The sequence below is a fragment of the Mycoplana sp. ABR4_002 genome, from assembly GCF_056159645.1.
In genome coordinates this window covers 2,680,119-2,735,945 of the sequence record NZ_JBSWVO010000001.1, presented here as the reverse complement: position 1 = coordinate 2,735,945, position 55,827 = coordinate 2,680,119, and the positions used below count along the sequence as shown (strand labels likewise).

At 63.8% G+C, this 55,827-nt stretch carries 56 protein-coding genes (2 of these 56 running past the window's edge); 17 read left to right on the top strand and 39 right to left on the bottom strand.

Translation table 11 applies throughout. The features are described 5' to 3' along the window. Positions 1-1,105 carry the 5' portion of an arylsulfatase gene (locus tag ACXAGF_RS13100; RefSeq protein WP_475019286.1) on the bottom strand. 464 nt of this gene lie to the left of the window's left edge, so only the first 1,105 of its 1,569 coding nucleotides appear in the window; the start codon lies at positions 1,103-1,105; its stop codon lies beyond the left edge, outside the window. A 416-nt stretch (positions 1,106-1,521) separates the two neighbouring features. On the opposite strand from ACXAGF_RS13100, the gene ACXAGF_RS13095 reads away from it, so the two are divergent. The 9 genes from ACXAGF_RS13095 (at position 1,522) to ACXAGF_RS13055 (ending at position 10,755) form a co-directional block, all read left to right on the top strand. Next, positions 1,522-3,348, top strand: a complete 1,827-nt coding sequence (locus tag ACXAGF_RS13095; protein ID WP_475019285.1) for a sensor histidine kinase — start codon at positions 1,522-1,524, stop codon at positions 3,346-3,348. Then, entirely contained in the window at positions 3,349-3,972 is a 624-nt protein-coding gene (locus ACXAGF_RS13090; protein ID WP_475017674.1) for a response regulator transcription factor, read from the top strand. A 129-nt stretch (positions 3,973-4,101) separates the two neighbouring features. Next, positions 4,102-4,473 (top strand): response regulator, encoded by a 372-nt coding sequence (locus tag ACXAGF_RS13085; protein WP_475017673.1) that lies wholly within the window; start codon positions 4,102-4,104, stop codon positions 4,471-4,473. A 64-nt stretch (positions 4,474-4,537) separates the two neighbouring features. Then, a complete protein-coding gene (locus ACXAGF_RS13080) occupies positions 4,538-5,530 on the top strand; it encodes an AAA family ATPase (RefSeq protein WP_475017670.1) in 993 nt (330 codons plus the stop codon). A gap of 9 nt (positions 5,531-5,539) precedes the next feature. Continuing rightward, a complete protein-coding gene (locus ACXAGF_RS13075; RefSeq protein WP_475017669.1) occupies positions 5,540-6,526 on the top strand; it encodes a DUF58 domain-containing protein in 987 nt (328 codons plus the stop codon). Then, positions 6,523-6,996 (top strand): DUF4381 domain-containing protein, encoded by a 474-nt coding sequence (locus ACXAGF_RS13070; protein ID WP_475017667.1) that lies wholly within the window; start codon positions 6,523-6,525, stop codon positions 6,994-6,996. The genes ACXAGF_RS13075 and ACXAGF_RS13070 overlap by 4 nt, the downstream gene beginning before the upstream one ends. 41 nt (positions 6,997-7,037) lie before the next feature. Further along, on the top strand, positions 7,038-7,982 hold the full coding sequence (locus ACXAGF_RS13065) for a VWA domain-containing protein (RefSeq protein WP_475017666.1): 945 nt from the start codon (positions 7,038-7,040) through the stop codon (positions 7,980-7,982). Further along, a complete protein-coding gene (locus ACXAGF_RS13060; RefSeq protein WP_475017664.1) occupies positions 7,979-9,496 on the top strand; it encodes a VWA domain-containing protein in 1,518 nt (505 codons plus the stop codon). Before ACXAGF_RS13065 ends, ACXAGF_RS13060 begins: the two co-directional genes overlap by 4 nt. After that, positions 9,493-10,755, top strand: a complete 1,263-nt coding sequence (locus ACXAGF_RS13055; RefSeq protein ID WP_475017662.1) for a hypothetical protein — start codon at positions 9,493-9,495, stop codon at positions 10,753-10,755. The genes ACXAGF_RS13060 and ACXAGF_RS13055 overlap by 4 nt, the downstream gene beginning before the upstream one ends. 29 nt (positions 10,756-10,784) lie before the next feature. Here ACXAGF_RS13055 and ACXAGF_RS13050 read toward each other — a convergent pair whose 3' ends face one another. Beyond that, a complete protein-coding gene (locus tag ACXAGF_RS13050; protein ID WP_475017661.1) occupies positions 10,785-11,045 on the bottom strand; it encodes a hypothetical protein in 261 nt (86 codons plus the stop codon). A 311-nt stretch (positions 11,046-11,356) separates the two neighbouring features. Further along, entirely contained in the window at positions 11,357-12,280 is a 924-nt protein-coding gene (locus tag ACXAGF_RS13045) for a LysR family transcriptional regulator (RefSeq protein WP_475017659.1), read from the bottom strand. A 136-nt stretch (positions 12,281-12,416) separates the two neighbouring features. Here ACXAGF_RS13045 and ACXAGF_RS13040 point away from each other — a divergent pair, with 136 nt between their 5' ends. Together ACXAGF_RS13040 and ACXAGF_RS13035 are read left to right on the top strand one after the other, a co-directional pair. Further along, complete coding sequence (locus ACXAGF_RS13040) at positions 12,417-13,388, top strand: MBL fold metallo-hydrolase (protein WP_475019284.1); 972 nt, start codon at positions 12,417-12,419, stop codon at positions 13,386-13,388. 35 nt (positions 13,389-13,423) lie between these two features. Further along, positions 13,424-13,999, top strand: coding sequence for a pyridoxamine 5'-phosphate oxidase family protein (locus ACXAGF_RS13035; RefSeq protein WP_475017658.1), 576 nt, complete (start codon positions 13,424-13,426; stop codon positions 13,997-13,999). Positions 14,000-14,477: 478 nt separating this feature from the next. Here the strand turns inward: ACXAGF_RS13035 and ACXAGF_RS13030 are convergent, their stop codons facing one another. Continuing rightward, the gene (locus ACXAGF_RS13030; protein ID WP_475017657.1) at positions 14,478-15,410 is read right to left on the bottom strand and encodes an FkbM family methyltransferase; all 933 of its coding nucleotides are present in this window, start codon (positions 15,408-15,410) and stop codon (positions 14,478-14,480) included. Positions 15,411-15,478: 68 nt separating this feature from the next. Then, positions 15,479-19,111: a capsular polysaccharide export protein, LipB/KpsS family gene (locus ACXAGF_RS13025; RefSeq protein ID WP_475017656.1), complete on the bottom strand. Its 3,633-nt coding sequence runs from the start codon at positions 19,109-19,111 to the stop codon at positions 15,479-15,481. A gap of 379 nt (positions 19,112-19,490) precedes the next feature. On the opposite strand from ACXAGF_RS13025, the gene ACXAGF_RS13020 reads away from it, so the two are divergent. Beyond that, positions 19,491-20,528 (top strand): hypothetical protein, encoded by a 1,038-nt coding sequence (locus ACXAGF_RS13020; protein WP_475017654.1) that lies wholly within the window; start codon positions 19,491-19,493, stop codon positions 20,526-20,528. A 125-nt stretch (positions 20,529-20,653) separates the two neighbouring features. On the opposite strand, the gene ACXAGF_RS13015 is transcribed toward ACXAGF_RS13020, so the two are convergent. From ACXAGF_RS13015 to ACXAGF_RS12935, 17 genes are all read right to left on the bottom strand, one after another. Continuing rightward, a complete protein-coding gene (locus ACXAGF_RS13015; RefSeq protein ID WP_475017653.1) occupies positions 20,654-20,851 on the bottom strand; it encodes a hypothetical protein in 198 nt (65 codons plus the stop codon). A gap of 279 nt (positions 20,852-21,130) precedes the next feature. Continuing rightward, entirely contained in the window at positions 21,131-21,838 is a 708-nt protein-coding gene (arsH, locus tag ACXAGF_RS13010; protein ID WP_475017651.1) for an arsenical resistance protein ArsH, read from the bottom strand. Beyond that, positions 21,831-22,256 carry an arsenate reductase (glutaredoxin) gene (arsC, locus tag ACXAGF_RS13005; RefSeq protein WP_475019283.1) on the bottom strand — a complete coding sequence of 142 codons (426 nt, stop codon included), beginning with the start codon at positions 22,254-22,256 and terminating at the stop codon, positions 21,831-21,833. Before arsC ends, arsH begins: the two co-directional genes overlap by 8 nt. 2 nt (positions 22,257-22,258) lie before the next feature. Then, a complete protein-coding gene (locus ACXAGF_RS13000) occupies positions 22,259-22,957 on the bottom strand; it encodes an aquaporin (RefSeq protein ID WP_475017649.1) in 699 nt (232 codons plus the stop codon). A gap of 2 nt (positions 22,958-22,959) precedes the next feature. Further along, entirely contained in the window at positions 22,960-23,469 is a 510-nt protein-coding gene (locus ACXAGF_RS12995; RefSeq protein WP_475017647.1) for an arsenate reductase ArsC, read from the bottom strand. A 28-nt stretch (positions 23,470-23,497) separates the two neighbouring features. Next, positions 23,498-23,848: an ArsR/SmtB family transcription factor gene (locus ACXAGF_RS12990; RefSeq protein WP_475017646.1), complete on the bottom strand. Its 351-nt coding sequence runs from the start codon at positions 23,846-23,848 to the stop codon at positions 23,498-23,500. A 218-nt stretch (positions 23,849-24,066) separates the two neighbouring features. After that, complete coding sequence (locus ACXAGF_RS12985; RefSeq protein ID WP_475017644.1) at positions 24,067-25,701, bottom strand: amidohydrolase; 1,635 nt, start codon at positions 25,699-25,701, stop codon at positions 24,067-24,069. A gap of 8 nt (positions 25,702-25,709) precedes the next feature. After that, a complete protein-coding gene (locus tag ACXAGF_RS12980; RefSeq protein WP_475017643.1) occupies positions 25,710-26,567 on the bottom strand; it encodes an ABC transporter permease in 858 nt (285 codons plus the stop codon). After that, the gene (locus tag ACXAGF_RS12975; RefSeq protein WP_475017641.1) at positions 26,564-27,493 is read right to left on the bottom strand and encodes an ABC transporter permease; all 930 of its coding nucleotides are present in this window, start codon (positions 27,491-27,493) and stop codon (positions 26,564-26,566) included. Before ACXAGF_RS12975 ends, ACXAGF_RS12980 begins: the two co-directional genes overlap by 4 nt. Before the next feature lie 5 nt (positions 27,494-27,498). Beyond that, positions 27,499-28,617 (bottom strand): ABC transporter substrate-binding protein, encoded by a 1,119-nt coding sequence (locus ACXAGF_RS12970; protein WP_475017639.1) that lies wholly within the window; start codon positions 28,615-28,617, stop codon positions 27,499-27,501. A gap of 223 nt (positions 28,618-28,840) precedes the next feature. Further along, positions 28,841-29,221, bottom strand: coding sequence for a DUF983 domain-containing protein (locus ACXAGF_RS12965; protein WP_475017636.1), 381 nt, complete (start codon positions 29,219-29,221; stop codon positions 28,841-28,843). Positions 29,222-29,310: 89 nt separating this feature from the next. Continuing rightward, complete coding sequence (locus tag ACXAGF_RS12960) at positions 29,311-30,714, bottom strand: aminotransferase-like domain-containing protein (protein WP_475017635.1); 1,404 nt, start codon at positions 30,712-30,714, stop codon at positions 29,311-29,313. 166 nt (positions 30,715-30,880) lie between these two features. Beyond that, on the bottom strand, positions 30,881-31,603 hold the full coding sequence (locus ACXAGF_RS12955) for an MBL fold metallo-hydrolase (protein ID WP_475017633.1): 723 nt from the start codon (positions 31,601-31,603) through the stop codon (positions 30,881-30,883). A gap of 9 nt (positions 31,604-31,612) precedes the next feature. Then, positions 31,613-32,695 (bottom strand): ABC transporter ATP-binding protein, encoded by a 1,083-nt coding sequence (locus ACXAGF_RS12950; protein ID WP_475017632.1) that lies wholly within the window; start codon positions 32,693-32,695, stop codon positions 31,613-31,615. Further along, a complete protein-coding gene (locus tag ACXAGF_RS12945; RefSeq protein WP_475017630.1) occupies positions 32,692-33,534 on the bottom strand; it encodes an ABC transporter permease in 843 nt (280 codons plus the stop codon). Before ACXAGF_RS12945 ends, ACXAGF_RS12950 begins: the two co-directional genes overlap by 4 nt. Positions 33,535-33,537: 3 nt before the next feature. After that, the gene (locus ACXAGF_RS12940) at positions 33,538-34,401 is read right to left on the bottom strand and encodes an ABC transporter permease (RefSeq protein WP_475017628.1); all 864 of its coding nucleotides are present in this window, start codon (positions 34,399-34,401) and stop codon (positions 33,538-33,540) included. Between the two features lie 143 nt (positions 34,402-34,544). Continuing rightward, on the bottom strand, positions 34,545-35,627 hold the full coding sequence (locus ACXAGF_RS12935; protein WP_475017627.1) for a polyamine ABC transporter substrate-binding protein: 1,083 nt from the start codon (positions 35,625-35,627) through the stop codon (positions 34,545-34,547). A 113-nt stretch (positions 35,628-35,740) separates the two neighbouring features. Between ACXAGF_RS12935 and ACXAGF_RS12930 the strand changes: the two genes are divergently transcribed. The 3 genes from ACXAGF_RS12930 to ACXAGF_RS12920 all read left to right on the top strand — a co-directional run bounded on the left by ACXAGF_RS12930 (position 35,741) and on the right by ACXAGF_RS12920 (position 39,961). Continuing rightward, positions 35,741-36,364: a TetR/AcrR family transcriptional regulator gene (locus ACXAGF_RS12930; protein ID WP_475017626.1), complete on the top strand. Its 624-nt coding sequence runs from the start codon at positions 35,741-35,743 to the stop codon at positions 36,362-36,364. A 367-nt stretch (positions 36,365-36,731) separates the two neighbouring features. Next, positions 36,732-37,613: a helix-turn-helix domain-containing protein gene (locus ACXAGF_RS12925; protein WP_475017625.1), complete on the top strand. Its 882-nt coding sequence runs from the start codon at positions 36,732-36,734 to the stop codon at positions 37,611-37,613. A gap of 146 nt (positions 37,614-37,759) precedes the next feature. Next, the gene (locus ACXAGF_RS12920; protein ID WP_475017624.1) at positions 37,760-39,961 is read left to right on the top strand and encodes a TonB-dependent siderophore receptor; all 2,202 of its coding nucleotides are present in this window, start codon (positions 37,760-37,762) and stop codon (positions 39,959-39,961) included. Positions 39,962-40,051: 90 nt separating this feature from the next. Here ACXAGF_RS12920 and dhaK read toward each other — a convergent pair whose 3' ends face one another. The 14 genes from dhaK to ACXAGF_RS12850 form a co-directional block, all read right to left on the bottom strand. Then, on the bottom strand, positions 40,052-41,050 hold the full coding sequence (gene dhaK, locus ACXAGF_RS12915; RefSeq protein WP_475017622.1) for a dihydroxyacetone kinase subunit DhaK: 999 nt from the start codon (positions 41,048-41,050) through the stop codon (positions 40,052-40,054). A 62-nt stretch (positions 41,051-41,112) separates the two neighbouring features. Then, positions 41,113-41,511, bottom strand: coding sequence for a hypothetical protein (locus ACXAGF_RS12910; protein WP_475017620.1), 399 nt, complete (start codon positions 41,509-41,511; stop codon positions 41,113-41,115). 1 nt (position 41,512) lies between these two features. Continuing rightward, positions 41,513-43,111 carry a putative PEP-binding protein gene (locus ACXAGF_RS12905; RefSeq protein ID WP_475017619.1) on the bottom strand — a complete coding sequence of 533 codons (1,599 nt, stop codon included), beginning with the start codon at positions 43,109-43,111 and terminating at the stop codon, positions 41,513-41,515. Continuing rightward, on the bottom strand, positions 43,095-43,439 hold the full coding sequence (locus ACXAGF_RS12900; protein WP_475017618.1) for an HPr family phosphocarrier protein: 345 nt from the start codon (positions 43,437-43,439) through the stop codon (positions 43,095-43,097). The genes ACXAGF_RS12905 and ACXAGF_RS12900 overlap by 17 nt, the downstream gene beginning before the upstream one ends. Beyond that, positions 43,436-43,834: a dihydroxyacetone kinase phosphoryl donor subunit DhaM gene (gene dhaM / locus ACXAGF_RS12895; RefSeq protein WP_475017616.1), complete on the bottom strand. Its 399-nt coding sequence runs from the start codon at positions 43,832-43,834 to the stop codon at positions 43,436-43,438. Before dhaM ends, ACXAGF_RS12900 begins: the two co-directional genes overlap by 4 nt. Then, the gene (dhaL, locus tag ACXAGF_RS12890) at positions 43,831-44,445 is read right to left on the bottom strand and encodes a dihydroxyacetone kinase subunit DhaL (protein ID WP_475017615.1); all 615 of its coding nucleotides are present in this window, start codon (positions 44,443-44,445) and stop codon (positions 43,831-43,833) included. The genes dhaM and dhaL overlap by 4 nt, the downstream gene beginning before the upstream one ends. Positions 44,446-44,464: 19 nt before the next feature. After that, on the bottom strand, positions 44,465-46,114 hold the full coding sequence (locus tag ACXAGF_RS12885; protein ID WP_475019282.1) for a dihydroxyacetone kinase subunit DhaK: 1,650 nt from the start codon (positions 46,112-46,114) through the stop codon (positions 44,465-44,467). 37 nt (positions 46,115-46,151) lie between these two features. Further along, complete coding sequence (locus tag ACXAGF_RS12880) at positions 46,152-47,159, bottom strand: ABC transporter ATP-binding protein (protein ID WP_475017613.1); 1,008 nt, start codon at positions 47,157-47,159, stop codon at positions 46,152-46,154. Beyond that, positions 47,152-48,249, bottom strand: coding sequence for an ABC transporter ATP-binding protein (locus tag ACXAGF_RS12875; protein ID WP_475017611.1), 1,098 nt, complete (start codon positions 48,247-48,249; stop codon positions 47,152-47,154). Before ACXAGF_RS12875 ends, ACXAGF_RS12880 begins: the two co-directional genes overlap by 8 nt. A gap of 3 nt (positions 48,250-48,252) precedes the next feature. Then, positions 48,253-48,459 carry a hypothetical protein gene (locus ACXAGF_RS12870; RefSeq protein ID WP_475017609.1) on the bottom strand — a complete coding sequence of 69 codons (207 nt, stop codon included), beginning with the start codon at positions 48,457-48,459 and terminating at the stop codon, positions 48,253-48,255. After that, entirely contained in the window at positions 48,456-49,403 is a 948-nt protein-coding gene (locus ACXAGF_RS12865; RefSeq protein WP_475017608.1) for a carbohydrate ABC transporter permease, read from the bottom strand. Before ACXAGF_RS12865 ends, ACXAGF_RS12870 begins: the two co-directional genes overlap by 4 nt. Further along, positions 49,400-50,368 carry a carbohydrate ABC transporter permease gene (locus ACXAGF_RS12860; RefSeq protein ID WP_475017606.1) on the bottom strand — a complete coding sequence of 323 codons (969 nt, stop codon included), beginning with the start codon at positions 50,366-50,368 and terminating at the stop codon, positions 49,400-49,402. Before ACXAGF_RS12860 ends, ACXAGF_RS12865 begins: the two co-directional genes overlap by 4 nt. An 85-nt stretch (positions 50,369-50,453) precedes the next feature. Further along, positions 50,454-51,779 carry an ABC transporter substrate-binding protein gene (locus tag ACXAGF_RS12855; protein ID WP_475017604.1) on the bottom strand — a complete coding sequence of 442 codons (1,326 nt, stop codon included), beginning with the start codon at positions 51,777-51,779 and terminating at the stop codon, positions 50,454-50,456. A gap of 118 nt (positions 51,780-51,897) precedes the next feature. Next, positions 51,898-52,452: a DUF1643 domain-containing protein gene (locus ACXAGF_RS12850; RefSeq protein WP_475017602.1), complete on the bottom strand. Its 555-nt coding sequence runs from the start codon at positions 52,450-52,452 to the stop codon at positions 51,898-51,900. A 91-nt stretch (positions 52,453-52,543) separates the two neighbouring features. Between ACXAGF_RS12850 and ACXAGF_RS12845 the strand changes: the two genes are divergently transcribed. Further along, the gene (locus tag ACXAGF_RS12845) at positions 52,544-53,161 is read left to right on the top strand and encodes a hypothetical protein (RefSeq protein WP_475017601.1); all 618 of its coding nucleotides are present in this window, start codon (positions 52,544-52,546) and stop codon (positions 53,159-53,161) included. An 18-nt stretch (positions 53,162-53,179) separates the two neighbouring features. Here the strand turns inward: ACXAGF_RS12845 and ACXAGF_RS12840 are convergent, their stop codons facing one another. Then, entirely contained in the window at positions 53,180-53,821 is a 642-nt protein-coding gene (locus ACXAGF_RS12840) for an alpha/beta hydrolase family protein (protein ID WP_475017598.1), read from the bottom strand. 270 nt (positions 53,822-54,091) lie between these two features. Between ACXAGF_RS12840 and ACXAGF_RS12835 the strand changes: the two genes are divergently transcribed. Further along, positions 54,092-54,592, top strand: a complete 501-nt coding sequence (locus ACXAGF_RS12835) for a heme-degrading domain-containing protein (protein WP_475017596.1) — start codon at positions 54,092-54,094, stop codon at positions 54,590-54,592. A gap of 72 nt (positions 54,593-54,664) precedes the next feature. Here ACXAGF_RS12835 and ACXAGF_RS12830 read toward each other — a convergent pair whose 3' ends face one another. Continuing rightward, positions 54,665-55,435: an ABC transporter ATP-binding protein gene (locus ACXAGF_RS12830; protein WP_475017593.1), complete on the bottom strand. Its 771-nt coding sequence runs from the start codon at positions 55,433-55,435 to the stop codon at positions 54,665-54,667. Then, on the bottom strand, positions 55,432-55,827 hold the end of the coding sequence (locus ACXAGF_RS12825) for an ABC transporter ATP-binding protein (protein WP_475017591.1). The gene runs 438 nt beyond the window's last position; the window shows 396 of its 834 coding nt (coding positions 439-834); its start codon lies off the right edge, out of view; its stop codon occupies positions 55,432-55,434. Before ACXAGF_RS12825 ends, ACXAGF_RS12830 begins: the two co-directional genes overlap by 4 nt.

Here is a 55,827-nt window from a genome sequence, read left to right as displayed (position 1 = left end):
GGAGAAGGCGAGCCTTGATGTCGGCATCGCCTGCGGCTGCCAGCAAGGTCGGGAACCAGTCAAGACCCGAGAACATGCCGGTCTTGACGGTCCCGGGCTGGATGCGACCGGGCCAGCGGATCATGGCAGGGACGCGGTATGCGCCTTCCCAGTTGGTGTTTTTCTCAGACCGGAACGGAGTCGTGCCGGCGTCCGGCCAGGAGTTCTGGTGAGGTCCGTTGTCGGTCGAGTAGATGACGATGGTGTTGTCCGCGACCCCTGCCTGATCGAGCGCATCGAGGATCTGACCGACTATCGCATCATGCTCGACCATGCCGTCGGCATATTCGGTAAGGGCAGTCAGGCCAGGTTCGCTGCGGTTCTCCGGCTTCACATGAGTGCGGAAGTGCATCCGGGTGGTGTTCATCCAGATGAAGAACGGCTTGTCCTGCTCCACCTGGCGTTTCATGAAGTCGATGGCGGCAGCAGAGGTCTCCTCGTCCACCGTTTCCATCCGCTTCTTCGTCAGCGGTCCGGTGTCTTCGACATTGCCGTCGGCAGACGAGCGGATCACGCCGCGCGGGCCGTACTGCTCTCGAAAGGCCGGGTCCCTCGGGTAGTTGAAGTTTTCGGGCTCTTCTTCTGCGTTGAGATGATACAGATTGCCGAAAAACTCGTCGAAGCCGTGAGCCGTCGGCAGAAACTCGTCCTTGTCGCCAAGGTGGTTCTTGCCGAACTGTCCGGTGGCATAGCCAAGGTCTCTCAGGGCTGAGGCGATGGTGACATCATCGTCGCGTAGTCCCAGATCCGCGCCCGGGAGGCCGACCTTGGAAAGTCCGGTCCGCAGTGTCGATTGACCTGTGATGAAAGTCGACCGCCCTGCCGTGCAGCTCTGCTCGGCATAGTAGTCGGTGAACTTGGCGCCATCGGCGGCGATCCGGTCGATGTTCGGCGTGTTGTAGCCCATCAGCCCGAAGCTGTAGGTGGATAGGTTGGTCTGGCCGATGTCGTCTCCCCAGATCACGAGGATGTTGGGCTTCTGTTGATCCTGGGCCTGAGCACCGCCGGCCGCCGCCAGCGCCGTGCCACAGACTAGCGCAAGCTGCGCCAATTTCGTCTTCCACATTTCCTGTCCTCCTTCAGACAAGTACCTGGGGGTCACGGGGGTACAACCTTCGAGCAAACCAGCTCCAACCGGATTGACGATGAGGCCGCTTCAAGGGCCGGATCGCCCGCTTTGGCGAATGATCCGGCCGCATCGGGTTCACGTACCGGTCTTGAATCACAAGTCTAAGTGGCGCAACGTGACGCGCTCTATGGGTGCTCGGATCCATGACTACTGTGAAATCACTCTTCTCCCTGTTCAAGATCCGGGGCATTGGACGTCCACCGGTGCGTTGCCACCGATCTGGTTGCGGGGGCGATCCGGATCCGCTCTTCTTCGAACGTGTTACAGCTAGAAGTATCTGCAATGTTGCAATGCCAAGTAAGTTGGACCTAGGGGCAACAAGGCGCTTTCTGGCGGTGATGCCGTTGCTGATCATGATCGCGTTGGGAACGGTTTCTGTTCCGGAACTCGTTTCTGCAGCATCGGCAGGCGGCACTGATGTCCGGCGGGTGCTGATACTTTATGAAAACGAAAGCACCCTGTTCGCTGTTCGGGAGATCGCGCAGGGGCTGCAGGGGCGTCTCCGCCAGGACAATCCGACGGCAATCGAACTCTATAGCGAGTATCTGGACATCATCCGGTTCCCGGATACTGCCCACGAGGACAGGGTCGCGGCGTTTCTGTCGGCGAAGTACGAGAATCAGAAGATTGATGCGATCATTGCGATCGGGCCAGGTGCGCTGCTGTTCGCCGTCGACAGGCTTGATTGGATACCTGACGACGTTCCGATTGTCGCCGGCGCGGTTTCACAATCGACCTTCGATCGGATCAAGAACACCTCGCGAGTTTATGGAGTTCTGAACAATTTCGATGTCGAGAAGACCGTTGATCTGGCGACACGGCTGCACCCGGCAGCGAAACGTCTGGTCGTCCTCACAGGTTCTTCGGAATTCGATCATAGCTGGCGTGATACGGCCGAGGCGAAACTGGGAACGAACTACGCCGGACTGGATGTGGTTCACCTGTCTGACCTTTCCCTGGCAGGCTTTCAGGCGGCCGTCTCCGAGCTTGCGGACGACAGCCTTTTGCTCGTGCTGACTGTCTTTACCGATTCGGACGGTCGCAAGTTCGTTCCGCGAGACGCTGCCGCGGAAATCATCTCCCAAGCTTCCGTTCCCGCCTATGGGGTTTACAGCTCGTTCATCGGGACGGGTATGGTCGGAGGCCACCTGGAGTCTTTTATCGGTATAGGCCACGATGTCGGACGACTGGTCGAAGGGCTGCTCCGGGGGGAACGCCCTTCCGACCACCTGGCGCCGTCAACTGCCGAACCCGTGTTCGACTGGCGGCAGGTCAAACGCTGGAACATCGACCCAGTACGTCTCCCCGACGACGCGATCCTTGAGAACTATGATCCGTCGATCTGGGAAAGGTACCGATGGCAAATAGCGATCGGCTTCGCGATCATCTCGCTACAATCGAGCACCATTTTGGGGCTCGTTCTCTTGGAGAGGCGGCGCAAACGCATTTCGAAGGAGCTTGCCCTCGAGCGTCTGCAGCTTGCTCACATGTCCAGGGTTTCGCAGCTTGGACAATTGTCGGGCTCGATTGCGCACGAACTCAATCAACCTTTGACATCAATCCTCACGAACGCCGAAACGGGTTTGCGCATGCTTGACCACGGAGTGGAGAAGCCGGAGGACTTCAGGGGCATTCTCGAGGACATCGCCAGCGCGGACAAGCATGCGTCTGAAACCCTGACCGGGCTTCGCCAGCTCTTCATGAACAAGGACGTTTCACGTTTGCCGGTAAATCTGAACGCGGCTGTGACAGAGACACTTAAACTTGCAAGGAGTGAGCTTGCCGCCCGGAAAACGAGCGCTAATTTCTCAAGCACCGCGAATGCGATAACCGTGCGCGCGAACTTTTCGCAGTTGCAACAGATTACGCTGAATCTGGTTTTGAATGCATCCGAGGCCATGTCACACTTGCCGCCGTCCCAGCGGCGCATCGACATCAGGACCGGTATCAAGCCCGACGGGCAAGCTTTCCTGGCGGTTTCGGATAGCGGGGCAGGCATGACAAAGGAAATGCAGGAGGCAGCCTTCAGGCCTTTCGTCAGTCAGCGCAGCGATGGCATGGGCCTTGGCCTGCCCATATGCCGGTCGATAGCCCTGGCTCACGGCGGCATGCTCGAGTTTGATCAGACCAGAGAAACCGGGGCTCAGATCGTTCTGACCCTCCCAGCAATGCAAAGGTGAATGGTGGATCAGGAACTTGCACCGACAACGGTTTACGTCGTCGACGATGATACTCTCATCCGCAAGGCGCTCACCCGGTTGCTGGAAGCCGAACACTACCGTGTCGAATGCTACGCTGATGCCGAGAGCTTCCTCAGGTTCCACAGGGCGGCAGCACCGGGGTGCGTGATCCTCGATGTCGAAATGCCAGGAATCAATGGCTGCGACGTTCATCAGGTTCTCCTTGAGGGGAACATGAAGCGGCAGGTGATCTTCCTCACAGGACACGGGACGATCCCGTTGTGCGTAAGCGCGATCAAGTCCGGTGCGGTTGATTTCCTGATCAAACCTGTCGCTGCCGATCAACTCCTGGATGCAGTCCGAGTCGCTCTGGAACGGGACCGTTTGTCGAGGACAGACACCGAATTCAGGTCTTCCTTTCAGATGCGCCTGGAAAAGCTGACGATCCGGGAATGCCAGGTGCTTTTGCACGTGATCGAAGGCAAGATGAACAAGCAGATTGCCGCAGACCTCGGCGTGACGCTGAAGACGATCAAGGTTCACCGCGGAAGGGCCATGAACAAGATGCAGGCGAACAGCGTTGCTGACCTTGTGCGGGACTGGACGCTGTTCAGCGCCGGCTAGAGGTGCTTGCCTCGAGGCATGCAGATGTTGACCGGCAAGGGGTCGACCGATGGCTGTCGATCAAGAGCAGACGCGAGGTTGGACCCTGGTCCAATACATCTCAGCTGCAATCCAATATAGAAATTTGCAATGGATGACGCGGTTCCCACTGTGGCAATCATTGAGGACGACGATGCCGTTCGCCGGGCGATCGGACGGCTCATCAAGTCGTTCGGTTACCGCACGCTCGAGTTTGAATCAGGTGAGAAGTTTCTGGCGGTACAGGGCTCGATATCCACTGATTGCGTGCTTGCCGACTACCACATGTGCGGCATGAGCGGGCTGGATGTGCTCCTGGAGGTCAAACCACGACATGAGGCTCCACCTGTCATCATCATGACGGGGTTTGACGAGCCCGGAAAACGCGACCGGTGCATGAGTGCCGGTGCAGCAGCCTATCTTGTCAAACCGTTCGTGCCGGACGTCATAGCGGCGACCTTGCGCGATGTTCTTGATCAGTGAATGTCCGGGGCGCACACAGCTCCCGGCAGAAACAGACAGCCATTCGGCAAAGGATGGAAACGAGATGAGCGCCAGAGACCGGATCATCGAACTGCGCGAGCGCATGGGGCAGGCCATTGTCGGTCAGCGCGATGTGATCGACCGTCTCCTGATCGGTCTCTTGGCAAACGGAAACCTACTTGTGGAAGGTCTGCCCGGTCTTGCCAAGACGCGGGCTATCAAGGCGCTCGCGAAGAACCTCGAAGCGGATTTCAGCCGCATCCAGTTCACACCGGACCTGCTGCCGGCCGATGTGACCGGCACGGAAGTCCTCTATCAGGCAAACGGGAAGTCGGAGTTCAGGTTCGAGCAGGGGCCGATCTTCGCGAATATCGTCCTCGCCGACGAAATCAACCGCGCTCCCGCCAAGGTACAGGCTGCGCTGCTGGAAGCGATGGAGGAACGACAGGTGACGGTGGCGGGAACGACCCACAAGATGGATCCGCTCTTCATGGTCATGGCGACACAGAACCCGATTGAACAGGAAGGGACCTATCCATTGCCGGAAGCTCAAATGGACCGGTTTCTGATGCACGTCCTGATCACCTACCCGCCGGTCGAAGATGAGGTGGCGGTGATTGCGCTTGTCCGCAATGAAGAGATCGCTGCCCTGAACGAGGGCGACGCCGGCACCGGGACTGACCGGGAGCCTCAGCCGGTCCCGCGGGATGCCGTATTCGCGGCGCGCCGGGAAATCGGCGGCATTCATGTATCGGATGCCATACAGCGCTACATGGCGGATCTTGTGAACGCCACCAGGTTTCCGGATAACTACGGGCAGGATCTGAAACGTTGGATCGAGGTTGGTGCGTCACCCCGTGCGTCCATCGCGCTGGACAAATGCGGCCGCGCCCATGCCTGGCTGAACGGACGAGACTATGTCGACCCGGAAGACATTCGCGCAATCGTTGCCGGCGTGCTGCGGCACCGTCTGGGTCTGACCTTCGAGGCGCAGGGGGAAGGAGTTTCCCCCGATGACGTGATTTCGGAACTGACCGGTCAGGTGGCGTTGCCCTAGGAGACTGTTATGCGCGACAGGTCGGCACGGATGAGGGCAGGACTGAAGGAGCACTCCCCGCCGGCCGAGGTTGCCGACCGGCGCATAAGCGTCGATCTTGCCCACCTGCGGATGCTCCAGGCCAAGGCGCGCCGTATCACCTTCCTGCCGCGCCAGCCGGCTCGGAGCATCCTGAACGGCAGGCACGCTTCGCGCCTGCGCGGACGGGGCCTGAATTTCGAGGAACTGCGTGAATACCTGCCATCGGACGATGTCAGGGCGATCGACTGGAAGGTAACGGCCCGGACCGGAACGCCGCATGTCAGGATCTTTACCGAAGAACGGGACCGTCCGACGCTGATCGTGGTGGACCAGCGCATGTCGATGTTTTTCGGGTCGGAGCATAACATGAAGTCCGTGACCGCTGCAGAATGCGCAGCATTGTCGGCGTTTCGCATCCATGACCAGGGCGACAGAGTCGGTGGCATCGTATTCGGCGATGAGGCGATCGCCGAGATCCGCCCCGGACGAAGCCGGCGATCCCTCGACGCTTTTCTGACGGCGCTGGCCGACGCAAACAGCCTATTGTCGGCTGAAGCGCCCGTACGCACACCGATGCCGCTCAATCAGGTTCTGAAGTCCGTCGCGCATATCGCCAAACGGGATCATCTGGTGCTGGTCTTCTCCGATTTCGATGAAATCGATGCGGTCACGCATAAACTTGTCGCCGGCATATCCCGGCACAATGACCTGGTGCTGGGCCTTGTGTCCGATCCCTACGCCGATGCGCTTCCCAAAGGCCAGCGCATCGTCGTTTCCGACAGTGTTCTGCAGGCTGAAATCGATACGGGAGATCGCACGGTCCATCGCCGGTTGACGGAAATGGCAAAGGGGCGTCTGAGCGATGTTCTGGACTGGCAGCGGCTCTATGGCATTCCTGTCCTGCCCTTGACGACGGCCCAGGACAGTTCGGACCAGATGGCCCATTACATGGGCCTTGCCGGGAGGTGGCCGTGAGCGACACTGCCCCTCAACAAGCCAGCCTGCTGGGCTTGCTCGACAAGCTGGTTGAACCCGGTGACCCGCCGCCGGTTTCCATGATGCCGCAGACCTGGGGATGGGTTCTCCTCGCAATCGCCGTGGGCATCCTTGCGTCGCTGGCAATCCTTCACCTCTACCGTAGCTGGCGCGCCAACGCATACCGCAGATCCGCCCTGAAGGAACTGGAGCGCGCGCACGGCGCACCGGAAGAGATCGCCGCAGTTCTGCGCAGGACGGCGCTGGCCGCCTTCCCGAGGAGGGACGTTGCCGGTCTGACAGGCGCAGACTGGCTGCAATTCTTGAGAGCCACCTGCAAGAGAAGGCTGTTCGAGGGCCCGGTAGGGGATACGCTTACTACGGCGCCCTATCGCGAGATGCCGCCGTGCTCCGAACTGGAGGATGCGGCGGCACAGTGGATAAAATCGCATAGGGGGGGCGGCCGCTGATGATTACCCTTGCGTTTCCCTGGGCTCTCCTGGCGCTCCCCTTGCCATTGCTGGTGTTCTGGTTGCTGCCGCCCCACCGGGAGCGGGTGCCGGCCTTGCGGTTTCCCTTTTTCAGGCGGATCGCCGAGACCGCCGGCGCCAAGACCGGACCGGGTTCGGTGATTCTGCGGCGCACAGGGTTCCAGACGATATGTGCGGGCATTGTGTGGATCCTGCTCGTCATCGCGATCGCCCGTCCGGAACGGATCGGGGATGCGATCGAGGTGGAACGATCCGCCCGTGACGTCGTGCTTGCCATCGATATATCCGGATCGATGGACGCAAAAGATTTCAAGATGCCCGAGGGGGAGAGCAAGCAGCGACTTGACGCGGTGCGGGGCGTCGTCGAGGGGTTCGTGGCCGAGCGCGAAGGCGATCGCATGGCGCTGATCGTCTTCGGCTCCAGGGCCTATGTCCAGGCGCCGCTGACGGAAGACCTCGCCACGATCACCACGCTGCTCGGCCAGACGGAAGTCGGCATGGCGGGGCCCCATACGGCCCTTGGTGATGCCATTGGTCTTTCAATTCGCACCTTCGAGGCAAGCGACATCGATCAGCGCCTCCTGATCCTGCTGTCTGATGGCTCTGACACGGCAAGCCGGATGAGCCCGGTGAATGCGGCCGAAATCGCTTCCGGCAAGGATATCGAAATCTTCACGATCGGGGTTGGTGACCCCAACGCGGCGGGAGAGGACCGTGTCGATCTCGAAACGCTCAAGACAATCGCAAACCGGACCGGAGGGTCATTCTTTTTCGCCGAGGACGAAAGCGGCCTCCGCGCGGTCTATGACAGGATCGATGAACTGGCTCCGCGGTTGACGAACACGCTTTCCTACCGCCCGAAGGCGAGCGTAGCCTATGTACCGCTCCTCATTGCTGCCCTGACGGGATTGGTCGCGCTTCTTGTCTTGAGCAGAGGCTTCAGGCCGAGGAGAGAAGCGGCATGACCGACATTGCGTTTCTCTTGTCCGAATTCCACTTCATTCGCCCGGTCTGGCTGGTGCTTTTGCCGGTCATTGCTGGGGTCTGGGTCATGGTCCGGCACCGCGCTGGCAAGGCAGGCATGCCCGATGCGGGGCTGGCGCCCCATTTGAGAGACGCCCTGACCCTCGGGGCGAATGGCAGGAAGCGCCTGCTACCGATCGACTGGGCCGCAGCCATCATATCGCTTGCCCTTGTCGGCGCCGCCGGGCCGGCCTGGACACGGATTCCCGATCCGTTTGTCGCCCAGACCGCGCCAATGGTCGTCATCTTGAAGGTAACGCCCTCCATGACCGCCAACGATGTAGTACCGACGCGGCTGGAACGGGCGAAGCAGAAGATTCAGGATCTGCTCAAGTTGCGTGCAGGCGCAAGAACTGCCCTGGTTGCCTATGCGGGAACGGCGCATCTGGTGGTCCCGATGACCAACGATCCGGCGGTGATCAAGCCCTATCTGGCGGGACTGGACCCCGAGATAATGCCGAGGAAAGGCGCGGATGCGGCTACGGCGTTCGAAACGGCGGCCGCAATCTTGAAAAACGAGGGCGCCAGCGGAGCGGTGTTGTTCGTCCTTGACGAAGTCGGATCGCAGGACGTGGATGCTCTCAACGCGAAAGACGATCCGGGTGTCGCAATCGGTGTACTGGAAATGTTGCCGGATCACGCGACGGCCAACGAGCTTTCCGACCTCGATTTTATTCATGCCCGTGTGTCGCCCGACGATACTGATTTGCGTGCCCTGGACAGAAGCCTCAACGCCGATTACCGGCGTGCACTGAACCAAAGTGGAGCCCAACCATGGGATGACAGGGGCTGGGTTTTCGCCTGGCCCGCAGCCTTGCTGGCACTGTTCTGGTTCCGGCGGGGATGGACCATGCGCTGGCAAGCCGCATTTTTGGCGGCATTGAGCTTTTCCTCTCCCGAGAGCGCGAAAGCCGAGGTCGCAGACTGGTTTTTCACAGCGGACCAGCGGGGACGGCTTGCCTATCAGGACAAGAACTTCAAGGCGGCCGCCGAGCACTTCTCCGATCCCATGTGGAAGGCAAGAGCGCTCTATCGCGACGGGCAATACGAAGCTGCCGCAGAAGCCTACGAAAGGCTCGACACGCCGGAAGCCGCCTTTGCGAAGGGACTGGCCCATATCCGCAACAGGGCCTACCGGGACGGAGTCAGGGCTTTCGAGGAGGCGCTTGAACTTGATCCGGACTATCCGGGAGCTGCCGAGAACCTGAAAACGGCGAAGGAAATCGTCGACTATGTCGAAACGACCCGTGAGCAATCGGATACGGGGGAGGAGAGCGGCATCGGCGCGGACGAGGTCGTGTTCGACAACGAAGAAAACCGGGGCGCGGAAACGACGATCGGCGAGGAAGGCGATTCATCCGGCATGCTGACGACCGAGCAATGGATGAACCTCGTCGACACGCGGACAAGCGACTTCCTCCGCCAGAGGTTCGCAATAGAGGCGGCTGAAAAATGAGGGCGCATCACCTTCCAGTCCTGTTTCTCGCGCTTGTTCTGCCGCACCAGTCGAGCGCACAGGAAAGGAATGCCCCAGTCCTTGAGGTGGAATTCAAGGAAGACGAGGCAATCCCCGGCCAGTACCTGACCCTGCGGGTGACGGTTCTGGTGCCGACCTGGATGCCTGAGCCCGTCGCCTTTCCTCCACTCGATGTGCCCAATCTGCGCATCCGCCTGCCGGAGCGGGCCACGTCGCCAACGAGCAAGACGATCGGCGGGGAAAGTTGGTCGGGTGTCTCCCGGCGGTATCTCGTTTCGCCGATGGTGCCGGGAACCTTCACGATCCCCGAGCAGAGATTGCAGGTGATCTATGCCGATCCGCAGACATCCGATCCGGTCAAGGCGGAGTTGATTGTTGATCAGGTTGCGCTACGGGGTGTCGTCCCCGAGGGGGCCGAAGGGTTGAACCCCTTCATTGCCGCAAGGGAATTGAGCCTGTCTCAAGAGATCTCAGAGACCGTCCAGGATCTGAAACCCGGTGACAGCGTCACCCGGACGATTACCGCCAAAACAACCGGCGCATCTCCGATCATTCTGCCGAAGCTGATCGAGGTGCCGACCATTGACGGGTTTGCTGCATACGCAGACGACCCGGTCGTGGAAGAGCATGAAGACAGGGGCATCGTGTCGGGGACAAGGTCCGAAACACTGACGCTCATGGTCCAGGGCAACGGCTCGGGAACACTCCCGGCCGTGCGTATCGACTGGTACGACATCGACAGCAAGACGGTGCAGACAGCGTCACTGGATGGCGTCGAGATATCGGCGATCGGTGCGTCCCCGACGGCGGGTTCTGACCGGTTGAGGGATTGGGACCTGAAGACCGTTGCCGGACTTGCGGGGATAGCGGTCGTCCTGGTGCTGGCAATCTTGCTTGGCAAGCCGTACGTGCAAAAGTGGCACCACGAACGTTGGGCTCGACGAGTGGCAAGCAAGGACTTTGCCGCACGAGCCTTGTCGACGTCCGTTGCCCATCACGATCTGGCGGCAACAATGTCTGCCCTCGACGCTTGGGCGGGGCGCGACCCGATAACTCCCAGGGCCGAACTGCAGGAAATCGAGGCCGCGCTCCTGCCGATAACGGCTGCGCGGTACGGTTCCGGAAAACCGACCGAGCGTGAAGAAGATTGGATAGCTCTCGCGCACGTCGTGGAAGACATCCATCGTCGACGAGCCCGATCTGTGTCGGCAACGCCGTTGCCCGTGTTGAACCCTTAATCCGTGCGGCCGCATTTGGCCGCGCTTCGTCAGCAACGACGCTTGAAGGACGGCAGCAGCAAACCTTTCACAACCAAAGGGTCGTGCTGTCCTTCAGAGTAGAGACGGATGATGGCGCGGCCCAGCGCCTCTGCGGTCACGCTGTCGCGGGAAAAGTTGCACTCCTGAAGGCAGTCGTCAAACAGTGCCTGAAGTTCGTTCAGGTCGTCGGGGCTATACGGCTTGTCGCGCTTGCTGGACCCTGGGAACGTCGGATAGCCGGCGGCATCGCAATAGAAGGACTTGGACACATCACTCCCTCCCTGTTGGGGCGAGAGTTGCTATCTCCCTGTCGTTCCTGCCGTGCATTTGGAAGCGATGGCGGAGTGTGCGCCTTCCTTGGCACCGCGGCTATTAAATACGACATGTCGGGTCGAAATCCCGGAACTATGTAGCATGCCGCCAGTGTCCGCCTCGGCCGGATTTTTTGGCGCAAGCTGTCAAATGCCCTCGTTCCGGTTCCGGAGAAAGCCTTGGCTCTGTCTGGAAGGCAGGTATGTCGGGAGCTTACAGAAGGCGAACTGCACCCCTGCAGCACCCCGACCGGTGTGCCTGACCGCCATCAACGGAGGTGCGCCGAGCAGGACCGCTCGTTGCCCATCCGCCTGCGTAGGCGGGGCGTGATCCAGTCTAGGAAGCATCGCACCTTCATCGGCAGGGGATCAACTGGTGTATAGACGACGTTCACAGGCAGCGGTTCCGGTGCGAATTCCGTCAGCACTTCCTGCAGGGCGCCGGAGCGCAATTGATCGGAGATCTGGTACGACAGCGCGCGGATGATGCCGATACCTGCCACGGCCGCCTGTATGGCGGCCTCCGTTGTGTTGACCGCAAGTTTGGGGCGCGGCTCGATGGCGAAGGTCGGTCCGTCGCGGCGGTAGCGCACTTCCGGCGCGGTCGCGAAGCCCTGAAAGCTTATGCCGTCATGCTGGGCGAGGTCTTCCGGCTGATGCGGCACACCTCGGCGAGCGAGATAGTCGGGGCTTGCGCAGACTACCCGGCGGACGGCGCCGACGCGCGTTGCGATGAGCGCGCTGTCCGCCAGATGTCCAATGCGCAGGGCCACATCGACGTGCTCGTCGGCGAGACTGAGTTGTCGATCGGCGAGCGTCAGGCGCAGGTTGATATCTCGTTGCTCCTTCAGGAATTCCAGCACGATCGGCAGCACATGGCGCTCGCCGAAGGCGATCGGTGCCGTGACGTGTAGCCCGCCGCGCAACGCGCCATAATCGCCGCTGGCCTGGCGCTCTGCGGCGTCCAGCTCCTCCAGAATGCGGCGTGACGCGGCGACGTAGCTGCGGCCTTCATCCGTCAAGGTAAGGCCGCGGCGGGTGCGCAGCACCAGGTGCACGCCAAGGTGCTTTTCAAGATCTGCGACCTTGCGGCTGACCGTGGCGAGCGGCGCATGCAATCGCCGCGCTCCAGCCGAGAGGCTGCCGGCATCGACCACCGCCAGCAAAACCGACATCGCTTCAAACCGATCCATCCAGACCTTCCGAAAATTGAGAGGAAAGCTCCTGAATCGGCAGAATACCCCATTGGTTTGGGATGTCCTAACTTTCCTGTCGCCGGGGGGACGCCGCCCGGCTCCCCGCATTGCCACAGATCAGGAGAAAGACGCCATGCCCCAACTTTCACGTCGTGCCTTTGCCAGCGCTCTTCCTCTCGGTCTGCTGGGGGGAGGACTGATCGGCAACATACCGGCCGTCGCCGCAGCACCGGACACCGCCAAGACGCCTGCAAGCGTTACGCCGCTGGCGCAGATCCGCATCGGCCGCTTTACGGTGACGGCGCTGACCGACGGTTATGCCGATATGCCCTACGACTTTTTCCCGGGACGCAGCCCGGCGGAGGTCGAACAGGCGGCCGTCGCCCAGTTCACCGCCCGGCAGAGTGGGGTACGCTTCCTCTTCAATCAGTATCTCATCGATGATGGCGACCGCCGCATCCTGATCGATGCCGGTGCGGCGGGATCGATCGGGCAGACCGGCAAACTGCCGCAGGCCCTTGCCGTACTTGGCCTGCAGCTAGACCAGATCGACGCGGTGGTCGTGACGCATATGCATCAGGACCACATGGGCGGTCTGATCGCCGGCGGCAAGAACAATTACCCCAAGGCAGAGCTCTACGTCGATCGCCGCGACGTCAAGCATTGGACTGACCCGGCCAAGCGCAGCGGCGCGCCCGATTATCTGCAGACCAGCTTCCAAATGGCGGAGGAGGTCGTGCGCCTCTATCCGAGACTTCAGGCGATCGACGGAGAGCGTGAAATCGTGCGCGGCGTCTCGATCGTCGACCTGACCGGTCACACGCCCGGCCATATCGGCGTGCGGATCGAAGATGAAGGAAAGAGCCTCATCATGGTGTCGGACATGGTCTTTCCGGTCGTGCATCCGGGAGCGACCGATGTGTTCTTCCTGTTCGAGCAGGACCGCGCGGCAGCCAAAGCGATGCGCGACCGCTTTTATCCTCGCGCAGCCGCGGAAGGCGCGCTGATTGCCGCCACGCACATGCCCTTCCCGGGGCTCGGCCGTGTCGTTGCCGACCGGGGGCAAATGCGCTGGGAAGCTGCAGACTGGGCCTTGCAGGATTGAGGTCGGCTCCGGCCGCCTGGAAAGGATGGATGGCAATGAGCCGATATCTCGATATCGCCACGACGCCCGCCGTGGCGGCCGCGCGGGAGCATTACGGCAGCGCGGAGCAATGGGCGCGGATCGGCGCGCGTGGTGGCGCAGATGAGGCTGCGCAGAGCCAGCGCCTCGGTCCGGCCGAAACCGCCTTTATCCAGGCGCGCGACGGTTTTTACCTCGCCAGTGTTTCGGAAACCGGCTGGCCTTACGTGCAGTACCGTGGCGGGCCCGCGGGCTTTCTCGCCGTCGTCAGTTCAACGATGCTGGGCTTTGCGGATTTTCGCGGTAACCGGCAATACATCACGACAGGCAATGTGCGCGCGAACGATCGCGTCTCACTGCTGCTTATGGACTATGTGCACCGGCGACGACTGAAGATCTACGGTCACATGCAGGTCCAGGATGCAGACGACGACCCGGCGCTGGCGAAGAGGCTGACGATGCCTGACTATACCGCTCGGGTGGAGCGCCTCGTTCTCATCGCGGTGGCGGCGTTCGACTGGAACTGCCCACAGCACATCACGCCGCGCTTCACGCTGGCAGAACTGGAGCGTTTCCGCACCCAGCCCATATAGCCATATGACTATTGGAGACGGGGGCCGAAATCATCAAGAGCTGCAGGGGGAAAGAAAAGCAGCGGGCGACGTTCCAAGGGGAGCGGGGGGCGGACCGCCCTCGCGTTCCACCGTGGATGATCGCCGGGCGGCGTTTCGGAAAATCATATGCCGTTCATCATCGGTAAAGGCCTCCGGTTCATCGCTCTCGACCGGAGGAGGCACGACCGCCACCGCTATGGTGGTCTGGCGGCGGCTTTAGAAAGTTGCGGTACCGGAAGCCGCTGGTCCGCTTGCGGCCCTCGGCTGCCGATAGGGGCAACACGCCGGTTCTTGTAGCGGCCGGACATCAAGGCTCGAACTTCCAGATCATTGCCCCGAGCACAACCCTGACGAACGCCAACGTCACAGACGGCAACGTTGGCGTCTCGATCCATGAGGGCTTTATTCAATACAGAAACCGCTTTGGCAGCACTGTGAATGTTAGCGTGACTGAAAACTAGGCATTCTTGTTCCGGTATATGGACGTGTCATAGCAGTGCGAAACGCAGACGTACCCTATGCCGGACATGAACTTGCGGATGTCGCTCTCTCGTCCGTCCTTGAAAAGGAAGTCCTCGACGCAGATGAAGTCCGGCCGATACTTGGACCAATCATTGGTCTTGAGAGCCTGAATGTCGAACCCCTCGATATCAATGTTCATGATGTCGATGTGTTGCCCGGGCGGGACGTGCTCGTCGAGGATTTCCCGAAGCGGTATCGGCGACATTTCCTGCTTCGAGATCACCTCGAATTTCTTTTCCAGCCGCTCGGTTTTGGCTTGATGGGCAGTACTGCGGGTCTCGCCCTTGAAGATGGTGAACGTAAGCGGTTCTGCAGTACGCTCGCCCACGAGGGCGTGGACGTTCTTGTCTTTTGGCCGGAGCTTGTTGAATAGCGCGATGGTGTCCTGGTTGGCGTCAATGTTCACGCCCCGCCATCCAATCTTGTGGAACTGGTACGTGTTGGAAATCCGCCGCGGGTGGTGCGCTCCGACATCGACATAGAACCCGTCTCGTTTACCCGCAACAAAACGACGCAGAACGGCGTCTTCTGCACTCTGGCCCCAGTGCTTGATTGCGAATCTGTCGTAGGGCGCCTGTTTCCTGGCCTTCGACTGTGGCGTGGCCTGCGGCTTTGGCTCGTCCTGCGGCCCTAGAAACATCGTCAATACCTTACGCCGCAAGCCCATCGCTTCCTCCAATGAATGAGCGGCGAACATATCGGCGAGCCCTCGATCCTTCAACAAGGAAAAATGACTATGAACCGAGACACGTTCTTTGCGAGCGTTCGCAGCCGCGTCTTCAATGGACGGCTCAAACAGAGCCAGGTAGACGGCCTCAACGCCATCCTCGACGAGGGCATCCGCCGCCGGGGAACGCCGCGCAACCATCTGGCCTATATCCTTGCTACGTCGCACTACTTTGACGTCGGTGGGCGTTCCTCCGCGCCCTTTCGCTCTCACCGAAACAAGATCGGCCGACCAAGGTATATGTTCTTCAGAATGACCCTTGCTCGCTTGCGCTTCGGCCACTCGGCCTTGATGATTCCGTACCTCATGATATTACGAGGCTCCAAGGCAAACGAGTTCCCCCAAAGCAGCGGGCGCTCGAACATTATCGGCTTGCGAAGGCGAACGTTCTTGAGCGCCACATGGACTCGTTTGACGAGTGGCCAGGTAGACTTGATTACCGTTACGTCTTCGTCGAAGAGTGACGCCTCTTGCGGGGGCAGCACCTTACCATTCTCGCTGGGAATCTTATAGTTGTCGAGGAACACTGCGACTTGCTCAACCGGGATATGGATTGCCTGCAGGTCGCGCTCTTTGGGCAGAACGTCCGACATGAAGAAGCGGCCGTCCTCCCGCTTCAGGTAGGTGCGGGCCAGATACTCGGTGTCAATTGCGTAACGCCGAAGAAGTGACTCGCGCTGGGCAGTCGTCATCATGTTTGGACGACCTTCCGGTCCGCCAAGCATCTCTAGACCCTTTTGCACCCGATCAACGAATTGCAGGTAATCCGTCGAGTCCTTGAAAGGCATGGCATTGAATTGGCGCATGAGGAGCAACTGCGCCTCATTGAGGCCGAACTCGTTGCGCATGCGGTCACTCGGGCGGGGCGCTTCCAGGCATTTCTCCATGCCAAGAGTGGTGAAGAAATCGTCGACGATGTCGCCGCCGACCAGCTGATCGCGCTCATAAGGACGCACGATGACTTGCTTCTCACCCAGTCGCTGCGCCCATTCATCCAGATAGCCGCGATAGTCCAGCCGTTGGCGCGTGAGATCGCTCTCCAACCACTCATCGATCGAAACGGATATCTTCCCCAGCGCTCCTCCACCAACGAACTCACAATACTGGGAGTTTGCCCATTCATCGTGGCGCCTGAAGTAACCGATCACGGTTACCTCATAGTCTTCGAAATACTTCGGTATCTCAAACGTATTCCAATTGAGAAAGAAGGCTTCGCTGGACAGGATAACGGTATGGATCTTCCCATTGGCAAGGCTGAGCGTCGCGTCGACGTGATCCCTCAGCCGCCTGTCATCCGACTTTGCAGCACTGATGAATCCGGAGTGACCGGCTTGCTTGTGGGGACGGCCCTTCTGCCAGAACAGTCCCACTTCCGGAAACCAGACGCCCATGCGTAGCAAAGCGGCACGGTTCCACTCGCAATAGTGCTGCAGAAACGTGCTGCCCGTCTTGGTCGTTCCAAAGTGCAGGATCAGGCGCGGCTTCGTCGCAGCATTGCTGGTCGGTGTAAACGGCTCAACCTTATCGTTACGCGCATACAGGCTGAGTGCGCGCTGCAGCGCGTGGCGTCTCGCCTTTTGCGGCTCATGCAGAAACTCTTCGATGAGTTGATGCTGGCTGACCTTCTCAAGACCTGTCGCAACTGGAACCCAGTTGTACTGCCTGCATCGAATGGCTTCAAACAGAAGCTCATAGGCGTTTGCCTCGACATGGTCCGCCGATAGCTGGATCGGATCCTGTGACAGATCAATGGAGGTGAAGCCGCTTCGATTGATTGCATCCGATATGCGATTGAAGAAGGCCAAGCGCTCAGTCGTGCTAGCAATGTTTTTGGTCGTCTTGTAGGCGAAGCCGAAGAACAGATAGTGCAGAAACTGCGAGAGCTGGAAGCCCGCGACATCTCGCAGGTTGCTGCCCTGCGCAAAGGCGCCGAACTCTTCCAGTATGTCGACAATCGACTCGAAGTTGGCGACCTGATCGAACACGTCGTCCATAGTTTGAGGGCGCCGCACAGCGGAGTTCGTACGAATCCGATAGACAATGCCGTCGCTATCAATCCCGGAGAGGCGCTGAGCTGTCAACAATGCCTTCAACACAAAGGCGCGCTCTTCCCGGAAGCTGGTCAAGAAGCGAATGTTGTTCTCGTTCAGGAAGTCCCGACGGTACATCCAGTTCCAGAAGTGCCGCGAATGCAGGATTCGTGGCTCGCCTGTCAGCGTGACGGCGTGAAACGGTTCATCAAAAAACTGTTCGCTTTTGTCGCGCCGCAGTTCTTTTACGACCCCATTTTCGTCTTCTACCTGTTCGAATTTCTTGCGGCCACGGACCATGTCAGCCCTGTCGGCCTCGGCGCAAGCAACCATTCGCTCGATATGATCTGTCGCTGGAATGAAATCATCGGGGTCGAGGAACAGAACATATTCGCCTCGCGCAGCATCCAGCCCGACATTGCGAGCAAAGCCCGGCCCCACATTTTCTGGCAGCATGATTGAACGAATACGCCGGTCCGTTTTGGCAAGCCGGTCGATTATCGCCTGACTGCCGTCCGGGCACCGATCGTTGATGGTGAGAATTTCGACGTCACGGAAGGACTGGCGCTGGATTGACCTGAGAGCTTCCTCGACGAATTTCTCGACCGCATAGATGGGCAGGATTACGGAGACTTTCGGATTGTTGACCTCGGCAACGTGTATCGGCGGCGATACCGGACGGTTGCGTTCGATGTAGGAGAGCGCGTCTTCGATCTCGCTGGGTACGCCTGCGCCCGGCACATGATAAATCGTGTACCAGATGTAAAAGTAGTGGAAGAGTTCTTGCAGCGTGCGCCGGCGATCACGGTGAGGAATGGTCTGTCGATCATCGGTCAACCCCCAGCCAGCGTAAAAGGGTGCGCCAAATACCACTACCTCCTTGCCTGCCAGTAGCGCTTCCAGCCCCATGCCGCTGGTGCCGACGTAGACCTTGTCGACGATGTCGAAAAGGCAGAACGGGTTGATGCCTTCGCGAATGACCCTGACGCGGCCGCTGTCTTGAAGATGATCGAAAAAGCCACGGCGCTCAGCAGACTTCGTCCAGGCAATGTCCGGATGCGTTTTTACCAGGATCTCAGCGTCGGGATTCTCGTCAATCGCCGCTTGCAGCATGCGTCTGAATGTCTCTTCATTCGCACGACCGAAGATGGTTGATGCATCCGAATAATTTTGGTCGCAGACGAGAACGCGCCGCCCATATGCTGGATTAACTTCAAGCTCTCTGATCGGCTGGGAGTTGTACTTCGAAACTCGTTGCGTGACGATCCTGTCGATACAAGCTTGTGCGCGAGTCAACTGCTCGACCGTAAGCTGATTGCTGCTGTTAAGTTGCCGATTCAGGCGGCCCGGATAATCCGCCATATAGTACTGTGAAATATCGTCATACACATAGCCCAGGCATGCCATTGTTGAGGATTTGCTCTGAAGCGCCTCCGACCAACTGTGAGTTGATGCCAAAAAACCCATTTCGAAGAACACCACTCGATCCTGCGCCTGAATCAACTTCAGTGCATTGGACGTGCTCGTGTGTGAGAGCGCCGGGTCCTCGACAATGGCTCCGTAGAGCAGAAAGTCTCGAGCCTTGCCGAACTCGGGTGCGTCGATCGCGACAATATTCGTGAACAGCGACGGCAGGTTCTGCGAGAATGCGTTTCGCAGATTGGTTCGTTTGAACCCGACATTCCAGGGTTCGTGGCGCTGCCGGATCAAGAGTTGGCGTACATCGATCGCTGGCGCGGTCGCCACTACCTCTTGGCATTGCTTCAAAAATTGTCTGAAAGCAAAATAGGACGCAGCATGATCGGTCGGCAATTCATTCTCCATAGTCAGCAACAGGCGCGTGAAGATAGCTCAGCCAGATGCCAGGCTTTGGTATTATGTTTGCATCGGGTAGGGCAAGGCTCCATTCGGAGCAAATCCCGAAACTCGAAACCCCTACCAGTTTGTGGGCGGTTAGCTTATTGCAATTCGATCGTGTCGAAATTTCGATGCTTGGTCAGGTGATCTGGGAGCGCAAATCGATAGGGCACGCCTTACGGTCGGCAGACGAAGTGTGCGAACGAATTTACGCGCCGAATGACGCCACTTGGAGTCCTTCGCACATGGCTGACGCGTTGGTTGCCTTGGCCGCCGAGTTTGGTCTATGGCTGCGTCAGGGGTTCAGTTGCCCGTCGATTCATGTGGAGTAAATATGGCGGCCAGAATTGCCATTCTAGGGGGGGCAAACTCACTACTCAAGGGCGGATGGGTGGATCGCTTCAAGGAGCGATACTCCGAAAGCGTTGACCTTCAAAATCTATCGATCGGAGCCTCGACCAGCGCAATGGGGCTTTTCCGGTATTTGAGCGACCTAAAATGGAACGATGGGCGCACGCTTGTATGGGAATACTCTTTAAACGAGGAGAATTACTTTAGAAATGGGCAGCATGTCCAGTCTATTATTCTCCATGTTGAGTGGATTTTGCAGATTTGCGCACGTGAGAAGCGAAAATTTCTGGCGGTACTCCTTTATAATCGCAAGGAGGAAGAAAGGTCGCTCCAGTCGGAGTATCGAAAAAGGCTTAGTATACTGTTTGAGCGATATCAGGTTGAGACGATCGACGCCGGAGAGCTCTTGCGCCACGTCGCGGGTACCGAGAGTCCTGATCTGGATCACTGGTACAAGGAAAACGCTCATTATTCAGTAGAAACACCCTTCTTGACGGCGCTAGCTGACGCGATCTTTCAAAAGCTCAGTGCGGCGCGCTGTCCGTCGCCCGGCCCGATCGCACGCAGGCGGTTTCACGGACGGAAGCTCACTTTATGTTACCCGAGTGGTAGCAACGGCTTGCCGTTCAAGAATAGGATTTTATCTTGCACCAAGTATCCTATCGTCGATGGCGTGGTAGTTCCCGCGGTCGGAAAACCAATCGCTTGCATCCTTGTAACTTCCAACAATGCCGAGACGGCGCTGGTTATTGCGGGTGGAAAGCAGAAGGGACCATACTCAACGCAGATATCTGGCGCTCCTTCCACTCCGAAGTTCTTGCTGAAGCACATCATCCTGTGGAACACGGTCGATGATATGCTCAAGTCGGATCATGAGGTAAAGATTGTCGACGGCCGCCGCGAAATCGGTGCGGAAAGTTTAGGAAGGCCTATCCGACAGAACACGTTCTGCTGGGACGGTTGGAAGGATACTGAGCGTGAGGATGGCGTGGTTGCGTTGATAGTTGAGACAACGGACTGATTATTGCCGGAACGGGCAGCGATACAGTTCCTTCGGCGCCTCCGCTTGAAGATGCAAATTGCCCTTGATTGCCTGTGTTGCGGGCCTGGCTACACTTGAACGCGCAAAGGGGCTGGCCTGCAGGGTCAGGGCTGGGCTGCAAGGAAGCCGTCGCGGTCGCGCACGCCCATTTCGAACAGGCGGATGACGTGCCGTGCCAGTGCATCCGCGGCCTCGGAGGGGCGGGCCACTTGCTCGCGTGCGCATAGTTCGTCGAACACTTCCTGCAGCATGGTGAGGTCGTCGGGGCCGGCGAAGTCGCCGTTGTTCTTCATAAATGTCATTCGGTCACTCCTGCTGGCCGGAACCCTAGCACTCGAATGTGACGGTCCGGTGCAGCCGGCGGCAAGGCCTTGCCGGGGCGCTGGAGATCCCATGGGGCGCCCGTGCCCAAGTTCGGATGGTCCGACGCCTGCGGCGCGCGCCGAGGTTGCCATCCACGCTCGCGGTCGACCGCTTTCCGGCGTTTCGGTCCGCATGGCGCACCGCGTCCGCTGGACGCCCCGCGGCTGCACCGCGGGTTTCCGGCTTGGCGGATCGGCAGGCCGTGCCGGCCCGCCGGGTCAGATCGACTGCAGCCGCACGCGCTTTTCCAGTTCGTCGGCGTGCTCCTTGCGCTCGCTGTAGCGATCGGTCAGGTGGGCCGAAGCATCCCGCGTCATCAGCGTGAACTTCATCAGTTCCTCGCACACGTCGACGACACGGTCGTAATAGGGGGACGGCTTCATCCGGCCGTCGGCGTCGAACTCCTGGAAGGCCTTGGCGACCGACGACTGGTTGGGGATCGTGATCATGCGCATCCAGCGTCCGAGCAGGCGGAGCGTGTTGACCGCGTTGAAGGATTGCGAACCGCCCGAGACCTGCATGACGGCGAGGGACTTGCCCTGGGTCGGCCGGATCGAGCCGATCGACAGCGGAATCCAGTCGATCTGCGCCTTCATGATCCCGGTGACCGTGCCGTGGCGCTCGGGGCTTACCCAGACCTGTGCCTCCGACCATTCGGAGAGGTCGCGCAGCTCCTTTACCTTCGGGTGGCTGGCGGGCGCATCGTCCGGCAGCGGTAGGCCGGAAGGATCGAACACGCGCACCTCGGCGCCGAGGTGCTCCAGCAGGCGCCGGGCCTCGTGCGCGAGCAGCCGGGAGTAGGAGACCTTCCGCAGCGAGCCGTAGAGAATCAGGACGCGCGGCGGATGGGTCGAGAACGGCGGCCGCAGCGCCTCGAGGTCGGGCTTGCGGAGAAGGCGCAGTTCGGCAGCGGGAAGATCAGCCAATGCGCTTGCCCTCCGCGTCGAGCACCGCCTCGCCGTCCTCCTTGACGAAGGCGCCCCTAAACGCCCCGGCGGGGAGGATGTCGAGCACGGCCTCCGACGGCCGCGCCAGCCGGGTGCCCATCGGGGTAACGACGAGCGGCCGGTTGATGAGGATCGGGTGTTCGAGCATCGCCGTCAGCAACTGCTCGTCGGAAAGCGTGGGATCGTCAAGGCCGAGTTCGGCATAGGGCGTTCCCTTTTCCCGGATCGCCTGTCGAACCGACAGTCCGGCGTCGCGGATCATCCGGGCCAGCTGCTCGCGCTGCGGCGGCGTCTTCAGGTACTCGATCACCGTCGGCTCGAGCCCGGCGTGGCGGATCAGGGCCAGGGTGTTGCGCGAGGTTCCGCATTCGGGGTTGTGGTAGATGGTGACGTCCATGGTCATTCGCTTCCCTTGAGGGGTCTGGTGGGGGCTGCGACGCGCCGGCCGGCGAGCAGCCAGGCGGCAAATGCCGCGGCGGTGAGGGCGCCGAGGATCTCGGCGATGACGAAGCCGGGCACGTCCATCGGGCGGATGCCGGAGAACGTGTCGGAGAAGGCGCGGGCAATGGCGACGGCGGGGTTGGCGAACGAGGTCGATGCCGTGAACCAATAGGCCGCGGTGATGTAGAGGCCGATCAGACCCGGAATGGCGTCGGCGCGAAAGCGCAGGCCGGCGAGGATCGTGAAGACCAGGCCGAAGGTGGCCACCGCTTCGGCGAACCACTGGCTCGCGCCGGCGCGGACCGTCTGCGAGGCCTGCAGCAGCGGCAGGTCGAACATCGCATGGGCGACAAGGGTCCCGGCAATGCCGCCGGCGACCTGCGTCAGAACGTAGAGCAGGGCCGTCGACGAGGCGATTTCCCTCCGCGCGGCAAAGACCGCCGTCACCGCCGGATTGAAGTGCGCGCCCGAGATCGGGCCGAGCGTGCAGATCAGCACGGCAAGGATCGCCCCCGTCGGGATGGTGTTGCCGAGCAGAGAGACGGCGACGTCGTCGGACAGGCGATCGGCCATGATGCCGGAGCCGACAACGGTCGCGACCAGGATGGCCGTGCCGAGGGCTTCGGCGACCAGACGGCGCTTCAGATCGAAGGTCATGCTCAGCCCGCTTTCGGAACGTCGCGGCCGATCTCGTCGAGCCTTCGTTGCAGCGACAGCTTGTCGAGGCTCGCCATCGGCAGGCTGACGAAGATGGAGATGCGGTTGTTCAGCATGCGATAGGTCTCGGCGAAGGCGAAATGGCGCTCGGCCTCGCTGCCAGCGGCCGTCGCCGGATCGGGCAGGCTCCAGTGCGCCGTCATCGGCTGGCCGGGCCATACGGGGCAGACCTCGGCGGCCGCGTCGTCGCAGACGGTGAAGACGAAATCCATTTCCGGCGCCCCCGGCGCGGCAAATTCGTCCCACGTCTTCGAACGGGCGAAGGAGAGGTCGAAGTTCAGTCCCTTGAGCAACTGCAGGGCGAACGGGTGCACCTCCCCCTTCGGCTGCGAACCGGCCGAGTAGGCCTTGAATCGGCCCATGCCGAGCCGGTTGAGGATGGCCTCGGCAATGATCGAGCGGGCGGAATTGCCCGTGCAAAGGAACAGGACGTTGTAGTTTCTGTCGCTCATGGGGCTCTCCCAACTTCGGCCATGGTGGTCACGCCTGCTGCCCGGGAGGGCAACAGGGGGCCAGATCGGATATCAAGGGCGCACAGAGGCTGGCGTTGCCGCCGCAGCAGTCCTGCAGCAGATGGAGAACGACGGCGCGGAGGCGGTCGAGATCGGCGCGGTAGAGGATCGATCGGCTCTGCCGCTCGCTTCGCACGAGGCCGGCCTGTGACAGCGTCGAAAGGTGCGCCGACATGGTGTTCTGCGGCACGTCGGCCAGTCTTGCCAGTTCGCCTGCCGGCACCCCGTCGGGCTCGCGCTCGACCAGGAGGCGGAAGGTCTTCAGCCGGGTGGCCTGGGCAAGGGCCGCCAGGGCGGCGATGGTTTCTATATCGTCCATATATCCAGAATAATGGATATATATTGCAAGTCAATGACGATCATGGCCCGGACGGGCCGTGTTCACGGACCTCTTCATCGGGGGGCGGGGGCAGACGCGCAGTCCGGCCGATCCCCGGTTGCGGGGCGGCAAGATTGCGGGCCTGCGCGGGAACCGATCGGTCGCGGTTTCGGAAAGCCCGCGGGCATCGTTCGGGCAGCGTCGAACCCGATGGCGGCCTAACCGACAAACGCCTCGCCGCGGTGGACTTCCTTCCCGCCGAGCAAGGTCAGCAGCACCTGCGTGTCGCCGATGTCGTAGACGTCGCAGGTCAGGATGTCCCGGTCGAGGATGATGATGTCGGCGTACTTGCCGACCGAGAGCGAGCCCGTATCCGCCGCGCGCCAGGCGGAGCGGGCGGCATTGACGGTGTAGCCCTTGATGCATTCCTCCCGCGTCAGCCGCTGCTCCGGCAGAAACACCGGATGCTCGCCCTGTTTCCGCGGCGGCTGGCGGGTGAGTGCGGTTTCCATGATCTGGAACGGGTTGAGGGTGGAAACGCCCCAGTCGGAGGAGAGCGTCCAGTCTGCGCCGGCGTCGATCAGCGACCGGAACGCGTACATCCATTTGCCCCGCTCCGGGCCGACCATCGGCAGCGCCACGTCCGTCACGGACGGCTCGTGGCGTGCCCAAAGCGCCTGCACGTTGGCCACTGCCCCGAGTTCGCGAAACCTTGGAATATCGGCCGGGTCGATGAACTGGATATGGGCCAGCTGATGCAGGCTCGGCCAGGTGCCGTTCTTGTCCCTTGCCGCCTCCAGCCCGTCGAGGGCCGCGCGCACCGCGCCGTCGCCGATCACGTGCACATGGATCTGGTAGCGCGCCGCGTCGAAGGCGGTGAACAACTCCTTGACCTGTTCGTGTCCGAACATCAGCGGCGCGTTGCCGCCGATGGCGTCGGAGAAATCCTCGAGCATCACCGCCGTGCGGTTCTCGATCACGCCGTCAAGGAAGAACTTGGCCGAGTGAATGCGGAACATCTCGTGCGCGCTGGCGGCGCGAAGGGCATTGATCCGCTCCAGTGCCGCTGCGGTCGCTTCTTCGGGAAAAACCTTGGCGGTGGCGCAGACGCGAACCGTCAGTTCGCCGCGCTCGGCCATGCCGCGGTAGACGCGGGCGTGCCGCTCCCGCACCGAGGCGTCGAGAACGCCGGTAATGCCGTTGCGGTTGCACAGCGCCTGGCTGTAGCGCACGCCGGCAGCGAAGTCGGCGTCGCCGACTTCGGGCATGCGGTCCTCGACCCATTTGATGGCGTCCTCGTGCAGCATGCCGGTGGGCACGCCGTCGGCGTCGAGGACGAAATGACCGTTGTGCGGGTCGGCCGTGCCCTTGACGAGGCCGACGGCCTCGCAGCCCTTGGTGTTGAGGCAGGCATTGTGCCCGTCGGATGCAAGGATGAAGCAGGGCCGGTCGGGCACCGCCGCGTCCAGCACGTGCCGGTCGAGATTGTGCTCGGTGAAGATGCCGGTATACCAGCCAACGCCCTGGACCCACTCGCCGTCATTGTCGGCGGCGAAGCCGCGCAGGACCGCCTGGAGCTCGCCGGGGGTGCGGGCCTCGTCCAGGGCCGCCGTCAGGCCGTAGTCGTAACCGCTGTCCTGCAGGTGGATGTGGGTGTCCTGGAACCCGGGCAGGACCATCCGCCCGCCGGCGTCGACGACGTTCGTCGACGCGTCGGCGAGGGCGCGGATCTCGGCACTGGTCCCAAAGGCCGCGACGCGGCCGTCAACGACGGCGAGCGCCTCTGTCCGCGGTGTCAGCGGATCCATGGTGACGATGCTGGCGTTGACGAGAATGAGTTCGGGTCGGAGCATGGCTGCCTCTAGGTTGCGTTTGCCGGGGCCAGGTCGGGTGCCGTAGCTTCGGCCTTCACGTCGGCCTTGGCTTCGGACATCGCATCGACCTTGTCCCGGCGCCGGATCAGTTCGGAGACAATGACGAGGATGGTGGAGGCGAACAGGATCAGCGAGCCGAGCGCCAGCACCGAAGGCAGCTTGCTCGGGAAGCGCAACTGGCCATACAGGAACACCGGCAGGGTCGGCTGCGTACCGCTGAGGAAAAACGCCAGCACGAATTCGTCGAACGAGGTGACGAAGCACATCAGCAGGCTCGAGACGACGGCCGGCATGATCAGCGGCAAGGTGATGCGACGGAACGTCCCGAGCGCCGTCTCGCCAAGGTCGCGCGAGGCCTCCTCCAGGCTGGGGTCGAGCCCGTCGAGCCGCGACATCAGCACCATCACCGAGAACGGCAGGCAGAGGAAGACGTGCGCCAGCGTGATCGTCAGCAGCGACAGCTCGATGCCCAGGATCCGCACGAGCAGGATCAGGAAGGCGACGGCAAACACGATCGACGGCACGACCAGCGGCAGCATCACCGTGGACAACAGCAGCCCGGTCGCCGGCAGCAGGCGGCGCGTCAGCGCGATCGCGAACGGGATGCTGATGGCGGTGGCGAGCACGGAAGCGATCACGCCGACGATCAGGCTGTTCACCAACGCGTCGAGCATGGCGACGTTGCCGGCCATGGCCTCGTAGTGGCGCAGTGTCAGGCCCTTCAGCGGGAAGACGGCGAAGTTGTTGTCGTTGAAGGAAAACAGCGGCAACAGCACCGTCGGCGCATAGAGAAAGGCCAGAAAGAGCCCGGCATAGAGGGTGAGAAAGCGAAAGCGCCGCGTCATGCCGTGCTCCGTTTGCGCATCCTGGTGTAGCCGACCGCCCAGAGGAACAGGCCGCTGAGGGCCGCGATCACCAGCATCATGACAATCGAGATCGCCGCGCCCAGAGGCGCATTGTCCTGCTTGAAGAACAGCGTCTGGATGGCGTTGCCGATCATCGTGCCGCCCGGCCCGCCGACCAGCGTCGGCGTGACATAATCGCCCACCGTCGGGATGAAGACGAGCAGCGCCGCCGAAATCACGCCGGGCAGCGAGAGCGGGAAGGTAATGCGGCGAAAGCGGGTCCAGCGGTCGTCGCCAAGGTCGGTCGCCGCCTCCAGCAGCGTGCGGTCGACCTTCTCCAGCGAGACGTAGATCGGCAGGATGGCGAAGGTCACCCAGGCATGGACAAGGGTGATGACCACGGCGACCGGGTTGTAGAGCAGGAATTCGAGCGGCTTGTCGATCAGGCCGAGGCTGATCAGCCCCGAATTGATCGCGCCGTTGAAGCCGAGCACGATCTTCCAGGCGAAGACGCGCAGCAGATAGCTCGTCCAGAACGGAATGGTGATCAGGATCAGCCACAGCACCTTGTAACGCTTCACCCGGAAGGCGAGGAAATAGGCCATCGGATAGGCGACGAGTAGCACCGCCATCGTGGCGGCGAGCGACATCACCAGCGACTTCAGCAACAGGATGGCAGGCACAGGGTTCTGCAGGTAGAACGGGATGCCGAAATAGACCGTCGCCTTCTCCGACGGCGCGATCAGGCTCCAGTAGTTCGCCAGCGTCGGCGTCGGGTCGATGGTGAAGCCCTGCTGGGTGAAGAAGCTCAGCACGATAAGGGCAAGGAGCGGGGCGAGGAGCACCAGCAGCAGCGCTCCGACGAGGCCGTAGCCGATGCTCCGCTTCCGGATCGCCTGTGATCTCCGGTCCGGTTTGGCTTCCATGGCGGTTAGAGTTTCAGCGCCTTGAGCTCTTCCCAGACCTTCTGTTGCTCGTTCACCACCGGGCTCGGCTGCGGCTCGAACAGGATCGCGCTCTTCATGTGCTCGAGCGGATCGGTGATGCCCATTGCCTTGACCGCTTCCGGATCGGCGATCTCGAAGGCTTTGGTGTTGGCGTGGCCATAGCCGGAATCCTCGATCAGGAACTTGCCGGTGTCCGGCGACAGCCAGGCATCGATGAAGTCATAGGCGAGGGCGGGGTCCGCCTTGCCGGAATTGAGCAGCGTCATGCCGCAGAACCAGGTGAAGTAGCCTTCCTTCGGCCGGGCGTACTTCACCTCGACGCCCTCGGCGAGAAGGTTCTTCACCGCGTCGTTCCAGGCATAGGCGGCGACGATCTCGCCGGAAGCGAGACCCTGTTGCAGCTCGGTCGCGTCGGTCCACAGGAAGCGGGAGTTCTTCAGCGCCTTGGCGCCGAACTCCTTGGCGGCCTGCAGCTTCTCGCCGGTGAGCAGATTGGCCTCGTGATAGCTCATGCCCTTGACCATCTGGCCGATGGCGATGACGAGTGGGTCGTCGAGCATCGACACCTTGCCCTCGAAGGCGTCGTCGTAGAAGATCGCCCAGGTCTCGCCGTCCTTGAAGGCGTCGCCGATCAGGTCGGGCCGGTAGATGATGCTGGAATTGCCCCAGTCGGCCGGTGCCATGACGACGTTGCCGTCGACGACGACGCCCTCGGCGGTCTGCAGCGCGGGGAAGACGTCCTTCCAGTGCGACAGCTTGCTGGTGTCGATCGGTACCGTCAGCCCGGCCTCGACGAAGCGTCCGACCGAGTAATTGCAGGGGTGCATGACGTCCGCCGCGAAGCCGGCACGGACCTTTGCCAGTGCTTCCTCCTCGCCGCCGAAGGTCGAAAACGTCGGCGCCGATCCGTGCTTGCCGACAAAGGACTGGAAGTAGTCGGCCGAATCGAACCCCGTCCATTCGAGGCAGGTCAGCACCTCGGCCGCGGCCGAAAGCCGTGGCATCAGTGTCATTCCGACGCCGAACGCCGCGGCGCTCTGCAGCATCTGGCGTCGGGTCAGCCCGCCCGCGGCCATCCGGTCGATAAACTTAATGCGCTGCATGTTCCCCTCCAGTTGATCTGGACCTTTATGGTCGCCTAGGTAGGAGGATATTGAATCACGAGTCAATAAGGATCGGCGCAGATTCGCTCCCCAGGCGCTACGACGGAAGGGAGCGATACTGCCGCGTCGTCGGTCCTCCCGGGCGAAGGGGAGAGCCCGTGCCGGCAGCCGTGTGGCTGGCTGTGTCGAGGCCGCAAATGGCGGCGGCTCCGTTCCGGCCGCCTCAGGGCTCCGGCCGTGACAGCTTTCCCTCTTCCGCCTTGAAGTAATACTGGCTCGCGACGAGCCAGCCCTTCAGCGGGCGCAGCGGCGGGATGCAGGTCAGCAGCATGAACGGCGCCGTCACCAGGAGGTGGACCCAAAGCGCCGGGGAATAGACGACCTCCAGCCAGACGCCGAGCAGGACGCTCGGCACGCAGGCAAAGCAGATCACGAAGAAGGCCGGACCGTCGGCCGGATCGGCAAAGGAGTAGTCCAGCCCGCAGGCATTGCACGAGGGCCGCAGCGCGAGAAACCCGTCGAACAGCTGGCCCTCGCCGCAGCGCGGGCAGCGACCGCGAATGCCGGTCTGCATCGGGGAGAGAGGAGGGTATTGCATGGACATGGCGAAGCCTCAAACGATATTGATTGCATTTTGCATGGCATATTGATTGCAATCAATGTGTGAGGATGTCGCATGCCAAGGCATGGGCGTCAGAAGAACGCCCCGGTCATTTCCGGTGGACCGGCGAGCGCGTGAGCCATGAAATCCAGGGCGTCGGCGAGGCTGGCGCGCGTTACCGGCCCGCCGAGGCAGACGCGCACCGCGTCCGGGGGCGTTCCCTCGACCGTGAAGGCGTCGCTCGCGACCACGCCCAGGCCGGCATTGCGGCTGTGCGTTGCGAAGGAGGACCGGTTCCAGCCGTTGGCGGGCGAGAGCCAGAGGTTGAAACTCAGCGGGTCGGCGCGGTAGCAGCCGGACGGCAGCAGCCTGGCGGCGAGCTGCTGCCGCGCGGCGGCCTCCGTGCGGACAAAGTCGAGCAGCGCGTCGGCGGTCCCGTCCTCGATCCAGCGGGTGGCCAGCGCCATGCCGAGCGGAGAAGCCATGACGTTGCTGGCACGCATTGCGGACTTAAACGTCCAGGCCGCCCTGGCATCGGGCGCGACGACAAAGGCCAGGCGCAGGCCGGCGCCGATGCATTTGGACAGGCCGCCGATATGCCAGGTGAGTTCCGGGGCGACGGCGGCGATCGGCGGCGGCGCGTCCGGGGGGATGAAGCCATAGGCATCGTCCTCGATGATCGGGACGCCCGCCGATTGGGCGATCGCGACAATCGCCTCGCGGCGTTGCTGCGGAACCGTCAGGGTCGTCGGGTTCTGCAGGGTCGGGTTGAGGTAGAGCGCCCTTGGGCGCCCGCTCCTGCATGCCTCGGCCAGCGCGTCCGGTACGATGCCGTGCTCGTCCATCGCCAGGCCGGTGAGATGAATCCCCAGCTGCGCGGTCAGCGACCGGATGCCGGGGTAGGTGATGCGCTCCGCCAGGATCGTCTCGCCGGGCCGCGCCAGGAGGGCGAGGATCGAATGCAGCGCCGGATGGGTGCCGGGGGTGACGAAGACGTGCTGCGGGCTGGGCTTGAGGCCGCGGCGGCCGAGCCAGGTTGCGGCGGCGTCCCTGTCCATCTCCGCACCGCCAAACTCCTGGTAGCGCAGCAGCGGAACGAGATTGGCCGAAACGACGCCCAGGCCTTCGCGCATGCGCGCCAGCAGGGCGGGATCCTCCGGCTCCGGCGGCAGGTTCATCGAGAAATCGGCGACAGCGGCGCGGCGCGCATCGGCCTCCGCGTCGGCGGGAAAGCTGCGGTCCTGCCCGGAAGGGCGACCGGTAACGAAGGTTCCGCGGCCGACCTGCGTATCGACGAGGCCGCGTTTGCGGGCCTCGACATAGCCGCGCGCGACCGTCGTGAAGTCGATGTCGAGGGCCCTTGCCAGTTCACGTTGGGGCGGCAGCCGGTCGCCCGCCGTCAAGACGCCGCCGCGCAGGTCCATCTCGATCAGGTCGGCGATCGCCATGTAGCGCGGGCTGGAACTGCGGCTGAGATCGGGGAACCATTTCGCCATGGGAATGCCTTCGCATCAATCGGGATGATTGATTGACTGTATATTGTTGCATCCGGTGCTGTCATGCGAAATGTCGAGACCGCTTCGCGCGCAAGGGAGCGGATTGGTTGCCGCCGCCTTGATTTGAGGCGGGTTCTGGCGCCCGGGCGGCAGGAGCCTGGCAAGGCTAGTGTCGGTCGAGCCAGTCGCGGATGAGGGCGCGGTAACGCGCGCCGTCGAAGCTGGGGAAGTGCCCGCCGTGGACGACGCGGACAGGGTAGTCGAGCAGGCGCTTCATCGAGGCGAGGTAGTCGGTCGCGTCGGAATGATAGGTGTCCTCGATCAGCGGCCCGTCATAGAGGATGTCGCCGGAGAACAGGATGCCGGTGCTGTCCTCCCAGAGCGCTATGCCGCCGGGCGAATGACCGGGGGTGTGAACGACCTCGAAATGCCGGTCTCCAAGGTCAATGAGGTCGCCGTCCGCAAGGATGCGGGTGGCGGGGGCAGCCCTGACGCCGTAGCATTCCGAGCAATAGGGCGCGGGCGGCAGGGCGTCGAAGATCGCGTCCGTCACATAGGGATCGGCCAGCGTGCCGGCACGGGTGGGATGGGCGAGAAAATCTGCTTCCGCCGCGTGGACGGCGCGGCATGCGAATTCGTGATGGCAGCCGATGTGGTCGAAATGGGTGTGGCTGGCAACCGCCGTCAGCGGCCGTTCGGTGACCAGCGGCACCCATTGCCTGAGCGAAACGACGCCCATGCCGCTATCCACCAGCATGTCGGCGTCGCGGCCGCGCACGTGCCAGATGTTGCAACGGTAGAACTCCTTGATGTGCGGCTCGCAGATATAGGTGACGTCGTCGTCCAGGCGTCTGACCGAATACCAGTTTTCCGGAGCGATCCGCTGCATGGTCGTTCCTCACGCGGCCGGCAGGACGGTGACGGCGGTCGGGTCGACCGCCAGCGTGATGCGATCGCCAGCGGTCACCCGCGCCGATTGCGGCATGTGCGCCACGAGACTCACATCGTTGGCGGCGACCGGCGCGAGGTGGCAGCGGAAATGGGTGCCGAAGAAAGCGCTGCCGGTCACCTCGGCCTCGCCGAGCCGGACGGCCGCCCGCTCGTCGGCGCTGCAGAAATGCTCGGGCCGGATGCACAGCGTCACGCGGTCGCCGCTGGCGGGCCGGGCCCCGGTGAAGTTGACGGCGGGGAGGGCGATCGGCCCGACAGCGGTCTCGATCTGGGCGCCGTCATTCGCCGTCTCCCGCACCCGTCCCTGGACGAAGTTCACCTCGCCCATGAACCCGGCCGAAAACAGCGACTTCGGTCGCATGTAGATGTCGGCGGGCGGACCGAAGTCCTCGACCCGTCCCCGGTTCATCACAACGATGCGGTCGGCGATCGCCATCGCCTCCTCCTGGTCATGGGTGACATGGACGAAGGTGGTGCCGACACGTTTCTGGATCGCCTTCAGTTCGTCCTGCATCTGCCGGCGGAGCTTCAGATCCAGCGCGCCGAGCGGCTCGTCGAGCAGCAACACGTCGGGGTCGACGGCGAGCGCGCGCGCCAGCGCCACGCGCTGCCGCTGGCCGCCGGACAGTTCGTGCGGTCGCTTCTGCGCGGCCGCCTTCAGGCCGACGAGGTCGAGGAAGCCGAGCGCCTTGTCCTCGCGCTCCGCCCTTCCCATGCCGCGCATCCTCAGCCCGAAGCCGACATTGTCGACCAGCCGCATGTGCGGGAACAGCGCATAGTCCTGGAACATGGTGGTGGTCGGGCGTCGCGCCGGCGGCACCCCGGTCATGTCCCTGCCGCCGATCGCAACCGTGCCGGCGCTCGGCGCCAGAAAGCCGCCGAGGATCGACAGCAGCGTGGTCTTGCCGCAGCCGGAGGGGCCGAGCAGGACGATGAACTCGCCGGCGTCGATGTCGAGCGAGACATTGTCGAGCGCCGTGAAGGCGCCGAATGCCTTTGTCGCGTTGCGGATGGATACGGATGCGGTCATGGCTTGCGGCTCCTGCCGAAGAGGGCGAGTTCGAGCACCAGAAGAACGGCGACCGAGACGAGGAAGACCAGCGAACCGACGGCGTTGGTCTTCGGGTTGAGGCCCGAGCGCAGCATGCTCCAGATTTCCACCGGCAGCGTCACGTCGAAGCGCGACAGGAGGAAGGCGATGATGAACTCGTCCCAGCTGAAGGTGACGGAAAGGAAGAAGGCAGCGAGGAGCGAAGGCATCAGCATCGGGGCCGTCACCAGCGCCATCACCTTGACATCGCTGGCGCCGAGGTCGCGCGCCGCCCGTTCGATGTTGACGTGGTGTTCGCCCATCGAGGCATAGATGATGGCAAAGCAGAGCGGCAGATTGATCACCACGTGGCCGATGCCGACGGTAAGCAGCGAGAGCGAAACCTGCAGCGTGTTCAAGACGGTGAGCAGGCCGAGCGCGATGATCAGGTAGCTGACCGTCATCGGGGCGATCAGCAGTCCCCGCTGCAATGCCGATCCAGGCAGCCGATAGCGCGCCAGCGCGTAGGCGGCGAGGAAGCCGAGCAGGCAGGCGAGGGTGGAGGAGAGGACCGCCACCAGGAACGAATTCACCAGCGCCGCCATCAACTTGCGGTCGGCGAAGACGGCCTCGTACCATTGCAGCGAAAAGCCGTTGAACGGCGGCACCGGCAGGCGACCGTCCTGGAAGGAGAACAGCACCAGCACGGCCACCGGCAGGAAGATGAAGGCGTAGATCGCGACGAGGTAGAGCCAGCTCAGCGCGGATGGGAGCGCCCGCCGGAGGCTGCCGCGGCGAAGGAGGCGGGTGGAAGGCCCGGCCTGGATGTCGGCTGCCATGTCCTAGGCCCTCTCGATTTTCAGCCAGCGGGCGCAAAGCGCGTAGGCTGCCGTCACCGCCAGCATCAGGATGATGGAGAGCGCGGCCGCCATCGGGAAGTCTGCCCGCCGGCCGATCTGCAGCATGATGATCTGCGGCAACACCAGCTCGTTGTTTCCGCCAAGGATCTGGGGAGTGATGTAGTCGCCGATGCAGAGCACGAAGGTGAGAAAGGCGCCGGTCATGATCCCGGGCAGGGTCAGCGGCAGGACGACGTGCCAGAAGGTCTGGAAGGCGTTGGCGCCGAGGTCGGCGGCGGCGCGGCGATAATTGGGCGAGAGCTGGATCAGGTTGGAATAGATCGTCAGCGTCAGGAGCATGACGAAGAAGTGGACGAAGCCGATGACGGTCGCCGTGCGGTTGCTGGCGATCTCCAGCGGCTCGGCGATCAGGCCGATGCCCGTCAGAGCCTGGTTGATGACGCCGCCCTTGGAAAGCACGAGCAGCCAGGCGTAGGAGCGGACCACGTAAGAGGTCCAGAACGGCAGGATGGCGAGAATCAGTGCCATGCGTTGCCATCTTTTCGGTACGCGCTCGGCGATGATCCAGGCCAGCGGATAGGCGAGCAGCACCGACAGCACCGTCACCGTCAGGGTGATTTCGAGCGAGTTCGTCAGGCCGCGTAGAAGCGCGCTTTCGCTGAAAAAGCGCACGTAATTGTCGAGGTTCCAGACCCGGACGACCTCGCGCCCCTGCCGTGACCAGAGGCTCATCGCCGCCATGTAGAGAAACGGCACGACGAAAAAGGCCAGCGTCCAGAGCAGGGCCGGGGCGACAAAGCCCCAGGCCTTGCGGCGATCCGTTCGTTCAAGCGTGGCGGCGGTCATGGCGTTTCCGGACTGGCGATTGCAAGGCACGGGTATCGAACTCCGCTGCTGCGAAGGCCGATCCCGGCGAGGCGAAGGGGCCCTTTGGTGCCCCCTTGGTCCTTCTGCGGGACGGTTCCCTCGGGAGGAGAACAGAGACGTCCTTACTGCTGCAGCATGTTGGTCCAGGCGTCCTGCATCTTCTGGTCGAGTTCGGCGCTCGGGATCGGATAGAGCTGGGTGTTCTGCAGGTAGCCGGCCTGGTCGTCCCAGCGCAGCGCCCGCTTCTGTTCCTCGGTCAGATGCTCGCCGGCCTTCCGGTTCGTGGGCATTCCCCAGTAGCAGGAGGAGGTGGCAAGCCGCGCCTGGCCTTCCGGGCTGAGAATGTACTGCACGAACTTGAGGGCGAGATCGGGCCGCTGCGAGTCCTTCATCACGGCAATCGACTGGGCCCAGCGCATCGCGCCCTGCTTCGGCACGATCCAGTCCAGTTCGGGCTTGTCCTTGGCAAGCGAGGCGGTGATCCACTCGCCGCCGCCGACGAGTATGTCGACTTCTCCGGTGGCGAGCGCGGTCTGCGAGGAGACGACGTCGCTGACCTGTTTCGAGACGGCCTTCATCGCCGAAAGCTTTTCCTCGATCGCCGGCATGTCGGCCTCGGAGAGGTCGGCGGTCTTCTTGCCAAGCCCAAGCTGCACCAGACCGATCATCGGCAGGTAGTAGTCATAGAGGGCGATGCGGCCCTTGTACTTGTCCGACCAGATCACCGACAGGTCTTCCATGTCCTTCGGGTCGACCTTGGACTTGTCGAAGGAGATCGTGTTGTAGCCGAACTTCTCGGTCACGGCGTAGGTCTTGCCGTCCCTGGTGTTGCTCGTCTCCATCTGCAATTCGGGGAAGAGGTCGCTGGAGGGAAGGGCGTCGGCCGGCATTTCGCCGAACAGCCCCATGTCAATCACACGGTGGACGTCGACGGCGTCGATCACCATGACGTCCCAGTCGCCCGGCCGCGATTGCTCGAGGATGGAGAGCGCGGCGCCAGTGCCCTCGTATTCCTTCAGATTGACCTTGACGTCGTTGGCCGTCTCGAACGGCTCGATCAGCGCCGGGTCGGTGTGGTCACACCAGACGAGCGCGTTGAGCTCGTCGGCGGCGCTGACGGGGCCGGCGGCGGCTACCGTCAGAGCCAATGCGGCGACGGACGTGAATAGATGGCGCGCGGAAGCGCCCGCAATGGTTCTGATCATCGTTCTGCCCTCTGGTTTCTGACACTCATTCCGGTGCCTTCAGAAAAAGATTGAATGAATTCATTTTTTAAGTCAATCTCAAAATTGAGGGCATTCAACAAGGGAAGACAGGCGTGGCGGGACTTCGCGCGAGACAGAAGGCGGACAAGAATCGGCGCATCCTGGAGGCGGCGACCCGGCTGTTCCGCGAGGTGGGCTACGACGCGGCGCGGATCGAGGACATCGCAGAGCGCGCCGAGGTCTCGGTCGGCACCTTCTACAACTACTACCAGAACAAGGGTGACATGCTGCTTGCCACGGTCGCGATGGAGGTGGAGGAGGTGCTCGAGGCTGGTGAGCCGATCGTCGCCAACCCGTCGGCCGACGTGCTCGCCGCGCTCTCAGCCCTCGTCAACCAGTATTACGACCACTCGCTCGTCTATCTCAGCAAGGAGATGTGGAGGACGGCGATGGCAATCTCCATCCAGCAGCCGGAGACCCCGTTCTCGCGGCGCTACACCGAGCTCGATCGCGCGCTGTGTGCGCAGGTCTCCACGCTGGTAGGCAAGTTGCAGCAGAAGGGGGCCGTCCTCATGGGCATCGACACGGCCGCGGTCGGCGCGATGTTCTTCAACAATCTCAACATGATGTTCATGGAGTTCGTGCGCAATGAGGCAATGCCGCTCGAACACCTCAAGAACGAGGTCGCCCGGCAGAACCGGCCGCTCGCGGCGCTGATCAGCACGCCGCGGCTGTAAGCAACCCGACCGGCGGGCTCGATGAACGAGCGGCACCGTCTGGGAGGCATTCGACGGTTTTACGGGCGCCGGTACCACCCTGCCGGTGGCTTTTCGATCTCTATCCATCGCATCAAAAAGACGCTGTAATCCGATGGGGTTACTGCAGAGATTTCAGGCGGCAGTTAGCCATCGGGACGAGCGTTTTTCGTGAACGGGGCACCTTTCCGCATCTGCCGGCGGGTTCGCGCGGCCGTTGGCGCCGGAATGTCAACGACCACTTGCCTGATTGCAATGTCGGCGTCCATGCTGTAATAAACTTGAATATTTCACACTAGTTTTGGCGCGGACATGCTGGGAGGCGCACCTTGCCAAATCGGAGCGGGCGATGACCTTCCAGCCGCGCATGCACAACAGGATCAGTGGCTTCAACGTGCTTGGCGGTGCCCGACGCCACTGGAACGGCATCGTCGCCGACCTCTGGGACGTGGAATGCCGCCCCCGTTCCGGCGGCTTCTATGTCGGCGAGGACCCGCGCCTTTTCATCTTGCTCGAGGTTCGGGGCGAGGGGAACTGCACGCTAAGGGCGACCCCGAATGCGTGCGGCTCGGTTCATAGCGACTATCAGCGCGCGATCTCCTACATACCGGCGGGCCTGGAACTATGGGCCGACGTGGTCGACCTCCATTTCGTCCGGCACCTCGACCTGCATTTCGACCTGAACACACTCGGAGGCCGTCTGGGGGAGGACTTCGACCTGCGGTCGCTCGCCGCGCCAAAGCTGATGTTCGACGATGCGAAAATCGCCTCTCTGGCCCAACTCATCGCCGCCGAATGTGCCAGCCCGCAGCCCCTACACGATCTTTATGGCGACGGTCTATCGCTCGCTTTGCTCATCGATCTTTTGAAAATCCACCGCTCGCCGGAACGGAAGCGAAGCCAGCTGCTGGCCTGGCAGTTGCGACGCACGATCGACTATATCGAGGCGAACTGCCTGCGCGGCATCCGCCTTGAGGAACTGGCGGACCTCGTGGGACTGTCGCAGTCCCATTTCAGCCACGCCTTCAAGGCGTCGACCGGCATCGCTCCGCACCAGTGGCAGATGAATGCGCGGCTGGAGCGGGCGAAGCAGCTTCTGCTCGTTGATGACACGCCGCTGACGACGGTGGCCGCCGAGACGGGCTTCGCCGACCAGGCGCATTTCACCCGTGCATTTCGCAAGAACGTCGGCACCACGCCCGCCCGCTGGCGAAGGATGAAATCCCAGTAGCCGCCGGGCGGGCTGTGGGCGGCGATCAGAAAGAGCCAAATGCGTTCAAATTTCCCGCTTTTCGACAAGCCTGATACATTAAGTTGATGTAAAAACTCATGTTAAAGCGCGAATGGGCGCGATGGCATGAGCAGGGATTGCGGGGAATGAGCAGGCAGAGCAAGAATAGCGCACGGGCGACCTTGAGCCGAACGCTGCGCGGCGGCGTGGCGATGGTCTCGCTGCTGGCGGCAACGGCCGCAGCGGCACAGGAGCAGGATGCAACCCAGCTCGCGCCGGTGGTGATCGAGGGCGCCGTTGGCGCCGGCGTCGGCACGGGACCGGTGCAGGGCTATGTCGCCGAGGAAACGACCACAGGCTCCAAGACCGATACCCCGATCAGCGAAATCCCGCAGAGCGTCTCGGTGATCGGACGCGAGGAGATGGACGACCGCGGCGTCGTCAACAAGATCGACGAGGTGCTGCGCTACACGCCCGGCGTCACGACGGAGCCCTTCGGCGTCGATACGGATACGGACTGGTTCTACATCCGCGGCTTCGACGCCACGCAGACCGGGGTCTTCCTCGATGGCCTGAACCTGTTCAGCTACGGCTTCGGCGGCTTCCAGGTCGATCCGTTCATGCTGGAGCGCGTCGAGGTGCTGAAGGGGCCGGCTTCGGTGCTTTACGGCGGCGCCAACCCCGGCGGCATCATCAACCTGATCAGCAAGCGTCCGCAGGATGAGGCCTTCGTCCATACGGAGACCGGCATCAACAGCAACGGCAACGGCTTTGGCGCCTTCGACGTCAATGGTTTGCTCGATGACGGCGTTGCCTATCGCGTCACTGGCAAGGTCGCCGGCGGCGAGAACTATACCGACTACTCGAACGACCTGCGCGGCTTCATCCTGCCGCAGATCACCTATCAGCCCGACGACGGCACCAGCCTGACGCTCTATGGCGTGCTGCAGGGGCTCGACCAGCGCCATGTCGGCGGCAGCTTCCTGCCGTACACGGGCACCGTGGTCGATGCCTCGTTCGGCAAGATCGACCGTAAGGCCTTCTTCGGCGAGCCGGACCTGGACACCGGCACCTATGTCCAGCAGATGCTCGGCTACGAATTCTCGCACGAGTTTGAAAATGGCTGGAATTTCAGCCAGAACCTGCGCTACGGCCACCTCTACAAGCACGAGAACGGGCCGTATACCTATGGCTACGCCAACCCGGTCTTCGCACCGACGCCGGATCCAACCGATCCCCAGCTTTCCCGCCTCGGCTTCGAGGCGACCTCGAAGGCCGACACCTTCGCCGTCGACAACCGCGTCGAGGGTGAGTTCGAGACCGGAGCGCTGGATCACACCGTGCTGGTGGGGCTGGACTACAAGTACTACCGGCTCGATCACGAGCAGGCTTCCGCCCTGGCAACCCCGATCAGCGTGACCGATCCCGTCTACGGCGCGCCGCAGCCGCCCAACCGCAGCTATCTCAACGAAGCGATCACACAGCAGCAACTGGGCGTCTATCTCCAGGACCAGATCCGCTTCGGCGACGGTTGGCTGGTCACGCTGAACGGCCGCTACGACTACGTCGACACCAGCACGGACCGCGGCCCGACATTCTGGGAGCCGGCGCTGAACGAGACCGTCTCCTACGACGAGAGCGCGCTCAGCGGCCGCGCCGGCATCGCCTATGAGTTTGCGAACGGCGTGACGCCCTATTTCAGCGCCGCGACCTTCTTCGACCCGGTTGTTGCCGTGACCGAGACCGGAATGACCAAGCCCGAGGAAGGCGAGCAGTACGAGATCGGCGTCAAGTACGAACCGACCTTCATCGACGGCCTGCTGACCGCGTCGGTCTACCAGCTGACGAAGCAGAACGTCGTCGTCACCGACCCGGTCACATCGATCTCCAGCCAACTCGGCGAGGTGCGTTCGCGCGGCATCGAGTTCGAAGCCAAGGTCAACGTCAACGAGAACTGGAAGGTCATCGCCGGGCTCGACTTCATCGATCTGGAAATCACCCGGGACGCCGATGCCGCCCTCGTGGGGAAAACCCCGTACCTGATCCCCGATACCCAGGCCTCGCTCTGGCTCGACTACACCGTGACCGAGGGCCGTCTGGAGGGCGTCAGCGTCGGCGCTGGCGTGCGCTATCAGGGCGAGAGCTGGGCCGACAACGAGAACACGGCCGAGGTTCCCTCCGCCACCGTGTTCGACGCCGGACTGCGGTACGAAAAGAACGACTGGACGGCCGCCCTCAACGTCTCCAACGTGTTCGACAAGGAGTATGTCAGCGGCTGCGGCGGCATCCTCGTCTGCTCCTACGGCGACGCCCGCACGATCACCCTCAGGCTCGGAAAGACCTGGTGACCTTCGTGCAGCGGCCAGTCAGATGAGGTCGCGTAGGGGGTGTTGGCCGATGCTGGTCGGCGTGCCCGGACCGGCCACGGGCAATGGACCTCAGCGGCCCCAGCGCAAGGCCGGGGTCGAGACCGCCGCGTCCCAGAACTGCCTACGCGTCGAATCCAGCGCCGAGAGGGTCACCGAAAGCCCGGCCATGTCGAGCGAGGTCACGTAGGATCCGACCAGCGAGCGGCCGATCTCGAGGCCGCGCTCCTCGAGCAGCTGCCGCACCACGCCGTACATCAGGTAGAGTTCGGACACGGGCGTTCCGCCGAAGCCGTTGACGAACAGCAGGACCGGATCCCGGTGCCAACCGGGAACGTCCGCAAGGATCTCCTCGCACAGCAGGCTCGCGATCGCATTGGCCTCGCGAAAGGCAACACGCGCACGGCCCGGCTCGCCGTGGATGCCGACGCCGATCTCCATTTCCTCGCTGGCAAGCGTGAAGGTGGCGCGGCCGGATCCGGGCACGGTCGCCCCGCGGACGGCGACGCCCATGCTGCGGGTCGCCGCAACGGTCTGCTCGCCGAGCGCCTTGACCGCCGCAAGATCCATGCCTTCTTCGGCCGCCGCGCCGACCATCTTCTCCACCACCAGCGTTCCGGCGACGCCGCGGCGACCGGAACTGCGTGCCGCGTCGTAGGCGGCGATGTCGTCGTTGACGACCACGGTCTCGACAAGGTGGCCGCGCGCCGCCGCCATCTCCGCGGCCATCTCGAAATTCATCACGTCGCCGTCATAGTTCTTGACGACGAGCAGCACGCCGCCGCCGGTGTCGCATTCCACGATCGCCGCCTGGATCTGGTCCGGCGTGGGCGAGGTGAAGACATGGCCGATGCAGGCGGCATCGAGCATCCCCGGCCCGACAAAACCGACGTGCATGGGTTCGTGGCCGGCGCCACCGCCAGAGATCACGGCGACCTTTCCCGGCCGCAGCACGCGGCGGCGGACGTTTCGGCCGCCCGGGCCGAACACGAGCAAGTCCTCATGCGCCCGCGCAAAGCCCTCCAGGCTTTCGGCGACGACCCGATCCGCGCGGTTCATGAACTTTTTCATGCTCCTCCTTTGCGCGCCCGATCCTAGACCAGATCAGGCCGGCGAGAAATGCCGCCGCCTGCTCAAAGCAGCGCCGTCAGCTTCGCGATAAACTCCGAGACCGCCTCGTCGAGCTGCCGATTCTTCCGCTCGTCGCCGAGGTCTGGCACCATCAGCGACAGTGTCCGCAGGCCATCCGTCGCGCCAAGCTCAGGCAGCTTGCCCGGATGGGCGCGCTGGTAGGCGTCGAGAAAGCGCTCCTGCTCGGCCGGACTCATGTGGCAGACGCGGAAAATGGTCGCGAGATGGCGCGAGGGCAGCGGCGTCGCATAGGTCGGGCTGGTGATCTGCGTGACGAAGCTGCGGTGCTTGCCGAGCGCCGCGGCCAGACGCTGCCGCGTGCCGGAGGGCCTGCTGTCGATGATGTCGGCCAGAATCGCCTTGTAGGCGACCGTTGCATCCTCGCTGGTTTCGCGCGCCATCTCAGTCCCTTGCCTTGCTGCCATCGGCGTTCAAGCGCGAAAGCGCCGCGCGTGCAAGCGCCATCCTCGCGGGCGGCATGGAGAAATCGCGGAAACCGCAGGCGAGAAGATCCGGCAGGGCGTCCGCGTCCGTCGCCAGGTCGCCGCAGAGGCTGACCGGCTTGCCCGTCGCCAGCGCCAGCGGGGCCGTGTACCGCAGGAAACGCAGGGTTGCCGCCTTCGCGTCGGCGTGGAGGTGCGACACGGCCGCATCGTCGCGCGCGGCCGCCGCAAGATACTGTCCGAGATCGTTCGTTCCGAAGGAGAAGAAGGCGGCCCGTCCGAAGCTCTCCGGCGCCAGTGCCGCCGCCGGCACCTCGATCATGATGCCGAGTGGGGGAACGGCGTGGGCGAGGCCCTGCGCGGCAAGGCGGCCGGCCTCCTCGGCAAGGATTGCGGCCGTGGCGTTCAGTTCGGCCGGGGACGTGACGACCGGCACCAGCACCTGCAGGTGCCCGAGCGGCGCTGCGCGCAGCAGGGCCCGGATCTGGACCCGCAAAGTTGACTGTCGCGCCAGCAGCAGCCGGATCCCGCGCAGCCCGAGATGCGACCGCGGGTCCACCTCTTCGCCCGGCATGGGCTTGTCGGCGCCGTAGTCGAACAGCCGGATCGTCACCGGCCGTCCGTCGGCCCAGGCCAGCACCTGCGAATACAGGCGCAACTGGCGCTCCTCGTCGGCAAAGTCGCCCGGCGCCGTCATCAGGTATTCGGTGCGGAAGAGACCGATGCCGCCGACGGAATGCGGGGGCAGACCGCGCAGGTCGGCGGGGTGGTCGATGTTGGCTCGCAGCATTACCGCAATACCGTCCGCGGTGCGGCACTCCGGCGCTTCGGGGCGGAAGGGTGAGGGCGCCGGCGCCGACACGGCGTTGCCGTTCTCCCTCTCCGGCGCGCCGGCACCGTCCATGACAAGTCCGCGCGAGCCATCGACGAACAGCTCGGTGCCGCTCTCGATCGCCGTCTCGCCGAGGCCGACGACCATGGGGATGCCGCGGCTGCGCGCCAGCATCGCCACGTGGCTGGCGGCGCTGCCACCGGCCAGCGCGATCGCGCCGCCGCCCGACCAGTCGTGGGCCAGAAACAGACTCGGGGCGATGTCGCCGCCGACGAATACGGAGCCCGTCGGAAAATCGGGCGGCGCTTCTCCGTTCAGCGCGCGCAGGACCTGGTTCCTGATGTCGAGCATGTCGCCGCTGCGCGCGCGGATGTGTTCGTCGTCGGAGGCCTCGAAGCCGTGGATGTAGTCGTCCATCGCCGCGGTCCAGGCCGCGACGGCATCGTCACCGGCGCGGATCCGGGCCAGGCCGGGCTCGAGGATCGCCGGATCCTTCAGCATCTCGATCTGGAACTCGAGGATGGCCCCGCTTTGCAGGTCGAAGCTCCCGGCCAGCGCGCGCAGCCGGTCTACGGTCAGCTCGACCGCGGCCAGCAGGCGCCTTGCATCCCCGCCGGCCGGCAGCGGTCGCTGCGGCGCGACGTCGACACCCGCCAGGACGTAGGCCGGCCCGCGCGCGGTTCCGGGAGATGCTCCCTGACCTTGCCATTCAAGCCGTCCGGACATGGCTCTTCTCCTCGTCGAAGTTCCGTTCGACGAGCGCGCACAGCGCCTTCACCGCGTCCTCGGCGCCGATGCCGTCGGCCCGGATCGACAGGACGAAGCCCTTGCGGATGCGGGCGCCCATGATCTTGACGATGCTCTTGCCGTTCAGCCAGACGCCGTCGTCGTTGACCTCGACCTCGATCGCGCAGGGAAAGGACTTGGCCAGCCGGGTGAAGGAAACGGACGGCCTTGCATGCAGACCGATGTCGTGGGTGACCTCGACGCGCGCGCAAACCGGGGCGGAAGGCGGCGTCGGGGTCTGCAGCGGGTTTGTCCGGCGACCGGTCATGGCGACAGTTCCTCCGCCGTTGCCACGACCCGCGCCAGCGCCGCGCCGCCGGAGGCTTCCGCCGCGGCCATTACTGCTCCTTCAACAAGGGGGGCGTTGCAGATCAGGACGCGCCTCGCCCGGACGGGATCGAGCATCTCGATCGCCATTTCACTGTTGGTCTCGGCGCCGCCGAGATCGACGAACACGGCGACGCCAGCTTCCGACCAGGCCGCGGCGATCGCCTCGAGGATGTCCTTCGCACTGGTGCCGAGCCCGCCCTCGGCATTGCCGCCGCACCAGGCCAGCGGGACGCTGTCGCCGACCATCTGGCGCACCATGTCCGCCGTGCCGCGCGCGATCAACGGCGAGTGCGACACGATGACGATCCCGACATTTTCGCCATTGGCTGTCATGCGGCCTGATACTCCCCGAGATAGCGGCATATCGACCGCGTCAAAAGTGCGCAACTGCAGGCGCCGGGGTCCATGTGACCGATGGACCGGTCGCCGAGAAAGGAGGCACGGCCGCGCATCGCCTTCATTGCGATCGTGTCGCCGGCCGCGGCTTCGGCGACCGCGGCGATTCGCGCAAGCGAGGCCTGCTTTAATACTTCCCCCTGGACCGGGTAAAGCACGTCCAGCAGGGTCTTGCATCCCGCGTGCGAGCGGCCGCGCCGCGCCACGGCATCGACCGCCGCCGGCAGCAGTTGCGCCAGATCGGTCTCGATCCGGGCCTCGCCCAGGCGGCGTCCGAGCTCGATCAGCAGCGTGCCGTAGAGCGGCCCCGCCGCACCGCCGACCGTCATCACGAGCGTCAGGCCGATCCGTTCCAGCGCCTGCGCCAGCGGCAGGCCGGCCAAGGCATCGCGCTCGGCGTGGACGGCTTCGCAGCCGCGACGCATGTTGGTGCCATGGTCGCCGTCGCCGATCGCGCGATCGAGGGCGTCGAGATGCTCCGTATTCTCGGCGATGACCTCCCGGCACGTCGCGATCAGGCCGGCGAGAACCGTGCGATCGATCACCACGCGCCCCTCCTGCCGGCTGTCACACGGCCTTGGCGGCGGCTTCGAAGGCGGCCGCCACGGCCTCGGCACCGGGGTCTGGAACGCCCTCCAGGTCTCGCGCGGCCAGATAGGTGGACCGGCCGGCCTTGGCGCGCGTCATCGCGCCGGTTGCGCTCGCCCCTGCGCGGGCGGCGGTGGCGGCGGCACTGAGGCTGCCGGCAGCCAGCGCTTCCAGCGCCGGCGCCAGGGCGTCGACCATGGTGCGGTCTCCCGGCGCCGCGCCGCCGTAGAAGGTCATGCGCTGCAGCCCGGCGGCCAGGGCTGCGGCGACATCCGCCCCCTCCGCCAGCCGCTGTCCGGCGGCAGTGAAGAAAATCGACAGCAGCACGCCGCTCGAGCCGCCCATGCTGGTGCCGAGTGTTTCGCCGATGATGGCGCAGGTCGCGGCGCGATCGTGCAGCGGCAGGTCCGGCAAAAGGGCGAGCACGCTGCGCGCGCCGGTCGCGACGGTGGAGCCGGTGTCGCCGTCGCCGATGCGCGCATCGAGCCGGTTCAGGTCGGCTTCGAGCGCGATCAGCCGTTGGCACACCGCCTCGATAAGCTTTTTCGCGGCGTCGCCGTTGCCGTCTGTCCGTTGGCCGGAACGCGAGCGGGCCCGGTCCGCCGCCTGCGGCGCCGGCAGCACGACCAGGCCGGGCCGCCGCGTCGGCACGATCCAGGCGCGCGGCGCCGCGGCTGAGGTCAGCGCCGCCTCGCGGCCGGCGTCGAGCCTGATCAGCGACAGCGAAAAGCCGTTCATGTTCAGCGCCGTCATCAGCGGCGCCGGACCGATGACCAGTTCGATCTGGTCCGCCAGCGAGGAGCCGAACACCGCCTTGGCGATGACGCCCATCTCGATCGGCGGGACGGAGCCGAGATTGTTGATCAGCAGCGCATACCGGTCCCTGGCGTTGAGCGAGGCGGCCAGGCGCTCGGTCATCGTCCTGACGATCGATGTGGCCTCCTGCAGCATGATCCGCTCGACGCCGGGCTCGCCATGGATGCCGAGGCCGAGTTCGCCCTCGTCGGGGCCGAGGCGATCCTCGTGCGCCTGGCCGGGAATCGAGCAGGTGGAAAGCGACATGCCGAGCGAGACGATATCGGCTGCGGCGTCGCGCGCGGCCGCTGCGACGGCCTCGAGGCTGGCGCCTGTTTCGGCGAGGTGGCCGGCGATCTTGTGTACGAACAGGGTGCCGGCGACGCCGCGCGGCTGGGGGATGTCGGGCAGGGCGATGTCGTCGGCGACGATCGCCATCTCCACCTTGTAGCCCTCGGCGCGCGCCTTCTCGGCCGCCAGGCCGAAATTCAGCCGGTCGCCGGTGTAGTTCTTGACGACCAGCAGGCAGCCCGGATCGCCGGTCACCGCGCGGATGGCGGTCAAGACCGCGTCGACGCTCGGCGAGGCGAAGATCTCGCCGGAAACGGCCGCCGTCAGCATGCCCTTGCCGACAAAGCCCGCATGCGAGGGCTCGTGGCCGGCGCCGCCGCCGGAGATCACGGCCACCTTGGCCTTGTCCCAGTCGGCGCGGACCACGACCTTGATCGACGGATAGCTGTCGAGCCGGGCCAGTTGTCCCGGCGGGGAAGTCAGCAGCAGCCCGTCGAGCGCCTCGGTGACGATGTCTTCCCTGCGGTTGAAGAAGTGCTTCATCGTGTCCATCCCGTCATCGTGTTCGTTTCCTCGCGCCTTACGTCAGGCGCTGCCCGCCGGCGTCGAAATAGAGCGGGTTGCGCAGCCGCAGGTCGATCCGGTCGCCGCGGCGGACTGCGAGGTAGGGATCGGCAAGCGTCACCAGCTTGTGCTGGCCGACCTTGATATGCAGGTGGTTCTGGTCGCCGAGATGCTCGATCCAGTCGATCTCGGCATTGCCCCGGTCGGAGGCGGCGATTTCCAGGTGCTCGGTGCGTGCGCCGATGGTCCGGGTGCCGGCGGGCGCGCTGCCTCCGGGAAGCAGACCCTCCGGGATCAGGTTGATGTGCGGCTGGCCGAGCCGGGCGGCGACATGGAGGTTCGCCGGATTGCTGTAGATCTCGCGCGGCGTGCCGATCTGCACGAGCCGGCCTTCGGCTAGGATGCCGATGCGGTTCGCCATCGTCATCGCCTCGACCTGGTCATGGGTGACGTAGAGCAGGGTGGCACCGAGTTCGCTCTGGATCCGCTTCAGTTCCAGCCGCAGTTCGGCGCGCAGCTTGGCGTCCAGCGACGACAGCGGCTCGTCCATCAGGTAGATCGCAGGCTTGCGCACCAGCGCGCGGCCGATGGCGACGCGCTGCATCTCGCCGCCGGACAACCGGGTCGAGCGGTTCTCCAGCTTGTGGTCGATCCGGACCATCCTGGCCACCTCGCGCACGCGGGCGTCGATCTCGCCTGGCGACAGCCGTCTTGCCGGCGATCGCAGCGGGAAAGCGAGGTTCTCGTAGACCGTCAGGTGCGGGTAGAGCGAGTACTGCTGGAAGACGAAAGCGACGTCGCGGCTGGCCGGCGCCTCGCCGGCCACATCCCGCCCGGCGATGGTGATACGGCCGGCGTCCGGCTTCTCGAGGCCGGCGATCAGGCGCAGGGTGGTGGTCTTGCCGGCGCCCGTCGGGCCGAGCAGCACGACGAACTCGCCGTCCCGGATCGTCAGGTTGATGCTGCTGACGGCCTCGGTTTCGCCGAAGGCCTTGCTGATGGCGGTGAGCGTGACTTCAGCCATGGCGGGCCTCCGCATAGAGGGATGAGGGGATGGCCTTGCCGGAGGCGCAGTCGAACAGCGACAGCCGGTCGCAGGCAAGGTCGAGGCCGACATTCTCGCCAATGGAGAAGTCCAGGTCCGCCGAGACGCGGGCCTTGACCATGCCCTGTGCGGTCTCGACCGAGACGATCTGGTTGGTGCCGAGATACTCCTTGCCATAGACGGCGCCGCGCAGCGGGGCGGCATCGTCGAAGCGCACGTGCTCCGGGCGAACCCCGAGCGCCAGCTCGCTCCGTGCCTTCGCGGCCAGCACCTCGGGCACGCGGACCGCCACATCCCCGAGCGTGACCGTCGTGGCCCCGGTCTCCAGGCCCGACTGGAAGCGCAGGAAGTTCATCGGCGGCGAGCCGATGAAGTCGGCGACATACATCGAGGTCGGGCGGTTGTAGATCTCCTGCGGCGTGCCGTACTGCTCGATCACGCCGTGGTTCATGACGGCGATCTTGTCGGCCATCGCCATCGCCTCGTGCTGGTCGTGCGTGACATAGACGGTGGTGGCGTGGATGCGGTTGTGCAACTCGCGCAGTTCGTGAACCATGACCTCGCGGAACTCCGCATCCAGCGTGCCGAGCGGCTCGTCCATCAGAAAGCATTTCGGGCGGCGCACGATCGCGCGCCCGAGCGCCACGCGCTGGCGGTCGCCGCCGGCCAGGCCCGAGACGGAGCGGTCGAGGATGTGGTCGATCTGCAGCAGGCGCGCCGTCTCCTCCACGCGCCGTCTGATCTCCGCCCGCGGCACGCCCTGCGACAGCAGCGGGAAGCCGATGTTCTTGCGCACGTTCATGTGCGGATAGAGCGCGAAGAGCTGGAAGACGAAGGCGATGTCGCGGGCGCTGGCGCGGTTGAAGGTGACGTCCTCGCCGTCGAGATAGATGCTGCCGCTGGTCGGCAGCTCCAGCCCGGCGATCATCCGCAACGTCGTCGTCTTGCCGCAGCCGGACGGTCCCAGCAGCGCCAGGAACTCGCCGTCCTCCACCGTGAAGGTGGAGTCCTCGACCGCGGCGAAGCTGCCGAACTGCTTGCGCAGGTGCTCGATCCTGATCTCCGCCATGGCTTACTCCGGAAACTTCGATACGATGATGAACATCACGGTGCCGGCGAGCAGGGTCACCAGCGACCAGGTGTAGAGCACCAGCGCGAACGGCTGGAACAGCATCAGGAAGCCAAGCGCGATCACCGCGGTGGCGATGTTCTCCATCGGGGCGCGACGGAGGAAGAAGGGGTGCCGCTTCTTCGGCGTGGGCGAGCTCTCGATCGTCATTTGCGGACCGCTCCAAAGGTGATGCCGCGCAGCAACTGCCGGCGCAGCAGGATGGTGAAGACGAGGATCGGAACGAGAAAGATCGTCGTGCCGGCGGCGACCGCGGGCCAGTCCATGCCGCCTTCGCCGATGATCGTCGGGATGAAGGGGGGCGCCGTCTGGGCCGAGCCGGAGGTCAGCAGCACGGCGAAGGCATATTCGTTCCAGGCGAAGATCAGGCAGAAAATGGCGGTGGCGGCGATCCCGGTCGTCGCCTGCGGCAGCACCACCTTGCGAAAGGCCTGCAGGCGCGAGTAGCCGTCGATCATCGCCGCTTCCTCGTATTCGCGCGGGATCTCGTCGATGAAGCCCTTCAGCAGCCAGACGGCGAGCGAGACGTTGACCGCGGTGTAGAGCAGGATCATGCCGAGCGCGGTGTCGGACAGGCCAAGCTCGCGGTACATCAGGTAGATGGGGATCGCGACGGCGATCGGCGGCATCATGCGCGTCGACAGGATGAAGAACAGCAGGTCGTCGGCCAGCGGCACGCGGAAGCGCGAGAAGCCGTAGGCCGCGAGCGTGCCGAGGAAGACGGCGAGGAAGGTCGAGCCGAAGGCGATCACCATCGAGTTGGTGAAGCGCGGCCAGTAGTTCGACGGCCCGGCGATCACCATGTTGCGGCTGCGGGTGATCTCGTCGCAGGTCGATTGCGGCGGCCCGAGCGATTCGATGTATTCCGGCGTCTGGCGCGTGCGCGTGGTGAAGAGGTTGCAATAGCCCTCGAGTGTCGGGGTGAAGACGAGTTTCGGTGGATAGCTGATCGAATCCGGCGGCGACTTGAAGCTGGTCATGAAGATCCAGGCCAGCGGCACCATCGTGACGATCGCGTAAAGCACGACGATGATGCCGGCGACGCGCTTGGTCGTGGCGCTGGGCTCGACGACGGAATGGGCGGACGTGCTCATCTCTGCTTCACCTTGTTCAATGCCTTGACGTAGATGTTGGCGAGCCCGAAGACGGCCACGAAGAGGATGATGGCGAAGGCCGAGGCGCGGCCTGTGCGCCAGCTCTCGAACGCCTCGCGCTTGAGCGTGATCGAGGCGACCTCGGTGGTCGAGCCAGGGCCGCCGCCGGTGAGCAGCATGACCATGTCGAACATCTTGAAGTTCTCGATGCCGCGGAACAGCACCGCCAGCATGATGAACGGCAGCGCCATCGGCACGGTGATCGACCAGAACTGCCGCCAGGCCGAGGCCCGGTCGACTTCCGCCGCCTCGTAGATGTAGTCGGGGATCGAGCGCAGGCCGGCGAGGCAGATCAGCATGACGTAGGGCGTCCACATCCACGTGTCGACGATGATGATCGCCCAGGGCGCCAGCGCGACCGAGCCGAGCATCTCGAAGGATGAGGGCGGCACGCCGGTGACGTAGGAGACGATGTAATTGAACAGCCCGATCTGCGGCTGGTAAAGGAACCGCCAGAAGTTGCCGACCACGGCCGGCGACAGCATCATCGGAATCAGGATGACCGTCGTCCAGAAGGCGTGGCCGCGAAACTTGCGGTCGATGAGATAGGCCAGCGTGAAGCCGATCAGCGTCTGCAGCAGGATCGTCCAGAAGACGAAATGCGCGGTCGTCTGCATCGCGATCCAGATGTCGCTGTCCGTCAGGACGCGCTGGTAGTTCTGCAGGCCGACATCGGCCACATCGGCATTCGGCCGGTTGGCGCGGTAGTTGGTGAAGGACAGACGGATCGCCCAGATCAGCGGAAAGATGTTGATCGCCAGCAGCAGCGCGATCGTCGGGGTAATGAACAGCCAGGCGATGGCTCGGTCGGACAGGCCGCCGATGCGCCGAGCGAGCGAAGCCGGGGTGGAGGTCGCTGCCCGCTCCGCACCCTTTTCCAGAATGGTCGTATCGGAATCGATCACGGACTTTACCTTGAAGCTCGGGAAAGGTCGGTCGACGGCAGGGCCGCCCGAACGCTCGCGCGCCGGACGGCCCACCGGGAGGAAATCAGAGTTTCCCGTCATCCTCGAAGATTTCGGTCCAGTCCTTGACCAGTCCGTCGAGTGCTTCCTGGGCCGTGCCCTGATCGGCGACGACATAGTCATGCAGGCGCTTCTGCATGGACTGCAGCAGGATCGCGTAGGACGGTTCCTGCCAGAAGTCCTGCACCTGGTTCATCGCGACGAGGAAGTCGGCCGCGAACGGCTGGCTGTCCTTGAACGAGGGGTCGTTCAAGACGTCGTTGTGGACCGCGTAGCCGCCGAGCTGCCACCACTTCTTCTGCACGTCCGGCTGGGCGAACCATTTGATGTAGGCGAGCGCGCCGTCCATGTTGTCGGTGTTGGCGACGACGGAGATGCCCTGTCCGCCGAGCGTGGAGGCGGCAACGGTCTGCTTCGGGTTGACGAAGAAGCCGATCTTGTCGCCGCCGACGTTCTCATCCTTGTACAGGCCGGGGAAGAAGGCGAACCAGTTCATCGCCATGGCGGCCTGGCCGGATTTGAAGGCGTCGAGCGATTCCGTCATGTAGGAATCGGTGTAGCCCGGCGGCGTACAGCACTTGTAGAGTTCCTTGTAGGCCTCCAGCCCCTTGACGGCACCCTCCGAGTTCACCGCCCCTTCCATGTCGTACTTGCCGGTGGTGTTCTCGTATTTGAAGCCATAGGGATAGAGCGCCTGCGTCGCGCCCATGGTGATGCCTTCCGAGGCGCGCTCGGTGAAGATCGCCGCGCCGTAGACCTTCTTGCCGTCGATCTCCTTGCCGGTGAAGAACTTGGCCGTCTCGATCAGCTCGTCCCAGGTCTGGGGAACCGTCAGGTCGCGGCCGGTCTTCTCCTTGAACTCGGCCTGGATTTCCGGCTTGTTGAACCAGTCCTTGCGGTAGAACCAGGCATTGGCGTCGCCCATCGCCGGCAGCGCCCAGTAGTTTGGCGTGCCCTTCGGCCAGGTCGAGTAGGCATAGACCGCGGCGTCGGCGAAGTCGCTCATCTTGATCCCTTCCTTGTCGAAGAAATCGTTGAGCTTGATGTAGTAGCCATTCTCGGCCGAGCCGCCGATCCACTGGCTGTCGCCGATCAGAAGGTCGCACAGCTTGCCGCCCGAATTGAGCTCGTTCAGCATGCGGTCGGCGAAATTCGGCCACGGAACGAATTCGAACTTCATCTGCGTGCCGGTCTGCGCGGTAAAGTCCTTGGACAGTTCGACCAGCGCATTGGCCGGGTCCCAGGCCGCCCAGCAAAGGGTCAGTTCATCGGCTTGCGCCAGGCTCGGAAGCGCCGTCGACAGGCCAAGCGCCATCGTTACCCCGAGAAGGGGTTTTTGTATCGTCTTCATGAAATCCTCCCAGATTCGAAAGGAAGCCCCACGCCGCCCTTCGGAAAACGCCCTGCTCACAATGCCCGGCACGGCCCTCACTCCGCCATGTTGAGCAATGTGTTTAGTGAAGCTCAATTCACTCAACAATGCAAGGGCAATCGTTGCTGCGGCGCAACGGCGTCGAAGGGGGGAGGGTGGTCCCGTGCCAGGACAGGCGCGGTTGCGCCGCCGGAACGTAGAGCGGATGACGCGGTTGGCCGGTCTTCGTCAGGCCGAGGCAGGATATGTCCGCGGCGATGATCGAGAGCACCCGCAGTGCCCGGGCGCGCGCCAGCGGATGCGTGCCCCAGGCGGCGACGATATCGCGCCCGCCAGGTCGGCAGACCCGGCGGATGTGCCCGTCGTTGTCCGCCCCGACCGGGTCGGCGGCGGCGCGCAGATCGTCCGGATCGGTGGCGCACAGTGCGTAGAGGTTGACGACGATCATGGCGCCGTAGCCCCAGGCCCGGGAGAAGGCGGTGCAGCGCCGGATCGTCGGATCGTCCGTATCGGCGTCTGCCCTGGAGGGATTGAGCATGATCCAGACGAGCGGGGCGCGGTCGGGGCACCAACTGCGCTCGAGTCGGTAGCGATAGCGGCCGCAACCGGAAAAGATCGCGTCGCCGGAAGGGACAGATGCACTCGCGGGCATCGCTGGCTTCCTTGCGTCTCAAGTCGACTCGCCGATCCGGTTGATGCTACGCCTACAGGTTCCGCCATCGCCAGACCAAAGGGGGCATGCAATGCCGTTGCAGAACCGGGTGACGCCCTTCGGCGAGATCGTCGCCATCGACGGGCGTGGCATGTTCACCGGCAATCGCGGCATCATACACGATCCGGCCACGCGCACGCTGACGAAGCGGCGGTGGGTGGGCAAGGCCTGGATCACCTGTACCTGCCAGTACAAGGGAATCCGCCGCGCCGTCATGGCGGCGCGAAGCTGGACGGAGTTGTTCTTCCTCGACGAGGCGACCGCGCTGGCGGCCGGCCATCGCCCCTGTTTCCTTTGCCGCAGGATGGAGGCGGAATGGTTTCGTACCGCCTGGGGCCTGGGCAATGGAACAGCCGTGCCCAGCGCGCCGGAGATGGATGCCGTGCTGCACGCGCAGCGGCTATACCGCCGCGAAAAGCGCCTGCACCCGATTGCGGTTCCGCTGCCAGCGCTGCCGGACGGAGCCATGATCGCAGCCGGCGGCTCGGCCTATCTGATCAGGCAAGGCCAGTCCCATCTGTGGTCGGGCTCCGGTTACCGGCGGGTTGCGCTGCCGCATCCGGTCGACGGTCTTTTGACGCCACCGGCGACGCTGGCGGCGCTTGTGGCCGGCTACCACCCGGTCCTCCACCCCTCCGCCTTCGGGTGAGGCCCGGCTCTGATGTCGTCAGCCGCCCAGTCGGCCGGCCCAGTCCGATGTGGCGGTGGCCATCGTCTTGAGGTGATCGGCCACCGAGAAGCCGGAGATCGTCTTGCGCGGCTTCAGGTCGTGGTCACCGTCCTCCAGCCAGAGGATGTCGATCCGCCCCGACAGCAGATAGGCCGCCACCTCGTCGCGGGTGCCGAACTCGTCGCGGCTGCCCTGGCAGATCAGCGTCGGGGTCGAGAGATCGGCAAGGTGCCGGGTGCGGAGCTGCCCGGGTTTCCCCGGGGGGTGAAACGGATAGCCGAGGCACAGGAGGCCGGCGATGCGGCCGGCCGCATGCAACTCGTCGGCGACCATGCTCGCCACGCGTCCGCCCATGGATTTGCCGCCGATGATCAGCGGCCCGCTCGCGCCGAGTTCCTCAACCGCCGCGACGTATTCCGGCTTCAACGTCTCGGCGCGCGGCGGCGGCTTGCGACCGCCCGCCGTTCGGCGCGCGGCCATGTAGCCGAACTCGAAGCGGGCGACGCGAAAGCCGGCCGCGGCCAGCGCGCCGGCCGCCGCAGTCATCGAGGCGGAATCCATCGGGGCGCCGGCGCCGTGCGCCAGCAGGACCGCCGTTCCGGCGTCCGCCGGGCCATCGAACAGGAACCTCTCGTTCATCGGCTATTCCACTTTCTGTGCCGCACCGCCCTTGAAATCGACCAGGCATGCGCTCATATCACGGGTCTACCTGAAAAACGGACCCATTTGGCATCGGCGATGGCCGAGCCGCATGGCGCCCGACAGGATAAGGGCGCTCCCCGCAAGGGTCGAGCGCCCTTTTTGCATCGCGGCTGCCCAGCGCCAGGTACCGGATTGCCGCCGCACGCCCTTGTGCCGCCAGGTGCGGCGCGTTACGAGGGCAGAAGTTGGCAGGCGCGGGAGGCGACCATGACGGAAGATCTCAAGGACGACATCGCAAGGCTCGAACGGCAGGAGCAACTCCTGCGCTTCACCCGGTTCGATCCGGATACGGCCTGGCGGCTCGGCGGGATCCTGCGCGAGATTGCCGTCGAACGCGAGGCCGCGATCGCCATCGACATCTCGCTGCGCGACCGGACACTGTTCCATGTCGTGCTTCCCGGCACGACCACGGACAATGCCGAATGGATCCGGCGCAAGCGCAACACGGTGCTGCGGCTGTGGCATTCCTCCTATCTGGTCGGCCGCCGGCTGGCCTATGCGCATCGGCTGCAGGAGGAAGCGCACAACCTGCCGTTGTCCGAGTTCGCCACCCATGGCGGCGGCTTCCCGCTGCTCATCGACGGGCTCGGCTGCGTCGGCGCGGTGACCGTCTCCGGCGTTCCGCAACGGATGGACCACGCCATCGTCGCCGACGGCCTGGCGCGGGTGCTCGGCGTCGACCTCGGCGAGGCGCGCCTGCCGGAATAGCGCGCTGTCGCCGGCACCGCCGCCCCACGCGGCCGGCCCCGGTCGGCCGCCGTCAGGCTGAGCCGCGCCCGCTCACACCGCTTCTTGTCGGCTCGCCGTGCGCTGGTAGCCCTCGCTGGCCTCGAACAGCGTCTTCGTGTAGTCCGCGGTGAATGTATGATCGGCCAGCGCGGTGGCGGGAAGGGTCTCGACCACCTGTCCGGCCTGCATGATCGCCAGCCGCTCGCACATGTGGTTCACGACGGCGAGATCGTGGCTGACCATGACGAAGGTCAGCCGGCGGTCCTTGCGCGTCTGCTCCAGCAGGTTGAGGATTTCCGCCTGGACCGAGGCGTCGAGCGCCGAGGTCGGCTCGTCGAGCAGCACGATCGAGGGTTCGACGATCAGGGCGCGGGCGATCGCCACGCGCTGGCGCTGGCCGCCCGACAACTGGTGGGGATAACGGAAGCGGAAACCGCGGCCGAGGCCGACCTCGTCGAGCGCGCGCACGATCCGGGCATCGGCGTCGCCGAAGCCGTGGATCGCCAGCGGCTCCAGCAACGCCCGGTCGATGGTCTGGCGCGGATGCAGCGAACCATAAGGGTCCTGAAAAACCATCTGGACCTGGCGGTAGAAGCCGCGGTCGCGCTTGCCGTGCGCCAGCTTTCTGCCGTCGACCGCGATCGTTCCGGCGCTGACCGGCGCAAGCCCGGCGACGGCGCGCAGAAGCGTCGACTTGCCCGAGCCGGATTCGCCGACGAGACCGAAGGATTCGCCGCGCGCGACGGCAATGCTGACATCGTCCAGCGCCTTGTGCCCGTGGAACGCGACGCCGAGCGCGCTGACTTCGAGTGCCGCCGTCATAGGGACCACTCCGGTTTGCGATCGAGAACGGGCAGGGGGTGCCGGTCGTGGCCGATGCGCGGCAGGGAGTTGAGCAGCCCGCGCGTATAGGGATGCTGGGCATCGGCGAGATCGGCGGTCGCCAGTTCCTCGACGATTCTGCCGGCATACATGACGATGACCCGGTCGCAGAAGGTCGAGACCAGTCGCAGGTCGTGCGAGACGAAGATCAGACCCATGCCGCGCTCGGCGACGAGCCGGTCGAGGATCGCCAGCACCTCCAACTGCACGGTCACGTCGAGCGCCGAGGTCGGCTCGTCCGCGATCAGCAGTTCGGGGTCGGCGACGAGCATCATCGCGATCATCGCGCGCTGGCCCATGCCGCCGGAGACCTCGTGCGGGTGCAAGTCGAA

What these genes read in the sequence shown, in the direction of transcription:
- ACXAGF_RS13095 (WP_475019285.1), top strand. Translation starts at nt 1,522, where the DNA reads ATGATCGCGTTGGGAACGGTTTCTGTTCCGGAACTCGTTTCTGCAGCA.
- ACXAGF_RS13090 (WP_475017674.1), top strand. Translation starts at nt 3,349, where the DNA reads ATGGTGGATCAGGAACTTGCACCGACAACGGTTTACGTCGTCGACGAT.
- ACXAGF_RS13085 (WP_475017673.1), top strand. Translation starts at nt 4,102, where the DNA reads ATGGATGACGCGGTTCCCACTGTGGCAATCATTGAGGACGACGATGCC.
- ACXAGF_RS13080 (WP_475017670.1), top strand. Translation starts at nt 4,538, where the DNA reads ATGAGCGCCAGAGACCGGATCATCGAACTGCGCGAGCGCATGGGGCAG.
- ACXAGF_RS13075 (WP_475017669.1), top strand. Translation starts at nt 5,540, where the DNA reads ATGCGCGACAGGTCGGCACGGATGAGGGCAGGACTGAAGGAGCACTCC.
- ACXAGF_RS13060 (WP_475017664.1), top strand. Translation starts at nt 7,979, where the DNA reads ATGACCGACATTGCGTTTCTCTTGTCCGAATTCCACTTCATTCGCCCG.
- ACXAGF_RS13055 (WP_475017662.1), top strand. Translation starts at nt 9,493, where the DNA reads ATGAGGGCGCATCACCTTCCAGTCCTGTTTCTCGCGCTTGTTCTGCCG.
- ACXAGF_RS13045 (WP_475017659.1), bottom strand. Translation starts at nt 12,280, where the DNA reads ATGGATCGGTTTGAAGCGATGTCGGTTTTGCTGGCGGTGGTCGATGCC.
- ACXAGF_RS13040 (WP_475019284.1), top strand. Translation starts at nt 12,417, where the DNA reads ATGCCCCAACTTTCACGTCGTGCCTTTGCCAGCGCTCTTCCTCTCGGT.
- ACXAGF_RS13035 (WP_475017658.1), top strand. Translation starts at nt 13,424, where the DNA reads ATGAGCCGATATCTCGATATCGCCACGACGCCCGCCGTGGCGGCCGCG.
- ACXAGF_RS13030 (WP_475017657.1), bottom strand. Translation starts at nt 15,410, where the DNA reads ATGGTTGCGCGGCGTTCCCCGGCGGCGGATGCCCTCGTCGAGGATGGC.
- ACXAGF_RS13020 (WP_475017654.1), top strand. Translation starts at nt 19,491, where the DNA reads ATGGCGGCCAGAATTGCCATTCTAGGGGGGGCAAACTCACTACTCAAG.
- ACXAGF_RS13015 (WP_475017653.1), bottom strand. Translation starts at nt 20,851, where the DNA reads ATGACATTTATGAAGAACAACGGCGACTTCGCCGGCCCCGACGACCTC.
- arsC (WP_475019283.1), bottom strand. Translation starts at nt 22,256, where the DNA reads ATGGACGTCACCATCTACCACAACCCCGAATGCGGAACCTCGCGCAAC.
- ACXAGF_RS13000 (WP_475017649.1), bottom strand. Translation starts at nt 22,957, where the DNA reads ATGACCTTCGATCTGAAGCGCCGTCTGGTCGCCGAAGCCCTCGGCACG.
- ACXAGF_RS12995 (WP_475017647.1), bottom strand. Translation starts at nt 23,469, where the DNA reads ATGAGCGACAGAAACTACAACGTCCTGTTCCTTTGCACGGGCAATTCC.
- ACXAGF_RS12990 (WP_475017646.1), bottom strand. Translation starts at nt 23,848, where the DNA reads ATGGACGATATAGAAACCATCGCCGCCCTGGCGGCCCTTGCCCAGGCC.
- ACXAGF_RS12985 (WP_475017644.1), bottom strand. Translation starts at nt 25,701, where the DNA reads ATGCTCCGACCCGAACTCATTCTCGTCAACGCCAGCATCGTCACCATG.
- ACXAGF_RS12980 (WP_475017643.1), bottom strand. Translation starts at nt 26,567, where the DNA reads ATGACGCGGCGCTTTCGCTTTCTCACCCTCTATGCCGGGCTCTTTCTG.
- ACXAGF_RS12975 (WP_475017641.1), bottom strand. Translation starts at nt 27,493, where the DNA reads ATGGAAGCCAAACCGGACCGGAGATCACAGGCGATCCGGAAGCGGAGC.
- ACXAGF_RS12970 (WP_475017639.1), bottom strand. Translation starts at nt 28,617, where the DNA reads ATGCAGCGCATTAAGTTTATCGACCGGATGGCCGCGGGCGGGCTGACC.
- ACXAGF_RS12965 (WP_475017636.1), bottom strand. Translation starts at nt 29,221, where the DNA reads ATGTCCATGCAATACCCTCCTCTCTCCCCGATGCAGACCGGCATTCGC.
- ACXAGF_RS12960 (WP_475017635.1), bottom strand. Translation starts at nt 30,714, where the DNA reads ATGGCGAAATGGTTCCCCGATCTCAGCCGCAGTTCCAGCCCGCGCTAC.
- ACXAGF_RS12955 (WP_475017633.1), bottom strand. Translation starts at nt 31,603, where the DNA reads ATGCAGCGGATCGCTCCGGAAAACTGGTATTCGGTCAGACGCCTGGAC.
- ACXAGF_RS12950 (WP_475017632.1), bottom strand. Translation starts at nt 32,695, where the DNA reads ATGACCGCATCCGTATCCATCCGCAACGCGACAAAGGCATTCGGCGCC.
- ACXAGF_RS12945 (WP_475017630.1), bottom strand. Translation starts at nt 33,534, where the DNA reads ATGGCAGCCGACATCCAGGCCGGGCCTTCCACCCGCCTCCTTCGCCGC.
- ACXAGF_RS12940 (WP_475017628.1), bottom strand. Translation starts at nt 34,401, where the DNA reads ATGACCGCCGCCACGCTTGAACGAACGGATCGCCGCAAGGCCTGGGGC.
- ACXAGF_RS12935 (WP_475017627.1), bottom strand. Translation starts at nt 35,627, where the DNA reads ATGATCAGAACCATTGCGGGCGCTTCCGCGCGCCATCTATTCACGTCC.
- ACXAGF_RS12925 (WP_475017625.1), top strand. Translation starts at nt 36,732, where the DNA reads ATGACCTTCCAGCCGCGCATGCACAACAGGATCAGTGGCTTCAACGTG.
- ACXAGF_RS12920 (WP_475017624.1), top strand. Translation starts at nt 37,760, where the DNA reads ATGAGCAGGCAGAGCAAGAATAGCGCACGGGCGACCTTGAGCCGAACG.
- dhaK (WP_475017622.1), bottom strand. Translation starts at nt 41,050, where the DNA reads ATGAAAAAGTTCATGAACCGCGCGGATCGGGTCGTCGCCGAAAGCCTG.
- ACXAGF_RS12910 (WP_475017620.1), bottom strand. Translation starts at nt 41,511, where the DNA reads ATGGCGCGCGAAACCAGCGAGGATGCAACGGTCGCCTACAAGGCGATT.
- ACXAGF_RS12905 (WP_475017619.1), bottom strand. Translation starts at nt 43,111, where the DNA reads ATGTCCGGACGGCTTGAATGGCAAGGTCAGGGAGCATCTCCCGGAACC.
- ACXAGF_RS12900 (WP_475017618.1), bottom strand. Translation starts at nt 43,439, where the DNA reads ATGACCGGTCGCCGGACAAACCCGCTGCAGACCCCGACGCCGCCTTCC.
- dhaM (WP_475017616.1), bottom strand. Translation starts at nt 43,834, where the DNA reads ATGACAGCCAATGGCGAAAATGTCGGGATCGTCATCGTGTCGCACTCG.
- ACXAGF_RS12885 (WP_475019282.1), bottom strand. Translation starts at nt 46,114, where the DNA reads ATGAAGCACTTCTTCAACCGCAGGGAAGACATCGTCACCGAGGCGCTC.
- ACXAGF_RS12880 (WP_475017613.1), bottom strand. Translation starts at nt 47,159, where the DNA reads ATGGCTGAAGTCACGCTCACCGCCATCAGCAAGGCCTTCGGCGAAACC.
- ACXAGF_RS12875 (WP_475017611.1), bottom strand. Translation starts at nt 48,249, where the DNA reads ATGGCGGAGATCAGGATCGAGCACCTGCGCAAGCAGTTCGGCAGCTTC.
- ACXAGF_RS12870 (WP_475017609.1), bottom strand. Translation starts at nt 48,459, where the DNA reads ATGACGATCGAGAGCTCGCCCACGCCGAAGAAGCGGCACCCCTTCTTC.
- ACXAGF_RS12865 (WP_475017608.1), bottom strand. Translation starts at nt 49,403, where the DNA reads ATGAGCACGTCCGCCCATTCCGTCGTCGAGCCCAGCGCCACGACCAAG.
- ACXAGF_RS12855 (WP_475017604.1), bottom strand. Translation starts at nt 51,779, where the DNA reads ATGAAGACGATACAAAAACCCCTTCTCGGGGTAACGATGGCGCTTGGC.
- ACXAGF_RS12850 (WP_475017602.1), bottom strand. Translation starts at nt 52,452, where the DNA reads ATGCCCGCGAGTGCATCTGTCCCTTCCGGCGACGCGATCTTTTCCGGT.
- ACXAGF_RS12845 (WP_475017601.1), top strand. Translation starts at nt 52,544, where the DNA reads ATGCCGTTGCAGAACCGGGTGACGCCCTTCGGCGAGATCGTCGCCATC.
- ACXAGF_RS12840 (WP_475017598.1), bottom strand. Translation starts at nt 53,821, where the DNA reads ATGAACGAGAGGTTCCTGTTCGATGGCCCGGCGGACGCCGGAACGGCG.
- ACXAGF_RS12835 (WP_475017596.1), top strand. Translation starts at nt 54,092, where the DNA reads ATGACGGAAGATCTCAAGGACGACATCGCAAGGCTCGAACGGCAGGAG.
- ACXAGF_RS12830 (WP_475017593.1), bottom strand. Translation starts at nt 55,435, where the DNA reads ATGACGGCGGCACTCGAAGTCAGCGCGCTCGGCGTCGCGTTCCACGGG.